Genomic DNA, 57671 nt, shown 5'->3' on the forward strand with positions numbered 1-57671 from the left:
AAGCTGTATTTGAGGCAGGGCGAGAACTTTGGCGATATTACCACAGCCAAAACTTCATAGAAGGAACTTACAATCCGAATGCTTCTCTGTACGACATCAAAGCGTATTTTCAGGGCAGAGATGAAAAAGACAAAATGAATAACAAAAGTATAGACGAAACCTTCAACGCACTCCTTGCCAATTTGCGAGAAAGTTTAAACAAATTAGCCCAAAAAATAGAACCCAAAGTGTATGAATACGGGTTTCTGAAAAGATAGGAGTACCAAACTCATAAGTTTACAAAAATTCTCTTTATAAAATTTGCAAATTGAAAGTTTTACTTTAACTTAGTGATTTTAAATATTTGAAAATCAAAGTTTCGCTTAGATTATTTCCAGATAAAATAAAAATATATATGGAAGAAGACCTTACACAACCTCCTAATTATCAGTCGCAAACTCCTTTTGTTGCTTCTTTTGGGGCTGATACTTCTCAAATTTCGCCGCAAGCCTTAGTCCGTCAGCGTCTTTTTTCCAAAACAAGACGCAAGATAGTAAGCGAGGCAGAACGCAAAGAGGTAGAACTCAAACTCTCTATTTTAGAGAGTGAGATAGAATCAGACATTAAATTATACAAAAAGCGAGGAAAGTTAAAAGGAAGAGGAGCTTTTATTTTTCGCTTTCTAAGCACCGCTTTGGCGGCAGTAGTAACGGTGCTATTAGGGGTAAATCTGACTGTTTTTGACGGCATGGAAAATGTCCGTACTCCCTTCGGTCAGCCTTTGAGATGGTATGCTAATACCATTGCCATTATGATTAGTGCTTTTCTGACGGTCATAGGTGCTTTGCGTACTTTTTTAGATTCCAATGAGTTATGGGTAGTTTATACAGACACAGTAAGTCAGTTTACTCAACTTTTAGAGGATATCCAATACCTAAAAATTGGGTTTAATTACTGCACCTTAGACGATATAAACTTGCTCAACTTAGAATATGCACGCATCAAAGAAGAAGCGGAGAATGCCCGACTAAAACTTAGAATGGACGATTACAGAAAAAATTAAAATAGAAAGAATATGGAAACAGCAGATTTACAAAATTTTTCTACAACAACTTCTGGCGAGGCAACGACTTTTGTTCCCAATTTCTTTCAAACAGATAGTAAACTTAGCCCTCAAACTATTTTGCGAATGAAGTTATTTACTCGCAAGCAAGTAAAATCCATATCTAATGAGGAAAAGATTGAAGTAGCAGATAAATTAGAATACTTAGAAAATAAAATTCAGGAAGATTTAGCCACAAGCCAAAAGCAAGAACGCAAACAGCAGTGGGGAGCTTTGGTACTAACAATGTTAGGTACAGTATCAGCCGCCCTACTCACCGTTATTTTGGGGATAAACCTTACAGGAAAATTGGCAGAACCTATTTTTGGCATACCTTCCACTTGGTTTGTAAATACGCTTGCACTCATTATCAGTGCTTTTATGACGATTATTAGCGATTTGCGTATGTTTTTTGATTCCCACGAACTTTGGGTAAGGCACTCGGCTACGGTAAGCCAACTGAAGAACCTTTTGTACTACATTCGCTATTTGCGTACATCTCCAGAAACCATTACTATGACGGAAGTGGACTTAATAAAATTAGACTACAGCCGTATCCGAGAAGAAACAGATAAGGCTATTGTCAAAGCAAGGTCTTCTGGATTGAGTAAGCCAAATTAATTCCCTTATTTAGAGCGAATAGCAATCACAGGGTCTAAGCGAGAGGCAGAAATAGCGGGAATAATTCCTGCTAAAATACCTATGACCGAAGATACTCCTAAGCCAATTAAGATGTTGAGCGTAGTTAGTTTGATAACAAAAGTTTCTGAGGAAAGAAATGACAACATAGAAACTAAAAGTAGCCCTGCTAATCCACCAATCACACTTAGAAAGATAGCTTCAAAAAGGAATTGGGACAGAATAAAATAATTTTTTGCTCCTAAGGACTTTTGAATACCTATGAGGTTGGTGCGTTCTTTAACTGACACAAACATAATGTTAGCAATACCAAAACAGCCAACTAACATAGAGAAACTTCCAATAAGCCACCCACCTATTTTGAGCGTAACAATAATACCGTCTATGAAATCAAAAAGTGCTTCAGGACGGTTGAGTGCGAAGTTATCCTCCTCCAAAGGTTTCAAACCTCTGTAAGCACGCAGTACGCCTTTGGCTTCGTATTCCAATTCTTGCAATCCTGTATCGCTTTCAAAGCCTTTCAAAGCGATTTGTGGTCTTACCCCTCTCCTACGTGTAGAAATAAACATTTTTTGCATACTCTTGAAAGGAGCGATGCAGAGATTGTCCGTACTTGGCGCACCCAATAGATTATCTCCTTGCTTTTTCAATACTGCAATTACATTGAAGGGAATATTATTTATTTTGATAGTTTGCCCAATAGGGTCGGCGTTCCCAAAAAGGTCTTTTGCCAAAGTTGCCCCAATGAGTATTACATTTCTACCGCTTTCTGTTTCCTGCTCGGTAAAGTATCTTCCGTTTTCTATGCGAAGGTCTGCTACTTTGTTGTGTGCATAGGAAATTCCTTGCATAACTACCCCTTTTGCACTGCTGTTTTTATATTTGACATTTAATCCACCCCTCACTCCAAAGACCGAAACGGCAGAGGCTTGAGTCAAATTTTTTTCCAAGAACTTATATTCCTCATAGGTAGGATTAGGGCGTTTGATGTATTTCCACCAAGGATATTCTCCTTTGCCAAAAGTCCAAGGGAAAACATCTACATAAATTACCTTATTGCCGATAAAAGAAAGGCTATTCTTAATGCTGTCATTTAGCGTATCTACCAAAGTCAGTACGCCAATGATAGCAAAAATCCCCACAGTAACCCCCAAAAGCGACAAAATAGTACGTAAAAGATTCTCTTTCAAAGCACTTAAGGCAAAGAGAAGGCTCTCATAAATTTGTTTGATTGCAAACCACATAAGTATTTATTGAGTTTTTAGAAAATAAATGTACTCTTTCTTATGTTTCATTTCCAAAGTTTTGGCAAGATAAATAAAATCCCGCACACCCCAATCATAATTTTTGTTATTTTCTGTTTCACAATAAGATAATCTTGTAATTTTGTTTTTTGGGAAATATGGACATCTTTTTACTCCACATTTTTCATCAGTTATTAGTAATTCAAAAAAATGATTCTCAGAGCAGAAGACTTAGTAAAGCGATATAAAGCAAGAACGATAGTAAACCACGTTTCCGTAGAGGTCAAGCAAGGCGAAATAGTGGGCTTGTTGGGTCCTAATGGAGCAGGAAAAACCACTACTTTCTACATGATGGTGGGTTTGGTTAAGCCCAACAGTGGCAGTATCTACCTTGATGACCAAGAAGTTACCAAATTAGCCATGTATAAAAGGGCAAGATTGGGCGTGGGCTACTTGGCGCAAGAGCCTTCTGTGTTTCGCCAGCTGACGGTAGAGGAAAATATTTTAGCCCCCTTGCAGATGACGAATCTGTCCAAAGCCGAGCAAAAAGAAAAAGTAGAAATGCTTTTAGAAGAATTTAGCTTGCTCAGAGTAAGAAAAAATATGGGGGCAGTACTTTCAGGTGGAGAAAGACGCAGAACAGAAATTGCAAGGGCTTTGGCTGTCGACCCTAAGTTTATCCTCCTTGATGAGCCTTTTGCTGGAGTCGACCCCCTTGCCGTAGAGGAAATCCAAAAAATTGTTTATAAGTTGAAAAACAGGAACATAGGTATTCTTATTACCGACCACAACGTAGATGAGACCCTGTCTATTACTGACCGTGCCTATATCTTGACCAATGGAAATATTTTTATTTCCGACATTCCCGAAAACTTAGTGGTGAACGAGCAGGTGAAAAAAGCCTACTTAGGTGAGAAATACGAGTTTAAGCGAAAGATTTTTGATTAAAATTTTGCCACAAATCCTTGCAATTCATCAATTTATTTAACTAATTGCAAATCATACTCAGTCCAAAGTAGTCATACACCAAACTCCTTACCAAAGTGGCAAAAAAAGAGATTAAACAACGAGAGATAAAAACCGTTCTCTGTTTTACTACCTACTTCAAAGGTGTGCAGTTCATGAAAACCTGCAAAGAGATAGGTTGCAAGGTCATGCTTATTACTTCTAAAAAATTAGAACATAAAGAGTGGCCCCGCGAAAGTTTAGATGAAATCTTTTATATCCCTGATGACAACGAAAATGTAAATATGGACAATGTGATGAAAGGCATTGCTTACATCATGCGTGAACACAAGTTCGACATTATCGTTGCCTTAGATGACTACGATGTGGAGCGTGTAGCCCATATTCGTGAGGAGTTCAGGATTCCGGGCATGGGGCAGACTACAGCAAGGCATTTTAGAGATAAGTTAGCCATGCGGATACAAGCCAAAGATGGCGGCTTACTCGTCCCTCCTTTTACTGATGTTTTTAATAATCAGACTGTTGCCAATTATATCAGCCAAGTACCCGCCCCTTGGGTACTCAAACCTCGCTCTGCTGCCTCAGCTATTGGCATTAAAAAAATCCAAACTGCAGACCAACTTTGGCAGCTTTTAGATACACTGGGCGACAAGCGTTTTCAATACGTTTTAGAGCAGTTTGTTCCCGGTGATGTTTTTCATGTGGACGCACTGATAAATAACGACAAAGTTATTTTTTCTCGCGTTCACCAGTACATGAATACACCTATGGAAGTAGCTCACGAAGGAGGTGTATTTCGCTCTCATACAGTTACTTATGGTTCTGAGGACGAAAAAGCCCTACAAGCCATGAATATAGAAGTTCTCAAAGCCTTTGGCTTGCGTAGGGGAGCCTCTCATACGGAGTTTATCAAAGCCCATGCTGACGGTAAATTTTACTTTTTGGAAACCTCTGCTCGTGTAGGCGGAGCAAATATTGTCGAGATGGTAGAGGCTTCGAGTGGCATCAATCTTTGGGCAGAATGGGCAAAAATCGAAGTTTTCCAAGATGAATATAAATTACCCAAAATTAACAAAGATTACTCAGGCATCATTGTTTCTTTGGCAAAACAGCAGTTCCCTGATACTTCTGCTTACAACGACCCTGAGATTTGCTGGCGAATGAATATGGAAAGCCATGCAGGGCTGATAGTAAAAAGCAAAAAGTTAGAACGAATCAAAGAATTACTTAATCAGTATGCAAGTCGCTTCTATACAGACTTTTTTGCCAAAGCCCCTATCAGAGATGCTCCGACAAACTAAGTTTTATGTGTAGCCTTTGGCTTGTAGCCTAAACAAGTCCGCATACTTTCCATTGAGTTGCATCAGCTCCTCGTGGCTGCCTATTTCTTTGAGTTCACCATTTTCTAAAAATAAGATTCGGTCAGCCATGCGGACTGTGGAAAAACGATGCGAAATGAGTACTGCCATCTTTCCCGTGATGAGTTCTGAAAATCTTAGAAAAACCTCATGCTCAGCCCTTGCATCTAAGGAAGCAGTAGGCTCGTCTAAAATCACTAATTGGGCATCTCGCATATAGGCACGTGCTAAAGCGATTTTTTGCCACTCTCCTCCTGACATTTCTACCCCTCCTTTGAATCTGCGAGCAAGCATCTGCTCGTAACCCTCAGGAAATTTTTTAACTACTGTATCCGCCAAACTTTTCTGCGCCGCTGTTTTAATTAGTTCTAAATTGTTGATTTCTTTAATATTACCTACTGCTATGTTTTCTGATACTTTCAAAGCAAACTTCACATAGTCTTGGAAAATAATCCCAATTTGGCTTCTCAAATCTTCTATGTCATATTCCCTCAAATCTACCCCATCTAATAAGATTCTGCCTTCTGTAGGTTCATAAAGCCTTGCTAAAAGTTTCACCAAAGTAGTTTTTCCCGCACCGTTTTCGCCTACTAAGGCAATTTTTTCCCCTATTTTTAAGTGAAAAGAAATATTTTTCAAAGAGTAGTTATCTTTATCAGGATATTGGAAACTTACATGCTCGAAGGTAAAACCTTTTTGAATAGGTCTGGGTACTTTTTTAGACGAATTATCCGAAATAATAGCAGGTTTGAGGTCAAAAAAATCAAAGAAATCCTGTAAATACAAAGCACGCGAAGATATATCTGCAAAGCGATTCATAATTGTTTGGAAAGCAGACCTCATGCGGTCAAAAGAGCCAGCTAAAAAAGTCAAATCTCCCAAAGTGATAGCTCCGTGTACTGTATTGATAATGATGTAGATATATGCTCCATAATACACACCTGTACTTAGCAAGTAGAGCAGACCGCCCCAAAAAGCACTCCTAATACTAAGTTTCCGATTGGCTTCGTAAAACTCATGAGAGAGTTTGGTAAAGCGTTGGGAAAGAAAATCAGATAAGTTAAATATTTTCAACTCTTTGGCGGTGCTGTCGCTTGCTCCCATGTATCGGATATAGTCTAACTCACGTCTTTGTGGAGTCCAAGCAGTGGTGAGAGAGTATTTTAGTGTATTAAATCGGCTTTCAGAAATAAAAGAAGGAACCGCAGCAATAAGTAAGACCAATATCAGCCAAGGTGAAAAAATCGCTAAACCTACCCCTAACATAGCAAAAGAGATAATTGACTGCAACTGTGCTAAAACTTGTGTCATCATATAAGTTCGTCCGCCTGTTTGCTGTCTTGCTTTTTCTAACTTATCATAAAAAGTAGGATTTTCAAATTGGTACAAATCCAACTTTGCGGCGTGTTCTATGATTTGTACAGAGGACTTATTGGCAAATAAATCTCCTAAAAGAGTATCGTTCAGGTTAATTAAGCGATTCAAAATGTCCAATACTACAGCTAAGGCAAACTCTACACTTACCCAAATCCAAAGGTCTTCGTTAGTATGCTGTCCTTTGGTATTGACTAATAGCACTACCTCATCTATGATGAGTTTGCCGATATAAAGCATGACAGGAGGAAAAACAGAGGTAATTAATCTTAGAACGATATTGGTCAGAGCCATGCGCGGGTTGGTCTGCCAAATAAGTTTTAGCAAACGAGGTACGCTTTTCAGGGAAGCCAAACGTGCTTTAGGGTCAGTTTCAGGACTTTCACCATATAAAAAAGAGGCGATTTTATATAAAATACTCATAATCAGTGTTACTTGGCAATAAGAAATATAGACTTATAAATACTACACTAAACTTTACAAATCCATATTTCCGTACATGAAGTTGATAGTATCGTCATCTGCATCTGATTTATAACCAAAACGATGTTTCAACTTTTTATCTACTATATTTTTATTTAGGAATTGGTTAATCTCGTCTATAGAATGACTACACTCTATTTCTCCAAAGGCATTAATTTTGACATAGAAGCCTTTTAAATCTGGGTGTGCTTTGGAATGCTCCTCATCTTCATTTTCTTTATTATTTTTTTTGTGTTTTGCCATATCAGAAGGAATTTATTTCTGAACAATTATTTTTTTGATTGTTTTTGCTTTTTCATTCTGCAAATGCAAGATATACAAGCCATTAGGGAGATTACTCAAGTCTAAACTTTTATACTCTTGATAAGGCGGGAAGGTGCTTTCCATCATCATTCTCCCTTGCAAATCTATGAGCTGTACTTCTCTAATTTGCCCTTCTAAAATGAGTTCTCCATTAGTAGGATTAGGGTACACCTTAGCAGATAAGGCTTCCCAAATCCTATCATTGGTGCTGACGGCATTTCTATTTAAAAATACAGGGCGTAGCATCAAACTACCCTTATTAAGTTTATTTTGTATCCATTCATTAGTGGTATTGGTAAAAATCTCCGCTCCAGAATCCGTATTTTTGTCAAAGCCAATAGTTAAGTTCTTATCTGATAACTGCTCAAACCCTATATAAAAAGTATCTGAAAGGGCTATCCTGCGGCTGAGTTCTATTCTTAGGAACTTGTTGATGCTATCAGTATAGTTTAAAATTACATTTTGTACTAAGAGAACAGAATCTTTTGCCCCTCGTCCTCTAAAATCTAAATTTTTCCAAACTCTTAAATTATAGGTTTCTCCATTCAAATTGACATCTATGGGAACAAACATGAGGTCTATATGCGTAAGTACGGCAGGTGTATTAAGCACGTACCGATAGGCTAATTTGCCAAATTTTTGGTTGATGGTAGCAGCAAATTCTGCTGTCCCGTCATCATACGCATAGTAGTTATCCAACACTGTAATTCCTGCAATCGTATCATTGACTCGCAAGTTTACACCTCTGATGTAATCATCTCTTTCGCGTGTGTCCATGCGAAACTTATATTGTAAAATCATTTTTTCGCGGTTTTTGGGTAAGTCCACGCTTCTGGCAGGGACAGGAACTTTCTTCTCACTAAACGCCAATACAATAAAAGAGGTATCCCTTAGTACGCCTAAGCGCTCGTTGCTCACCAAATCTGTCAGGATAGCATCACAAGCAAAAATATTAAACTCCTCGTGCAAGTTATTCGCAAACATGACTATACTATCTGCGGTTTCTCTTTGAGGGTTGGCATAGTACTGTTCCAGAGGCATGGCTCTATACCGTTTGAGATAATGAGTTTCTATGCGGGCTGAGGCAATGTCTAAAATGCTTCTTGTATTACTTCCTGTGCCTCTAAGACTATCCAATAAAATATAATCTATATTCCAAGTATCATAAGCTCCTGACAGTCTGCAAAATACTTGAAAACGAAACTGAAAGTTTTTATGGAAATAGATAGGATTATTGATAGGCAAGGCAACGTACTGAAAGCTATTGCCCGTTGTTACTGAGCCGTTGCGTTGCCATTGTGTAGTCCAATTACCCAGACTATCTTTGAACTGTACAGCAAGGAAGTCCTCTGCATCAGGTTTAGAACCATTACCTTGACTTTGCCAATAAAAACTCAACGCCAAGCGTTTTTGTAAAGTTGCTTTGGAGAGATCTATTTGTCGTGAGGTTAGATTGTCTGCCTCCCCTGCAATGAATCTATTAGTAAAATCGTAGGGTTTTCCCAAATAGTTGATGCCGTCTAAGGTAACTATTCCGAAAGAAGGAGGATTAATGCCATAACTGTCATTGACATAAGTGCCACCATTGTTATTGAGCCAGCGAGTAGTATCTGGGAAGTGATTTTTTAAATAAAAACGTGAAGTAAAGTCTTCAAAAAAAGGATAGGGGATTCTTATAGTGTCTTCCTTCCCTTCTTCTATTCTTGAAACAGATGATTTTTTCCCTTGCTGTTGCCCTATCGGATACAGCACAAGCCCTTGACCACAAAGCACTTGGCAAGAAAAGATAAACATCAGTAAGAGTAATGTTGGGAAAATAAACTTTCGCCCAATTGAAAGATGAAATGTTGAATACTTCATTGTAAAAATTTAGCTTGATTAAGCGTAGTGGTGTGCCATATTTTTTTGTTCAACTTTATGGTTTAATGATTATGTATGACCTAAAAAGCCTGACTTACAATAAAAACAGATAGATAATAAAATCAATTACTCACCCAAATATCCACAATCGTTCCCACTTTGACCTTTGTACCTACCGTAGGTTTTTGCCTAAGCACGGTGCCTATTTCTTTGGTATCGTCTTTTTCCTCTACTACTGCTCCTATACCTAAGCCACTTCCTTTGAGATATACCTCTGCTTCATCTTGTAACATACCGACCACATTAGGCATAATAATTTCATTTTTACCCATGCCGTCCCCTACGTGCAAGTCTATTTTTGAGCCTTTGGCAAGAGAAAAACCCTCTTGAAGTTGTTTTTCTGTAATTTCTTTTCCGTTTACCAGCACTTTGATAACTGTATTTGCCGCTACATCAGGCACATACTCTATTTTCCCCAACTTAAAACCATAGCTTTCCAAAATCTGACTTGCTTGCTTCATAGAATTATCTATGATATTAGGCACACGCTCAGTAGGAGGCATGGTAGCATTGATAGTCAAGTGAATACGACGATTGACCTTTACTTTTGCTCCTTTCTCTGGGTCTTGCTTGAGCACAGTCAGAGGAGGGAGGCGGTGGTCATAGCTGGAATCCGCTACGTAATAACGCAAATCTCTATCTTCAAGGAAATCCTCTACTTGTGCTAACTGCATTCCCTCCAAATCAGGAACGGTAATAGTTTCTCCGTGGCGCGTAACAACAGGCAAATAGATATAGAAAAATAAAATTACGAGCAGGAAAGCTACCATGCCCATCAGCCCTAAGTGTACCCAAACAGCTTGGCGAGAATCCTCTGCTAACTTGCTTTTTATCCAATTAAAGTCTATTTTCATAAACTTTCCAACAATAAGTTTTAATACTGACTAAGGCGGTAAAAATAATGATTTACTTTCAAATATTGTTACATATTCCCCAAGATTAACAAGATTTTTTGCTCATAAACCCTCTTTGGCTGGTCTGACTTGTACTGTACTCATCAGTAATGCCCCAACTATGAAGAAAAACCCTAAGGCTAAAATTCCTATTCTCATGTTATCACTTTGCTGCTCGGCAAAACCTGTAAGGAACGTCCCAAGTACAATAGAAGACTTTTCCAACACATCATAAAAACTAAAATAGGAAGCAGTATCAGGAGTATTTTCTGGTAGTAATTTGGAATAGGTAGCGCGTGAAAGGGACTGTATGCCCCCCATGACCATGCCAAGAAGTACAGCCAAAAGATAAAACTGAATTTTGTCATAGACAAAAAAAGCCGTCAAGCATACAAAAGCCCAAATGCTTAACAAGATAAGCAAAGTAGATTTGTTCCCTTTGAAACCTGAAAGTTTGGCTGTTAGGTATGCTCCTCCGATAGCCACAATTTGTAAAAGTAAGACTAAAATAATCAACTCGCTACTTTCCATATTGAGTTCTTTGGAGGCAAAAAGTGCCGCAATAAGCAAAATGGTCTGTACCCCTGTACTGTAACAAAAGAAAGAAAATAAAAACTTCTTAATATTAGGCTGATTTTTAAGGGCTTGCCATACTTTCTGAAGTTCGTGGAAACCTTTACTTAGGATAGCATTATCTATTTTTTGACCATTTTTTTTATCGTGTAAATATTGGAATGTTATCTGAGAAAAGCCCAACCACCACACCCCTACCGTGAGAAAACAAATGCGAATAATGAAGCCCTTTTCTGCCCCTAAGACCTCATGAAACTGAATCATTAGTAGATTGGCTATCAACAATAAAACGCTACCCAAATACCCCATAGAGTAACCTCTGGCACTTACAGCATCGTATCTATCTGGGCTAACTATTTCAGGTAGAAAGGCATTGTAGAAAACTAAACCTCCTGAAAATCCAATGCTTGCAGTTACTGCCGCAATAATCCCTAACTCTACGTTTGAGCCTGTGAAAAAGAACAAAGTAAGGCAAGAAAATGCACCTAACATAGTAAAAAAACGCATAAACAATTTTTTTTTACCACCGTAGTCGGCGATGCCTGAGAGGATAGGAGAAAGCAAGGCGATTAATAAAAAAGAAACTGAAAGTGCGTAAGAGTATAGTACTGTGTTGGTTATTTCTATTCCAAGAAAAATTACTTTATCACTTCCAAAAAAAGACTCTGTTACTGCTGTATAGTAAGCAGGGAAAATTGCAGTGGTGATGACTAAGGAGTAGGCAGAATTTGCCCAGTCAAAAAAACACCACGCATTGATGACTTTCTTATCGTTTAATTGCATGAATAGCTATGTTAAGATGAGTAAAATCAATATTACAATTTTTTTAGAAAAGAAAAGGAAAAGCAAAATTAAATTTGCAGGAATATTGGAATAAATCATCATTTTTGCAAAAAAACACTATTAATGAACATCTTAGTAACAGGAGCAAAAGGACAGTTAGGAAGTGAGTTAAAAAAGCTACACCATTTATTAGAAAAGTATCATTTCATTTTTGCTGACTTTGAAGAACTCGACATCACCAATGAAGAAATAGTGCGAGATTTTTTTAGATACAACAAAATAAACTATTGTATCAACTGTGCCGCATACACTGCGGTAGATAAAGCTGAGGGAGAGGCAGATAAAGCTGAATTGATTAATGCTAAAGCGGTTAGGTTGCTGGCAGAGCAGTGTGCCAGCCAGAGTGCTACTTTGATACATATTTCTACAGATTATGTTTTTGACGGCAGAAGTTATACTCCTTATACAGAAGTAGATATGGCAAATCCTATAAATATATACGGAAAAACTAAACTTTTTGGAGAACAAATGGCATTGAGCAAGAATCCTAAGACGATTGTTATTCGCACTTCTTGGCTTTATTCTACTTTTGGGAATAATTTTGTGAAAACTATGCTCCGATTGGCTGAGGCTAAACCAAGCCTTAGTGTGGTTGCTGACCAAATAGGTACACCTACCTACGCAGAAGACTTAGCAAGAACTATTTTACAAATTATCAATACTTCTTCGGCTCATTTTGGAATTTACCATTACAGCAATGAAGGCGTAGCCAGTTGGTACGATTTTGCTCATGCTATTTTTCAAATTAAAAAATTAAATATCAATCTTATACCAATTAAAACAGAAGCATATCCTACCCCTGCTAAGCGTCCTGCATATAGTATTTTAGACAAAACTAAAATCAAAGAAACTTTTGGGCTAACTATTCCACACTGGGGGGAAAGTTTGGAAAAGTGTTTGAAAAGCCTTTAGATTTATTGCATTTTTTATAATTTTGGATAGGTAATGCTTTTCCTTTTTTATACAATTCATATTCAACTATTTGGAACTAAAACAAACCTATGAGGGCAAGTCCTTACATTATTGGCATATCGGGCGGGAGCGGTTCGGGAAAAACTTATTTTTTGAATCAACTTATCTCTGCCTTCTCTACCAATGAGATTTGTCTATTTGCTCAAGACAATTATTATCGCTCCAGAGAGGAGCAGCCAATAGACGAAAACGGGTGGAAAAACTTTGACCTGCCTGAATCTATTGACTTCCAGCAGTACGCTCATGATTTGCGATTGCTGAGGCAGGGTCAGGAAGTGCGTCGCTTGGAATATACCTTTAATAATCCAAATAAAATTCCTCAAATGTTGGTTTTTAAGCCTTTGCCTATTATTTTGGTTGAGGGAATCTTTGTATTTTACTACACGGAGGTGGCACAGCTGATAGATTTAAAAATTTTTATTGAGGCAAAAGACCATATCAGAATCAAAAGACGCATTCTGAGAGATAATCAAGAAAGAGGGTATGACCTCAATGATGTGCTTTATCGTTATGAAAAGCATGTCATGCCTGCTTATGAAAAATACATAGAACCATATAAGAATGAAGCTGATTTCATTGTCCCCAATAATCAACACTTTGATAAAGCGTTAGAAGTAATCATTACTTTTTTAAAAGAAAAAATTAAAAAACAATATGGTAAAAACACCTGATAAGATTGCCGTGATTGGATTAGGGCAGTTTGGGGCGGCTGTAGCAAAAAACTTAGCTGCTCGCGGTGCAGAAGTGCTTGCTATAGACCAAGACATAGAAATCGTAGAGTCTATCAAAGACGAGGTTGCCTATGCGGTGGCTTTAGATGCTACAGATATTAAGGCACTTGCCTCTCAAAATGTGGCAGATATGGACGCTGTTCTGGTAGCTATAGGAGAAAATATAGAAGGGTTACTACTAACTGTAGTGCAACTTATTGAACTGAAGGTAAAGAGAATTATTGCCAGAGCCATGAACCAGCAACAAAAGCTTATCTTGGAAAAGTTGGGTGTAAAAGACATTATTTCGCCTGAGGATATGATTGGGAGTATGATTGCAGAGATGCTGCTCAATCCCAATATGAAGGCTTATCTTCCTATGCCTGACAGTTATGAAATTGTAGAAATTCAAGCCCCTCGCAAAACGCTCAAAAAAACACTTAAAGACATTAACCTATCAGGGAGATACCAACTGGAACTGATTACGATTAAGCGAAAATATGAAGAATACATAGACGGGCGTAAGAAAAGTATAGAACACCTCATTATCAGACCTAATGAAGAAACAACGATAGAACACTCTGACGTGATTGTAGTATTAGGAAAAAGTGATGACGTAGATAAGTTTGTAGATACAAATATGTAGTAGCTTGGAGAATAAAGTTTACCAAAAAGCCTACGCCTATAAAGAATAAAACTTTATAGGCGTAGGCTTTCTTATATAGCTTTTTTGAGTGCTTCCGTCAGTTTGGGTACTACCTCAAAGGCATCTCCTACTATTCCGTAATCTGCTGCCTTGAAGAATGGAGCTTCTGCATCTTTATTAATGACGACGATAGTTTTTGAGGAACTTACGCCTGCCAAGTGCTGAATAGCACCAGAAATTCCTATGGCAATGTATAGGTTAGGACTTACTTTGATGCCTGTCTGCCCTACGTGTTCGTGGTGAGGTCGCCAGTCCATATCAGAAACGGGCTTAGAGCAACCCGTAGCGGCGTGTAGTGTTTTAGCTAATTCCTCTACTATGCCCCAGTTCTCGGGACCTTTCAATCCTCTGCCTCCAGAAACTACTATGTCTGCATCAGTAAGTAAAATATCGCCTGTTTTTTGTGTAGTTTCTTTGATTTGAACAGTAGAAGGAGAAATGGTTGGATTAAAACTTTCCACAGTGGCAGTTTTATTTTTTTCTATCAAAGCCACCGCATTTTTTTTAATGGTCAATACTTTTTTAGTATTGTTTAGAGCTAACTCCGCATAGGCTTTACCTGAGAATACTCCTCTTTTTACAACAAAACCCTTGCTCAATTCTGGTAAAGCAGTTACATTAGATGCTACGGAAGCACCCAGTTTTATCCCTAACATAGGAGCAGCTAAATCGTTGAGGATAGACTTAGCAAAAATAATCACTTCTGCGTTCTGTGCTTCTGCCGCTTGTGTTACCACCTCGGCAATCTGATTTGCCTCTAATTTGGCTGTGGTATTGAATTGCAATATTTTATCAGCACCATATTTCCCCAAATCTGCGGCAGCTGTGTCGTTGGTTGCTACTGCTGTTACTTGGCTACCTATTGCCGCACCGTAAGCCACTGCTTCCAAAGAGGACTTTTTAGGTAAACCGTTTTCTGATTCTATATATACTAAAACATTCATTTTCTACTTTGTTTAAGGTTGTTGAATAGCCACTAATTTCACGAATACTAAATTTTTTTGTAGTCTATGCCACTAATTTCACGAATTTGCACTAATTTTTTTTTTAGGCTTTGAGTTACTTTCATCATAACCAAAAAATAACTCATAACTCATAATTTATAACTCTTAAATTACCTTTGCCTCATTTTTCAATAAATCCACTAACTGCTCTACATTATTTGCATCTATCATTTTACAACTACTGCGTGGGGCAGGTACTTCATAGTTTGCTACTTGTGTAGTTGTAGTTACTGCTACTGCGGGAATTACTTGTAGAGGTTTAGTTTTAGCGGTCATGATGCCTCTCATATTAGGGATTTTCCACTCTGCAATAGGTTCTTGGCAACCAGCAACGAAAGGAGTAGCTAACTCGACCACCTCCTTGCCTCCTTCTATTTCTCTGTGCATGGTAGCAACATTTCCATTTAAAACCAACTTCATACAAGGGACAACGCAAGGCAAACCCAGCATTGCCGCTACCATACCATGTACTTGCCCTCCATTGTAATCACTCGATTCTCTACCCATGAGAATCATATCATATTGATTTTGCTTTGCCACTTCTGCAATTTGAGCGGCAACAAAAAAAGCATCTATTGGCTCGGCATCTATGCGTATAGCATCATCAGCTCCTATCGCCAAAGCCTTGCGTATGGTAGGCTCGGTATCTGCTTTTCCTACACAAAGCACAGTTAGTTTTCCTTTGGTTTCATCTCGCAGTTCCACTGCTCTTGCCAATGCAAAGTCATCGTAGGGTGCAATCACAAAACTCAACCCTGCTAAATCTGGTTTTCCATCTTTGAAAGGAATTTTAGCATTGGTATCGGGGACATGGCTTATACAAACTAATATTTTCATGCTTGTAATTGATTTTTTTATGGTTAAGTGCCTGTTTATAGCATTTGTTTGAGAAAGTAATCTCAAACATTTTTTAGTCCTGCGAAGTTAGAAAGCAAAATTGGGAATAGAAAGTTTTTACTAAAAAATATTATGCAAGCAGAGTATTTTTAATAAAACACTCTTATAATCAATCATTTATCGGAAAGCTAATTCCTAAATTAAAACTTAAAGCACGATTGGTAATGTTACTTGTTCCTAAACCCGGTTTAGCAATATCAGAAAAGCCTATGCCATAGCGTACATCTAATATAAGCCAATTCCCGCCTGATTCACTGATTTTATAATGTAATCCTGCGCCTAATAAAAGCCCTAAATCGAGGTTATTGTATCTATCTTTGACATCTACTTCTATGCCTCCAAGGTTTTGCTTTGCAGTCATCAAGAAATCAACATAAGGACCTAAGAAAACCTTAGTGCGAAGTTTGTCTCCACCTTGCCCAAAGAAATAGTTTACATAAACAGGAATATCCAAGTAGTTGAGTTTAATATTACTTCTGGCAAACTGGGAGGTTACTGTCCCTTTGGGAGAATAGTTCACCTCGGCGGTAATACCCCAGTTCTCTTGTATGCTGTAAATACCGAATGCTCCAAAATTGATACCTGCTTTGAAGCGATTTTCTCCTGCGGCTCCCCCTATATTTCCTGCAAAGTTACTCGTATTCAAGCCCCCTCTCAGTCCAAGTGAAATTGTACCCTCCCCTTGTCCTAAAACAGGTAAAGAAATAATTACAACTAAGATTGTAGTAAATAGCCTATTGAGTAATTTGAAATTGTATCTTGAATGTAGTGTATTCATGGTATTTTGATTTTTTTATAATTAGGTTTGTTAATGTGCGAGTAAAGATACTTAATAAAAAATAGTTTGCAAAAATCTTATATTAAAGCTCTTGAGTTATCTGTTATTTTATGCATTTGACTCATTAGTATCCTATTTTCTTCATGTGGCTATCTATGAAGGCTATATTTTACAAATGCTTCCCACGATTTAGGTTATGAAAGAGTCAATAGATTTTAGTTTTACCTTTGCTTGTATGACTTCCTTGCTATCTGCTTCTTTGATGATTCGCAGGAGGAAAGTCAGTTTTTCTCCTTGTTCGCTTGTAAGTTTTTCTAAAAGATGGGCTTGAGCAATGATTTTTTCTCCAAAAAAGCACTCATTTTTAAAAATCATGTCCCACTCCTCCACAAAAAAATGATTTAATATTTCTACGGGCAGACTTTCCAATGTCCATTGGAAATAGAAAGTATTATTTACATGATTGTTTGTATCTAAATCATGCCAACGAACTTGATGATAAAATTGGTAATCAATATGTTGCAAAGGAGGTAATTTGGATTTAGGCATAAAAAGAGGAGTTTCTTCTTTGCAAATACTTACACTATCTTTGACAAAATCAGGAATAGCGATGAGTTGTCTTTTTGCTAAATCAAATACTAACCAACTGCTTGCGGAAGTGGCAATTAAGTCATTTTGTTCATCATAAATCCTAAAATCCCTATATGCTTGGTATTTCTCGAAAGCATAGGCACAGGTTTGTACCTTGATTTCTTCCATTGATTTGGGGTATCGAGATACAAGCAGATGAAGGCGAGAAAGTACCCAGCCTAAGTTTTTTTCGTGAAGTATGTGTATAGGCAAGCCAATTTCTCCTATATTGTGCATAGCAGTTTCCTGTAAAAAATTGACCAAAGCGGGAACAGTAAGCCTATGCCTAAAATCTACTTCGTTTGCCCTGATGCGGAACTTTTCTATCCCAATCATAGCTTTCTTTTCTTAAACTCTGCCAAACCTGCATCTAAGAAAGCGACAAAATTCCCTACATTCAAGTCATAATCTTTGGGCGGAGTAAGTAAGTCTTGGTTGTGGTCTAAAAGCAAATAAAAAGGTTGAGAGTTTACTCCAAATCTTTCTTCTTGGTAGTTTAGGTTAATTTTGCCCATAGTTTTTTTGACTTTCCCATTTTTGGCTGTTACCCATTCGCTCTCGGGGAGTTCTAATGGGTCATCGGTATAAAGAGCCACGACGATATAATCTTCTTGTAAGCGTTTTAATACTTCGGGTGCAGACCAGACATTGGCTTCCATTTCCCTACAATTTACACAACCATGACCTGTAAAGTCTATAAAAAGTGGTTTCCCTGCTTGTTTTGCCGCTTGCAAACCCTCTTTGAGGTCAAAATACCCTTGTAAGCCATGAGGCAATTTGAGCCTATCTCCATATTTTACTTGTTTAGTAGAAACATTAGTAGGGGAGGCTAATTTCATAGCAGTTAAATCAAAATCAAGTGTACTTTGTGGTGGCAAATAGCCCGCTAAGGCTTTCAAAGGCGCGCCAAACATTCCAGTAAATAAGTAAACTGTAAAAGCAAAAGTAGCGATTGCCAACAATAACCTTGGCACGCTCAACTTACTGATTGGGCTGTCGTGGGGTAATTGAATTTTTCCTAAGAAATATAGTCCCATAGTAAAAGAAATCGCCGTCCAAATTGCAATATACACGTGGCGGTCTAAAATTCCCCAGTGGTAAACTTGGTCTGCCACACTTAAGAACTTAAAAGCTAAGGCTAATTCTATAAAACCTAAGACCACTTTCACCGAGTTGAGCCAACCGCCTGACTTGGGGAGGCTTTGCAACCAAGAAGGGAAAATGGCAAAAAAGGTAAAAGGAATGGCAAAAGCAGAGGAAAAAGCCAGCATTCCTAAAACAGGTTTTATGAACTGTCCGCCTGCTGCTTCGACCAATACTGTTCCTACGATAGGTCCCGTACAAGAGAAAGAAACTACGGCTAAGGTAAGTGCCATGAAAAATGCTCCTAAGTACCCTCCTTTTTCTGCTTTGGCATCTAAACTCGTGCTGAGGCTACTTGGCAGCGTAATTTCAAACATTCCAAAGAAGGAAAGTGCAAAAAGAATGAAAACAATAAAAAAGAAAATATTTGGAAGCCAATGCGTTGCTAATAAGTTAGCGGAGTCTGCTCCAAAAATCGAGGCAAAAAGTACCCCAATCAATACATAAATCCCTACAATAGAAGCCCCAAAAAAGAGTGCTTTAGCAATGCCTGCTGCCCTTGATTTTTCTTTTTTGGTGAAAAAGGAAACCGTCATAGGAATCATAGGAAATACGCAAGGCGTAATTAATGCCGCCAGCCCACTCAGAAATGCCGCTAACATGAAAGCTAATAAGTTTCCTGTTGGCGGCTTATTGGTTAGGATTGTTTGTTGGCTGTTAGTTGTTAGTTGTTGGTTATTGGTTGTTGGTTGTTCCTCATTGCTTTTTGCAGAGTCTGTTTTTACTTGGACGATGTTAGGATTGGTAGTTTCTAAGGGTTTAGTTTCTTCTTTTATAAGGTCTTGAGATTGGTTACTATTCGCTTGGTTTTTACTTTTTTCGTCTAATTTTTTCTCCTCAGCCACTCCCCCAATAACTTTGATTCCGTCAAAATTAAAGTCATCTTCCAAAGGGATACACTTTCCACTTTCGTCAGAGCAGACCTGATAGTTGGCAGTAGCATGAATTTTTGGATTTTCCTTTAAAACCTTAATTTTTTGGCGAAACTCAGCGGTTTTAGTGAAATAGGTATATTCTCCGTTCCAGATTTCTGCATCAAACTTCTTTTTTGCACCTACAGGAGTGGGTTTTTTGCCTACTAAGCTGTATGTGTCGTTGGGTGTAAACTCAAAAGAGGTAAGCATAGGACCTAAATTAGGGTCAAAGTCATTAGAGTAGAGATACCAGCCCTCATCTATTTTTGCAGTAAAAATCAGTTCTACGGTTTCACCTACTTTTGCCTCATTAGTAGAGGTTTTAGATTCCCATTGGATAGGGCGAAGTAGTTGCGCCCAAACAGAAGAGTGTATAAGTATCTGAAAAACAAAGATTAAACTTATAAGAAATATTTTTTTCATTGTCAATTGGTTTCTTTGCATTTTTGCTTACTACCTCATTTTCACAAATAAAGCAGGCAAAAATAGTAAAATAGAACAAGTATTGTTGTAAAACAGCAGACATTTGTATAAAGTTTTCTATCTTGCATAAAGTTCAATAAACGCCAAGTAGCATGACCATAGTTATAGAAAAAAGGCATAGAAAAATCAAAACTCGCTTTTCTAAAAAAGATATTCCTAAATCCTTGATTTATGAGGAGTATGCAGGTAAGCCTTTGTATTACAGAGGCTTCAAGGAGGTAATGTAAGGGCTTAAAAGTTTTGATGAAATTATGGGACAAAGCGATATACAAGCAATTATTCATGGGGTCATCATGAATTTTCTGATTAAAAATATAGATGAGAGTAGGTTTTTTACTGTTGGAAATGAAACAGGATTACATTTGGACAAAAAAAGTAACGTTTTTTCCGACATTGTAATTTCCGACAAGTCCACTCTGCAAAAGTATCAAGCGCAAGGCGAGTATTTTAAAATTCCTCCACTTTCTGTTATAGAAATTGATATACAAGGCGATACAAGCGATTTTGGTATTTCGGAATTGGATTATTATTGCATGAAAACAAAGGCTTTGCTCGACTTTGGAGTCAAAAAAGTGCTTTGGTTTTTCTCTAAAACCAAACAAGTTTTTGTAGCCAAACCCTCACAAAATTGGCAAATTATCGATTGGAACAAGGACTTGCTCATTTTAGAAAACTATCGCTTCAATATAAATGAGGAGTTAGAGAAAAGTGGGTGGAGAGTATAGTAAAGATTACTTTATCATTTCCAAGAACTGACTTTCAGAAATCACCTGCACACCTAACTTTTCTGCTTTTTCCAACTTGCTACCTCCTGCATTTTCCCCTGCAATTAAGTAGTTCAGTTTGCCAGAAACGCCAGAAAGCACCCTGCCGCCGTGTGCCTCTATCACATTTTTGATTTCATCTCTTTCAAAGTTGGCAAATACACCAGATACCAGAAAAGTCTTTCCCTCTAATTTATTGGATAGCTGAGGTTTATCTTCCTCTTGCATAGTAAATTGCAGCCCTGCCTTTTTCAGTTCTTCTATGAGCCTAAGGTTATCCTCATCTTTGAAATATTCAATTAGGCTTTGGGCTATTTTCTCACCAATTTCAGGGGCAGTAGTGAGTTCTTCCAAACTTGCTTTCTGCAAATTTTCTATGGATTTAAAGAAGTTAGCCAATTTTTCAGCTACTGTTTCCCCAATAAAGCGAATCCCCAAACCAAAAAGTACATTTTTAAAAGGTTTTTGCTTAGAAGTTTCTATGCCTGCTAAAATATTATTTGCAGAAGTTTCCTTAAAACCTTCTAAAGTTAAAATGTCCTCTTTCTTGATTTTGTACAAATCGGCTACGGTTTTTATCATGCCTGCTTGGAAAAAAGTTTCTATTGTTTTCTCACCCAAGCTATCTATGTTCATCGCCTTTCTGCTGATAAAATGCTCCATTTTTCCTTTGATTTGTGGGGGACAGCCTTTTTCATTGGGGCAGATAAAAGCCACTTCGCCCTCTTTGCGAATAAGTTGAGTATTGCACTCTGGGCAGTTTTCTATAAAATGGATAGGTGCAACGCCTTGTGGTCTTTTGCTCATATCTACCCCTGTAATTTGTGGGATAATTTCTCCTGCTTTTTGTACAAAAACTGTATCGCCCTGATGTAAGTCCAAACGAGCTATCTCATTAGCATTGTGCAAAGTAGCGCGTTTTACCGTAGTTCCTGCTAATTTCACAGGTTTCAAGTTTGCCACAGGCGTTACTGCCCCCGTTCTTCCTACTTGATAAACAACGGACTCCAAAATAGTTGAAGCAACTTCTGCTTTGTATTTATAGGCAATAGCCCAGCGAGGGCTTTTAGCGGTAAAACCGAGTGTTTCTCTCTGAGAATAGTCATTGATTTTTACTACGATACCGTCAGTATCCATAGGCAAGTCGTAGCGTTTGGTTTCCCAACGGTTGACGAAGTCGATGACTTCATCTATATTTTTGCATTTTACGTAGTCAGTAGAAATATTAAACTTGGCTTCTTTAAGGGCTTTCAAAGATTCCTCATGTGTTATAAAAGCCTGATTATCTGCTAAAAAATCATAACCATAAAACATCAAATTGCGCTTTGCTACTACGGAGGAGTCTTGCATTTTTATCGTACCAGAGGTAGCATTTCTTGGATTTGCCAAAAAAGCAAGCGGCTTTTTTCCCTCTTTTTCTCTTTGTTCGTTTTCTTTGGCAATCTCGTCATTGATTCGGTCAAAACTTTCATGAGGCATTACTACCTCGCCTCGCACTTCAAAATTGGGGGGAAGTTTTTGACTATGAACCTTTAAAGGAACTGTTTTAATCGTTTTAATATTAGTGGTAACATCATCTCCCTGTTCACCATCGCCTCTGGTAACTGCGGTAGTAAGTAAATAATTTTCATAGTGCAAGCTCATGGCGACTCCATCAAATTTGAGTTCGCAGATGTATTCATAAGGCGCATCTCCTAAGGTTTTTTTTATTCTTTCATCAAAATCTCTCAAATCCTGTTCATTATAAGTATTTGAAAGCGAAAGCATTGGGCGTTTATGTGTTACTGTTAAGAACTCTTTGGTAATACCGCCGCCTACTCGCTGGGTAGGAGAATCAGGCTGGGTAAATTGGGGAAATTGCTTTTCTAAATCTATGAGCTTATTCAAGAGCATATCAAACTCATAATCAGAGATTTCTGAAATATGCTCTTGGTAGTATTTTTCGTTGTAATAATTGATTTTTTGGGTGAGTTCAGCGATTTCGTTTTGTGCTTGTTCAGGTGTCATGATTTTTTAGTTCATTTTTCCTGCTAATTTATAAAAATATGCTTTCCATTTAAGCAAATCTGTATTTTGTTTTTTGTTGAGTAAAATCTTAGCTTTGACGCTCTCACCAATATCTTTTTAAAACTATGCAAGACCCATATCAAATCACAACAGGTGCTATTAAAGAACCTCCTGCTTCTTGGTGGGGAAAATTGAAATTTTTAGGTCCGAGTTTTATCCTTTCTGCTTCTATTGTTGGCTCGGGAGAACTCATAGCTACTACCGTATTGGGAGCAAAGGCAGGTTTTACAGCTTTATGGGTTATAGTTTTGAGTTGTTTATTGAAAGTAACCGTACAGTTAGAATTTGGCAAACATACTATCCTCACGGGAGAGTCAGCGATGTCTGCTTTTAATAAGTTGTCAGGTTTTTCTATAGGAAAGGCAAAGTGGTCTTTGTGGGTTGTTTTCTTGATTTTACTGCCCAAAATTGCTCAAATTGGAGGAATCTTAGGTGCGACGGCAGTAGTTTTCAATATGCTTTTCAATAATATTCCTCTCAAGATTAGTGCTGTAATAGTTGCTTTGATGAGTTCCTTACTCATTTATAAAGGGAATTATCGCAGAGTAGAATTGCTCTCTGCGGGCATGATAGCCTTGTTTACCCTGCTTACCCTTACCTCTTTATTTTCATTGAGATATACGCCGTATCAGTTTGGTTGGGACGAGATTAGCAGTGGATTGGCTTTTCAAATTTCAGGGGACTTGATGCTGTTTGCTATTGGGGCATTTGGCATTACAGGGGTAGCAAGCGATGAGATTATTTCCTATACGTATTGGTGTATAGAAAAGGGGTATGCCTCTTATACAGGAGCTTTTCAAGATACTCCTGAATGGAAAAAACGTGCTAAGGGTTGGATGCAAGTAATGTATTTTGATGCAGTGCTTTCTATGCTGATTTATACTACTGTAACAGTAGCTTTTTATCTATTGGGTGCAGCAATTTTGTACAAGCAAGAGGTAGTTCCTTTAGGCAATGAAGTAATTGAAACATTGGCACTTATATATACCCAATCGCTGGGCGTTGGTTTTAAAAATGTGTATTTGATAGGAGCATTTTTTGTGCTATTCTCAAGCCTTTACGCAACGCTTGCCTTTTGGATTCGACTTTTGACAGACTTATTTGGACACTTTGCATGGATTGATTTTTGGGACATGAGCAAGCGGAAGCGCATAAGTAACCTGCTGGCGTGCTTGCTTCCAGCAATTTGGCTACTTGCCTATCTATTTATCAATCTTCCTGTCCTGATGGTATTGGCTGGGGGAGTAGCAGGCTCAGTCCTGTTATTTTTAGTGATTTTTGTTGCCTACCATTTAAAGTACAAAAGGCAGCAAGTTATTCCTTCTGGAGCTGCTTACACCATTGCTTTTTGGATAAGTATTATTTCTATTGTTTCGGTAGGGGTGTATGGAATCATGAAACTAATTATCAGGGACTAAATTTCTTGGCTAAATCAACAATAAAGAAAATACAAGTTTTTATATTTGTAGTATTTGACTCGATTTCCCCTTTTGATGCTATATTATATTTGGCAGCTATTCACAAACAAATTTGCTTTGCTTTCCATGCTAAAAGTTTTAAACATAATTGCTTGCTGTGTCTTATTTTTTTATAGTTGGACTTTGGCACAGCCCAAAGCGGAAAAAGGAATATTAGATTTGCGTGCATGGGATTTTAGCCAAAATGGGGCAGTGGACTTAGACGGAGAATGGCAATTTTTTTACCATGATTTTTTATCTGCCGCTCAGTTAGATAGCCTTTCTTCTCCTGTATATTTGAAAGTCCCCTCGGCAAGTTGGGAGGAGATAGGTTCTTGGCAAGAACAAAAAATAAATGGACATGGGTACGCCACCTACTATTTGAAAGTCTTACTTCCTACTAACTTGCCTTCTATGCTCAGTATCAAAACCTTAGACCAGTCTTCGGCTTTCAAAGTATTGGTGAATACCAAAGAAGTCATTAGCTTAGGAAGGATAGGCAAAAGTGCGGAACAGATGTTTCCTAATCCGGGAACTGCTATTGGGCATTTCGAGCCACACGATGATACACTTAATATTGTTATTCATATCTCTAATTTTTACCACCGCAAAGGGGGGCTTTGGTACAGTATGCAATTAGGCACGCCTGAGCAAGTACTTCAAATCAGGGATAAAAATCTATCTATTGCTTTGTTTTTAAGTGGGAGTTTATGGTTGATGTTTCTGTATCATTTGTTTTTATTTCTGATTCGCAAAAAAGAAAATTCAGTATTATTTTTTGCTTTGCTTTGCCTTATCGTACCTGTAAGAGTGCTTTCTACCAGCGAAAATTACATCGTCAATCTCATGCCTTTTATCTCTTGGGATTGGAAGTATAGGTTTGAATATATTTCTTTCTTTCTGATTCCTCCCTTTTTATATTCCTTTTTGCAGGCTGTTTTTCCCCAAGATATTCCACGCATAGTTACGCGTTTTTTCTACTTTGTGGCTATTCTATTTTCTATTATTGCACTTTTTACTATGGCTAATTTTTTTACTTACTTGCTTTTACCTTATTATGGTGTGGGCTTTATTGCGATTATTTTTGCTTCCTATGGATTGTTTAAAGCATTGATTTATCGGCGAGAAGGTGCAAGACTGTTTATCTCAGGTATTTTATTCCTCATATTTACGGTTATTAATGATATTTTGTATTCTTCCTTGATTATCAATACTACATACTTGATTCCTTGGGGTTTTTTTATTTTTTTCTTTTCCCAAGCTGCCTTGCTTTCTATGCGTTTTTCCAATGCTTTCGTACAGGTAGAGAAACTTTCAGAAGAGTTGAAAAAATACAATGAAAACTTAGAATCATTGGTAGAAGAACGCACCAACAACCTCCAACAGACAGTACAAGTCATTGAAAAGCAAAAAAACGAGATAGAACATAAAAATAAAGAAATTACCGCCAGCATTACTTATGCCAAACGTATTCAATCTGCTATCCTTTCTAAAGTAGCCAATGTACAGCAAAATTTGGTAGAATCTTTTATATTTTTCCAACCGAGGGACATTGTATCTGGAGATTTTTATTGGTTTGCCCAAAAAACAGATTATGGAGAGAATAAACTCATCGTCGTAGTGGCTGACTGTACGGGGCATGGAGTACCCGGTGCTTTTATGAGTATGATTGGGGATTCGTTACTTAATCAAATCGTTCATGACCGCGAAATTCACCAACCTGATTTGATTTTGTATGAGATGAACAAGGGAGTAAGAAGGTTACTCAATCAGCAGCATACGCAAAATCGCGATGGTATGCACATGGGCATTGTGGCAATAGATTTTAACGCACATACTATGGTATATGCAGGAGCAAAAAGTCCTCTGATATACTTTCAAAATCAACAGTTTACGGAAATCAAAGGAGAAAGAACTTCCATTGGGGGTATTTTGGACAATAAACATCAATACAAAAACTTTGAAAACCACACTATTTATCTACCCAGCCTCAATGGGCAACCTCAAAATAAAACCATGTTTTATTTATTTACAGATGGCTACACCGACCAATTTGGAGGCAAAGAAGGGCGAAGATTCTCTAAAATTAGAATGAGAGAATTACTGTATGAAATTCATCAACTTCCTTTACACGAGCAGAAAAAAATTTTGGAACAAAATCTTGTCAATTGGATGAGAGCGAATAGTGGTAGGCAGATAGATGATATTTTAGTGGTTGGGATTAAAATATAGTAAAAGAATAGACTTCAAGAAGAATCAGTAAACTAAAAAAGCGTGCATTTATTGGCTACTGCCTTCCAAATTGCACGCTTTTTCTTTGTTATTCAGCATAAATTTTACTTTACCCCGTGCATCCACTTCCTCAGCAAAGGAGAGAGCAAGAATAAAATAAGAGAAGAAACGATAGAAACACTTACAAAAAGCAAAAAGAAATTGGAAAGAGATTGCTCTTGGGCAAATCTATCAATGAAGCCCGAAATAGCCCCTCCTAAGTAGTTGCCTAAACCTGTTGCTAAGAACCAGACACCAAACATTAGCCCTGCCAAATGTTTAGGAGAGAGCTTATTGACAAAAGAAAGCCCTACAGGAGATAAACATAACTCACCCATAGTATGCAGCAAATAAGCCAAGACAAGCCAAAGCATACTTACCGAGCCAGAAGTCGCTCCTTGTGGAATAGAACCAGCCCCTATCACTAAGGCAACAAAGCCTAAACCCAATAAAAATAGCCCTATGGCAAATTTTAAGGCTCCATTAGGATTTTTACCTACTCGCTCCAATTTTATCCATAAAATAGAAAATAAAGGAGCTAAAGTAAAGATAAAGAAGGCATTAACTGATTGGAACCAAGTAGCTGGAACTTCAAAAAAGCCCAAATCTCTATCTGTATAACGAGAGGCAAAAAGATTCATAGAAGAACCCGCTTGCTCAAAAGCTAACCAAAATATAATAGAAAAAAAGGAAAGCACAAGCACCACTATCAGCCTTTGTTTTTCTACAAGTGATAAAGGCTGTTGGGGTACAGCCTCAGCTTCTTTTGCTTTAGAAGTTTTCTGAGGAGGCAAGCCAATAGGTCCGAGCATTTTCTGCCAAGTATTCAGTATCAGTACGCCTAATACCATACCTACGCCTGCTGCACCAAATCCATAATGCCAACCTACATTTTCCCCCAAGTATCCGCAAATAATAGACCCTAAAAATGCTCCAATATTAATGCCCATGTAGAAAATCGTATAAGCAGAGTCTTTCAAAGGGCTACCATCTTCGTATAGCTGCCCCACCATAGAGGAAATATTGGGTTTGAACATTCCATTCCCCGTTACTAAAAGCACCAAACCAAAATAAAAAATAGGCACGGAACTTCCGAAAGAACCAAAACTTAAAGAGGCTTGGGCGATTGCCATGAGAATACCTCCAATAATGACCGATTTTCTGAAACCTAAGTACCTATCGGCTATGTACCCCCCCAAAAGTGTAGTCAAATAAGAAAAACCTGTGTATAAGCCATAGATTTGCCCTGATTTTTCGGTGGAGAAAGCAAAGCCGCCTTTGCTCATTTCTGAGGTAAGAAATAAAATAAGTAAGGCTCTCATGCCGTAATAACTAAATCTTTCCCACATTTCTGTAAAAAAGAGCAGGTACAAGGCACTTGGATGTTTTTGGTTGGAGGTCTGCGTCATATTTACTATAATAGTTTGGTTAAGAATGTTTTATATAATTTTTAACAATAGCCTAAATACAAATTTAGGAAAGCAAATTACATATCCTATTTTTGTATGCAAATTTTTGGTTTACTTTCTGCTATCTGTATGTCTATTTTTTAAAAATTGGAAAATAGGTTTGCTTGCCAAAGAATCCGATATAGTATAATCAGGGTTGTTTGAGTTCCTCAAAGCCTCTAAAAAAACAGGTGTATTTTTGATTCTCATAGCTCTTGGGGCTGTATCACTTCTCAATACTGCATAGTGCGAAGGTAAAGAAAAAATATTGCTCATAGCTATTAAAAGTACAAGTATAGCAAGCTTAGAACTTTTAACTAAGCGATGATTTTGAATAATTTGTATAAATAAAAGAGTTAGAATAAATAAAATTACTGTTACAGGAATAGGGTAGTAATATCGGAAATAACCTTCTTGATAAATAGCGGGGTGTCGCATTCGCATCAGCATATTGAGTAAGATGATGAATATCAAAAATAGAAAAACCAATGCACCTACTATTCCTTTTACGCTGATTGCCTGATGAGCTAAGGGATTTTCAAATGTCCAAGGAACATACTTAGCAAATGTAAAGATTAGCCAAATACCAAAAGTAAAAACCATAAAAGTAGGTACGTTCCCCAGCAAAAGTCGCCATTCTTGGAGTAAAATATCTATAGCTTCTTCAAAAAAGACAGCATCTTGGTAGTGCCACCAGTCTGTAAGCATTGACCAAGGAATTTTTTGATAAGTAAAATCGGGGTAGTAGCCGTGCAATGCAAAAATGATTTTCCCACCTAAGTAATAATTATAAAAGGTATTGAAGGCAACAGCAAACAGGCAAGAAAAAAACAACATAGCTGTATTTTTGCTTGGTGCAGATAACCACTTAAAAGCTAAGAACAAAAGTACAATGAGCATAAAAAAGAATCCTTGCCTATCTGTAAAGACAACCGCCAAACCAAGCAAAGTAATTCCCAAATATATTTTAGGAATCTGGCTTTTTAAGTCGGAATATAGATTATTTAATTTATCCGAACCAGCTAAAACTTTGTAAAGCAATATAAAATACCACACCAAGAAAAAGGAAGTACTAATCTTAGCAGAGCGATAGAAAGTAGCAGAGAAAAATATACAAGGGGCAGTCCAAAGAATAATTACGAATAGCAAACTAATAAAAGCATTGAAATTCAGATGCTTAGTACAAAAACTATAAAGCCACCAACCTATCAGCAAGGTAAAAATATAATGAGAAAGTGAATAAAAGTGAGGTATGCCTAATCCAATACACCTGTCTATAAACTGGGCATCTATGTAGTCAAAAACAAAGCTAAGTTCACGAGATTGAAAAGCACTGTTGTCCGTAACTCTAACATCAAAAATCTTTTGTAAAAAAGGCATATCCGATGATAAATAATGCCTTAAAAAGCCTATGGTGCTATTTTCCGAAGCACCATATTCTACTTCATTGTCCAAGAAGCCACCTTGTTGGTAGTAAACAGAAAAACTTACGTAAACTATTGCAATTAGGAAAAAGGAATAAGCACTGCTTGCTTTCTTTAATTTTTCAAAAATTTGCTGAGTACGGTTTTGAAAATCAACTTCTGATAGTTTTACTATGGACAAAGCAATAAATCCCATGACAAGTGAAAACTTGGTAGCCGTCAGCAACATATAAGGATAAAAAGACTGGATACTGCCATCGCCATCGCCCAAGGCTATATCAAGTAAAAATTCTGTTGCTCGGATGAGCAAAAAAGCAAAAAATAAGTAGTTACGGTACTTCAAAAGAAGTTGAAATATCGAGTAGCTATTCAGGAATTTATTGCTCATCAGTTAAAAATTTGTTTCTAACTCGTTGTTTAGTACAGCACCCTAAACTTAATAGTATGGGCTATGTTTTTCAAATCCTTAATGACCTCTTTGTTATATTCTTTATTGATGTCAGTAATTACATAACCAATAGTTTCATTGGTTTTGAGGTACTGTCCAACGATGTTGATATTATGCTTAGCCAAAATGCTGTTAATTTGTGCCAAAATACCCGACACGTTTTCGTGAACGTGCATGAGGCGATGAGCATTTTCTAACTGAGGCAGTTGAATATTAGGGAAATTTACACTTAGCAAAGAACTGCCCGTATTGATGTATTCTATGATTTTGGCAGGAACGAAGTTGGCGATGTTGTACTGTGCCTCTTGGGTGCTTCCGCCAATGTGAGGAGTAAGTATTACATTTTTAAGCCCTTGCAGTTCTGACACAAAGGGTTCTTTGTTATTCTTTGGCTCAGAAGGGAATACGTCTATTGCTGCACCTCTGATTTTCCCATTTTTTATGTATTTTACTAAGGCATTTATTTCTACTACCTCGCCTCTGGCTAAGTTCATAAAAATTACGCCGTCTTTCATCTGCTCAAAGTCGTCCTCGTCTATGAAATGTTTGTTGCTTTTTCTACCATCTATATGCACAGAAATAATGTCAGACACTTCGTATAACTCTCTCAAAGAACGGCACTTAGTTGCATTACCAATGGCTAATTTTTCTGCGGTATCATAGTAATAAACCTTCATACCCAATGCTTCTGCCAAGACAGAAAGTTGAGAGCCAATATTTCCGTAACCGATGATGCCTAAGTTTTTGCCACGAACTTCATTGCTATTAGCAGCTGATTTCTCCCATTTGCCTGCGTGCATTCCTGCATTTTTATCAGGGATATTTCGCATAAGCATTATCATTTCGCCTATAGCTAACTCCACGACACTACGCGTATTGCTATAAGGTGCGTTGAATACAGCCACCCCTTTTTCTGCACAAGCCTGTAAATCTATTTGATTTGTTCCTATCGTAAATGTGCCTACGCAAATAAGTTTATTTGCATTTTCCAATATTTTTCTTGTTACAGTAGTTTTAGAACGAATACAAAGCACAGAAACATTTTTAATTTTCTCTGCCAATTCGTTTTCATCTAAGGCAGAGTTAATAATTTCTACATTGTAGCCTTCTTCTTTGAAAATTTGCTGGGCAGATGCTTCTATATTTTCTAAAATCAGTACATTGATTCTACTTTTAGGATAAGAAATTGCCATAGGTAGCTTATGCACATACAAGAACTCATCTAAACTTGGAGCTATATGGTCGGCTTTTTCTACGACTACATCTCTTTCTACATTTTCAGTAAAAGCATAAAAACTATTTGCCAATCCCGCTTGGCGAATTTCATAATCCGTATAGCCATCACCTATCACATAGACTTCGCCTTGCAGATTCAGATTTTTGAGTAGCTTTACTTTGCCTCCATTTTCCGAGAGGGGGTTAGAAGAATCAAAACCAATGATTTTATCATTCGCATCAAATACAAACTCATTGGCATAGACGTTTTCTGGCTTTATGTCATACTCAGTAACTACAGGAATAATGAATTCCTTGAAGCCACTGGAAACTATCAGCACATCATTCGCATAATTTTCAAAAAAGATGCGGTTACGTTTGACCGAGTCAGACACTAATTCTTTAAGTCTGCTAACAAGTATCTGAAGATGTTTTTTGTGAGCTTGGAGTAGCGTAAGGCGTTCTACCAAAGATTCGCGCATGGAAACCTGCCCTGCCATGCCCCTGTCAGTAATATTTTTGATTTCCTCGATGATTTCCCACTTGTCATCACGCTCTGCCAAAGAAATCTCTGCTAACAGGTCTAAGGCTTCTACTTTGGTGAAAGTGCTGTCAAAGTCGATGATAAAATACTTTTTCATTTGTTTGTTTGGTTTGTACTTATATTTAGCCAACCAAAACCTTTGCGGTGGCTATTGAATCAGGTCGCAAAATTAAGGATTAGTTTTTCGGAAAGCACTTTTTTGAAAGAGATAATTTTATAGACCTATTTCTTCTCTTGGGATATTAAATTCTTTGGCACTGGTGCGCAAGATAGCCAATACTTCGTTGTAAGCCATCAGTTTGCCTTCTATATAGTCCAATTCTGCCTTATCCGCAAAGTTTTTCCGTTCCCTTGCTTCGTGGATATTTTCGTGAATACTAATGAGTACGTCTTGGAGATAGGCAATGAAATGTTTTTCCATAGGATTAATTTTAATATTTCTAAAATCTTACATTTTTTTAGCAGGTACGCCAAAAACAGTTTCGCCTTCAGCTACATTTTGCATGACCAAAGAACCAGCTCCTATGCGTGCATTTTTCCCAATGGTAATGCCAGCTATTATCGTTACTCCCGCCCCTATGAAAGTTCCCTCGCCAACTACTGCGCCTGCTCCTATGATAGACCCCGCCCCAACTTGTACGAAGTCATTAATTTGAGCTTCATATTCTACTACTGCTTTACAATTAAGAATGCAATGATTTCCTAATTTGGTATCTACATTCACAAACACACCTGCCGCAATCAAATTTCCATGTCCTAACTGAGCGGTAGCTGAAATATAAGATGTATCATGTATGGCATTGACAGGCATGACTTTATACTCATTAGTTAGGGTTTTTACCAAACTTTTTTTCAATCTATTGTCATCAGTGGCAATGAAAGCCTCACAATTTTTCCCCAAAATTTTTAGGAATTGCTCTTCGTCTGTACTGCCCATGACTTGGATATTGTCTATTTCTGTGCCGTGTAGTTGCTTGTTGTCATCTAAAAAGCAATACACTTCTACTTGATTCCTTTTAAAGATTTCTAAGGCTACCTTACCTAAGCCACCTGCCCCAAAAATAATGACTGGATTTTCCATAAATGATGTTTTTATTTTTGATTCTAAAATGCGCAAAGAAACTTATTTAACGACTAATCTCTTTTTGATTTTCAAAATTACTCATTTAAAAAGTTTATCTTTGTCCAATTTTTTAAAATGCAAAGTTAAAATTATGGAAAAGAAAATAGTAAAAGTGGGAGATATAGCTTGTGGTGCTGATGAATTGTTTTTGATTTCAGGACCTTGTGTCATTGAAGATGAGAAAACGATGATGGATACAGCCGAAAAACTCAAAGAAGTTTCCGAGCGCATGAATATCAAAATCATTTATAAATCCTCTTTTATGAAGGATAACCGTAGTTCTGTGGATTTTTACATGGGACCGGGATTGACCAAAGGACTGGAAATGCTGGCTCGCATTAAAAGAGAGTTCGGTTTCCCTGTGTTATCAGACATTCACTATCCCGAGCAGGTAAGCGAAGCCGCAGAGGTGCTTGATGTCATTCAGATTCCTGCTTATCTCTGTATGCAAACTACCCTCATCGTAGCAGCGGCAAAGTCTGGCAAGGTTATCAATATCAAACATGGGCAGTTCCTCGCGCCAGAGAACATGGCAAAACCTGCTCAGAAATGCGTAGATAGTGGCAACGACCAGATTATTTTGACAGAAAGAGGCTACACCTTTGGCTATAACGACCTGATAGTCGACCCAAGAAGTTTCTATCACCTCAATCGGACTGGTTTCCCAGTAGTTTTTGATATTACCCACTCTATTCGCAAATATGGTATCCCAAGTGCAGACAAAAAAGGGGGAGCGAGAGAATTTCTCCCGGTACTTTCCCGCGCGGGAGTAGCCTCTGGAGTAGATGGTATTTTTATAGAAACTCACCCTGAGCCTGCAAGAGCCTTGTGCGATGCGGCAAGCCAGCTTTGTGTATATGATTTAGAGGAGTTTCTGAAGCCTCTCATCGAGATTCATCAGGTAGAGGTCAAGTACAGAGAAAGAGCAATGGTAGAAGCATAAAGTACATATTCGCTCAAAAGAAGCCCTCACTACTTAGAGGGCTTTTGATGTCGCAGTGGATATAGTGCCAGTAAGATAAATATTTTAGGAGAAAACCTTGCTATGTCTATGAATGAACAATGTATTGACTATTGCGGGATATTTCATACCATGATAAAATCGCGCTTGTCTAATTTTCTTTGGTCTTGCATAGTAGTACTTTTCATTGCCAACTGCTCCTATGCTCAGCGATATACCTTAAAAATTCATACCCCTGAGCAGGCTATCCTTTCCAAACTGAGTTATAATACGACCTTTCAAGATTCTTTATCTGTCTATAAGACACTAAACCTACTCATTGCAGAGCTGTACAAGCAATCTTACCTTACCGCCTCCTTTGATACTGTCTTTTTTGTAGAAAGGCAAGCCCATGCTTTACTTTCCATAGGTAAGAAATATGCAATAATCCATTTACAAAAGGGAAATATAGAAGACTTTGTTATAGAGAAAGCAGGGCTGAGAAAAGATTTTTTACATAATCAAAACATAGATTTTCAGTATTTTATTAGTTTACAAGAAAAAATCCTAACCTATTGGGAAAATCACGGCTACCCTTTTGCCCAAGTCAAATTGGACTCTATCCGACTGATTGACAATCAAATCTTTGCTAATATTGATTGTGAAAAAGGAACGTATATCCGTTTTGATACCTTGCTGATAGAAGGAGAAGGGAAAGTCAAAGGAGATTTTTTGAGGAATTATTTGAAAATCAAACAAAACGAGCCTTTTAGTCAGCAAAAAGTCAAAGAAGCAGAACGACTACTCAAAGCACTGCCGTATTTGAAACTCAAAAAGCCTTTGGAAGTTGTTTTTGAATATGATAGAGCATTCATTCTCATTACTTTAGATAAAATAAAAAGTAGCCAGTTTGACGGAATTGTAGGCGTACTTCCCAACCAAGAGCAAAAAAATCGCGTGCTTGTTACAGGGCAGGTAAATCTCAACTTGGCAAATTTGTTTAGCACAGGGAAAAAACTACACTTAGAGTGGCAGAGGTTGCGCTCTGCTTCCCAGCTTTTTAATTTTGAGTATGAACACCCACAATTCTTGAAAATGAACTTTGACATCAATGCTAAGCTCAACTTGCTCAAAGAAGACACAAGTTTTCTAAATATTCGGAGAAATATACAGTTCTCTTACCAACTCACTCCTCAGCAAAAAGTAAGTTTTTTTACTGATTACCAAACTACTTCGGTAACTGATGGCTCTACCAATCAGGCAGCAGTAGGGCAGGAAAGTCAGCGATTTATCCGCTTTGCCAATACCAACTTGCTTAGCTATGGGATTAGCTATGAGTTGAATACCTTGAATGATTTTCTCAAGCCGCAAAAAGGTTGGTACATCAAAGGGCAAGTGGGTACGGGAAATAAAAAAATAAGTCCCCGCTTAGGAAGCAATCCTGCTGTAGATACAATTTTCAGAAATATTGACCTAAACAGTACCCAGTGGACGCTATCTCTTTCTATGCAAAAGTTTTTTTATACGGGTAAAAATACAAGCCTGATGCTGAAAACGGTAGGGGGAGCAATACTAAACAATCAACTCTTTATGAATGAGCTGTATCGCTTAGGCGGATTGAATTCTATTCGTGGCTTCAATCAAAACGCCTTTTATGCTTCTCATTATCTGGTCAATACTGCGGAGGCACGCCTTTATTTTGAGGAAACCTCCTATCTTTTTGCCTTTTTGGATTATGCTTATTTGTCTTACCAAATCCCCACCCAATCTTTTCAAGATGCTCCTTTGGGAGTAGGGGCAGGCATCAGTTTTGCTACTAAGGGAGGAGTTTTTAACTTTGCCTATGCTATGGGCGTTTCACAATTTCAGCAGTTTGCCGTCAATCAAGCCAAAGTACATTTTGGGTACGTGAGCAGGTTTTAAAGAAAGAAGAGAATAACAAAAAAACCTAAGGAATCGCGACCTCCTTAGGTTTTTTGGATAGAAAGTTTTGAGCATGTAAATTGCTTAGAATGGGTATTTGCCTTCTGCAATTATTGTATCAGCCACCATTCTACGCGCATTTTTTGTATTGAAAGGATTGATTTTTGTATATCGCTTCAAGCCCATAAGCAATACTTTCATTTTATCTCCTTTGGCATAAGCATTAATAGCCTCTTTCCCAGCAAATTCCAATTTGCTTACTGCCTCGGTCAAATATACTTTTGCCATGTTGATTTGGGCTTCACAAGCCGCCTCGCCGCGTATGCCTATGAGTTTTTCTGTACGCAAAATGGTAGATTCGGCTACGTAGGTTTCTATGAGCATGTCAGCTAAGTTCATCATGATTTCCTGTTCGCTTTCAAACTCTGTACCCAAAGTTTGCAGGGCATCTCCCGCCACCATGAGGATAGCTTTTTTCATATTTTTGATAACTTCTTTTTCCTCTGCAAATAAGACAGAGTTATCTACAGGGTTCATGTTAGGTACAGAGGTCAGTTCTTTGGCTACAGCCATAGCAGGTTGCATCAAATCCAGTTCTCCTTTCATAGCACGCTTCACTATCATTCCCACCAAAAGCATGCGATTGATTTCATTTGTACCTTCGTAAATCCTTGAAATTCTGGCATCTCTATACGCTCTTGCCATAGGAGCCTCTTCGGAGAATCCCATACCACCATAGATTTGCACGCCTTCATCTACTATGTAGTCAAGTATCTCAGAACCATGTACTTTCATGATAGCACACTCTATAGCAAACTGTTCTAAAGCTTTTAGCTTGGCTTCGGAGTCGGGCATTCCTTCCTCTATCAAGGCATTAATCTTGTCCTCAATGTTTTGCCCTGCACGATAAGAGGCAGACTCTGTGGCATATACTTTTATTGCCATTGCTGCTAATTTGTGTTTGATTGCGCCAAAAGTGCTGATAGACACCCCAAATTGCTTTCTTTCTTTGGCGTAGGTGGTAGCTAAGTTAATGATTTCTTTGCACCCTCCTATTACCCCCGCTCCCAGTTTGATACGTCCAATATTGAGTATATTCACAGCGATTTTAAAGCCATTGCCACGAGTGGAGAGCATATTTTCTACGGGTACTTTGCAATCATTGAAAAATACCTGACGAGTAGAAGAACCTTTAATCCCTAATTTCTTTTCCTCATCTCCAAGCGTGATTCCGCCGAAAGTCTTTTCTACAATAAAAGCAGAAAGGTTTTTGTCATCATCTATTTTAGCAAAAACAATAAACAAGTCGGCAAAACCTGCATTAGAAATCCACATTTTTTGTCCATTGATGAGGTAATGAGTCCCTTCTGCATTGAGTTTGGCTTTGGTCTTTCCTGAGTTGGCATCTGAGCCAGCGTCAGGTTCGGTCAAGCAGTAGCAACCAATCCACTCGCCTGTGGCTAATTTAGGAAGGTATTTTTGCTTTTGTTCTTCTGTTCCATAATACAAAATTGGCAAAGTACCGATGCCTGTATGCGCTCCATAAGCTGTAGAGAACGAGCCACCCTCTCCCACAATATCCGCAATCAACATAGAAGTATTAAAGCTCATACCCAGCCCGCCATATTCTTCTGGAATAGACACTCCTAACAAACCTAATTCTCCTGCTTTTTGCATTACGCTTCGCATGAAGCCTTCCTCCATGCTATCCATGCGTTGCACGTGAGGTGTTACTTCTTTGTCTATGAACTGCTTGCAGGCTTCTGCCATAGCTCTTTGCTCTTCGGTAAACTCTTCTGGAATAAAAATATCTTGTGCTTCTGTTTCTTTGATGAGAAACTCTCCACCTTTGAGGGCTTCCCTTACTGCTTCTGCTACCATAGAAATATATTGATTATGTGGTTTAAACGGATAAAATGTTATGCGTGCATACTATTATTGAACAAAGATATAAAAAAATGTTATGCGTGCATAATAATTTTACGAAAATTTTTTCTTGTCATTGGCAAATGCCATTCTCCTTTCACTCTACGGCTTCCCTTATTGCTTTTCCCGTCCAACATGCAGGAATTTTGCAATCAAGCAAGTGAGCAACAGTAGGGGCTATGTCTGCATTGCTTACTTTTTGGGTGATTTCTGTGTTTTTCTTGATACCTTTCCCAGCGATGACAAAAGGAATGGTAAGTTCCTCTATGGAAAGTTTGCCATGCCCTTTGCCCTTGCCTCCGTGGTCTGATACAATGATTAGCACAGCGTTCTCGATGATTTGTGCTTGTCTTAAACTTTGGATAACCCGTCCTATCATGCTGTCAGCTTTTTCTACTGCTTTGATATATTCTTTTGATTCCCAAGAAAACTCATGCCCTGCATGGTCGACATGGTCTAAGTGAATAAAGGTGAGAAGAGGCTTGTTGGCTAAGATATACCTTTGGGCTTCTATCAAAGTTTTGTCTTCGCCTTTGGTATCTGCTATCATAGTAGGAATCCCTTGCTCTACCAGCCTCCCAAAATCGTCCCAATCATGAAAACACGCCAAATCTGCCTCAGCATATTGCTGGCGAATGACTTTGAAAATAGTAGGGAAAGTTTCTCCTTTTTTACCTCCGCAATAGGTTTTTTCCTCAATATCTTTCCTTTTCCATGCGTTAGAGGTGATTTCATGTTCCTCTGGAGTTGCTCCCATAAGAATAGAAGCCCAATTAGGCGAACTGACAGTAGGGATAACAGATTGAGCTTGGAGCGAATAGGCGCCTACTTTCATCAAAGAATCTAAAACGGGGGTATGGGCTTCTTTTACTCCCTTAGCACCAAGTCCGTCTATACCAATGATAACAATGTGCTTGTGATGGTTAGTTTGGGCAAAAATCTGTATTGCTTGGAAGGCAAGCAGTAGAAATAAGTATAGTTTTTTCATTTTATTTAGTGAGCTTAGATTATATTCACAAATAAAAGTCAAAAAGCAAACTCTTTCTAAAAACAGAGATGTATTTAATGTGAAATTTCAAGCTACTTTCAACTTTATCTTTGAATTTAACGTTTCTTGTTTGTGTTTTCAATATTAATAAACAATTATGGGATTCATCAACTTACTGCAACAACCATTTTGGGAAATAAAAAAGAATATTGGGCAAAAAAAGTATAACCTATTATTTATCTTTTCTTTCGCCTACTTTCTGCTTATATCTACAAGTATTCACGCCCAAAACCCTGTCCTCTCGCAAGGCGAGTTTTACAAAATAGCCATTTCCAAACATGGCATTTACAAAATAGACCGAGCAATGCTTACGTCTATGGGCATCAATGTCAGTAACTTAGACCCGCAAACTATTCAAATTTTTGGAAATGGAGGAGGAATGTTGCCACAAGCCAACAGTGCCTTTCGCCATACAGACTTGGTAGAAAACGATATTTTGGTCACTGGAGAGGGTGATGGCAGATTTGATGAAAATGACTATATTTTATTCTATGGGGAGGGAGCAGACCGATTTATCCCAGATGCTAATAATCAAGTTTTCAGGAGAGAGGAACACTTATATGACGATTACAACTACTATTTTTTGACTTTTGGACAAAAAAAAGGCAGGCGTATAGCTAACCGAATAGATGGCACGCAAAGCCAAGCACTTATCAATACTTTTGATGATTATATTTTTCATCAAACTCTCAAAAAAGACCGTTTTAACATGGTAGAGTCAGGACGCATTTGGTTTGGTGAAAAGTTTGATTTTCAAACAGAAATGAACTTTAATTTTGATATAGCAGGATTACTTAGTAGTTCACCTGTGAGAGTTTCGGTAGCGGTCATGGCAGGGCTAAATAGCAGTACTTCTGGAGGTTCTACTCGTACTACTTTCACTACTCTACTGAATGGTAGAGAGATAGGTACACAAAATATGCCCTCTTTGCCGTTGGGGACGTATGCAGTCAGAGGGACGATGACAGAAAATATTTTCCCTGCTAACAACGTGCAAACTACTAATAACCGACTCACTGTTCAACTCAGATACAACAAAAATGGGGAGAATAATCAAATTGGGCATTTATTGGGCTTAGGAGTGAATGCAAGCCGCAGGCTACAACTCTATGGCAATCAAACTCGTTTTCGCTCTTTTCAAAGCCTGAGATTTCAAAATATAGAATACCAAATAGATAACTTGAACAATAATGCTACTATTTGGGATATTTCTAATCCGCTCAGACCTGTCAGGCAGGATTTTACCTTAAATGGCAATACAGCGAGTTTTAGAGTAGCAAGTAGAGGTACTTTGCAGGAATTTGTACTTTTCCAAGGTACAGATTTTGATAAACCGATATTTGTTGAGAAAGTAAGAAATCAAAATTTACAGAGCTTTGAAACACCAGATTTACTCATCGTTACGCCTGAAATTTTCCTGAATGAAGCCAACCGTTTGGCAGACTTTCGCCGTACTAATGACAAATTGAAAGTACAAGTAGCCACAACTAACCAAATTTATAATGAGTTTTCTTCTGGTAAACAAGACATTAGTGCTATCAGAGATTTTATTAGGTTTTTATATAAAAAGTCTAAAAATTTAAAATATGTCTTGCTTTTTGGTGATGCTTCCTACGATTACAAAGATTACTTGCCTAATAATACCAATTTCGTTCCCACTTATCAATCAAGAGAATCTTTACACCCCTTGTTTAGCTTTTCTTCTGATGACTATTTTGGATTCTTAGAAGACAATGAGGGAGAATGGGAAGAAAGCGATAGAGGTAATCATACCTTAGATGTAGGTGTAGGTCGCCTACCTGCCAAATCAGAGCGAGAGGCAAAAGTCATGGTGGACAAACTTATTCACTATGAAAGTGTAAAAACTTTGGGCGATTGGCGAAAAAGAGTGTCTTTTGTTGCTGACGATGGCGATGGCAATGACTATCAGCTACAAGCAGAAAAGCACGCGGAGAAATTGGAAAAAGCAGACGGGGCTTTCAATATTGAAAAACTCTATATAGATGCTTTTCCCAAAGAACTTACGCCTAATGGCAAAAAATCGCCATTGGTTCGCCAAGAAATTAATCAAACTATCCAAGATGGCACATTACTGATGAATTACATTGGGCATGGAGCGATTACAGGCTGGGCTTCGGAGTCTATTTTGGACATTACCCAAGTAAGTAGTTGGCAGAACTTGGACAAACTACCTTTGTTGATGACAGCCACCTGCGAGTTTGGTCGCTTTGACCGCCCTCGCCAAACCTCAGGGGCTGAGTATGCCATGCTCAATCCTGACGGAGGGGCTATTGCTCTTGTAACTACCACCAGACCAGTATTTTCTGATGCCAACTATGTGATTAATGATGCTTTTTATGATGTAGCCTTTACTCCTTTGAATGGAGAGATGCCGAGAATAGGAGATATTCAGCGAATTACAAAAAATAATAGCTTGAGAGATGTGAACAATCGCAACTTTTCTCTTTTAGGCGACCCCTCCATGCGGCTTGCTTACCCAAAGGAAAATATAGTGATTAAATCTATTAAAAACAGTCAAAATCAGGAAGTAAGCACTTTCAAAGCCTTAGATAAAATTACTATTAGCGGGGAGGTACTTAATCAAAATAGTATAGATAACAACTTTAACGGTACACTGAGCATTACTATTTTTGATAAGCCAGCAACTGTCAAAACCTTTGGAGATGAAGCACCTACAATGACCTTCCGCAAAAAAATTCACATTCTTTTCAAGGGAACTGCCAGTGTAAAAAATGGAAAATTTGAGTTTAGTTTTATTATTCCCAAAAATATAGATTATAACTTAGGCGAGGGGAAAATCAGCCTCTATGCCCAAGATGATAGCAGAAACTTAGATGCAAGTGGGTATAAATCAGACATATTGGTAGGGGGTACAGCAAGCAATCTACTTACTGATAACCAAGCTCCACAAATGAAGCTATTTATGGACAATGAAACCTTTGTTTCTGGGGACAAAGTAAAACCTAATACTACCTTGATAGTACGACTTTTTGATGACAACGGCATTAATATCTCAGGCATGGGTATTGGGCAGGACATTACTGCCTCATTAAAAGGGGGACAGAATCAAGACCTTGTGCTAAATCGCTTTTATAGAGCCAACAAAGATGATTACAAAAGTGGAGAAATTCGCTATAACTTCCACGACTTGCCTGAGGGAAAATATACGCTTACTGTCAAAGCATGGGATACTTATAACAATTCTACTTCTCAAACCATAGAGTTTATTGTGGAAAAAGAACCTTTTACGCTTTCTAATGTTAAAACCTTTCCCAATCCATTTATAGAGGAAATTTATTTTTCTTTTAATCATAATAGACTTGGAGAGGATTTGGAGGTGGCATTAGAGGTTTATACTACCTCTGGAGCATTAGTAAAACGCATAGAAGCTTATGATTACAATGTTCGTAATGAATCAGTTACGCTTAGCTGGAATGGATTGAATGGTAGTGGTAGTGCTATCGCCCCAAGTATTTATATTTATCGTCTTGCAGTCAAAGCAATGATCTCAGGTATTTCCCAAGAGGTGAGAGGCAAAATAGTAAAGTGGTAAGTTTGGTATTTAAGCAGTTGAGGCTGTCCGAAAAGTCTAACGATTTTCCCCATATTAGGCAAGCTCTTAGGACAGCCTATTCCTCTTACATTCTGTAATACAACTCCATGATTTTATCTTGCGTAATAACCTCTTTCCAATGCTGCCCTACTGCGTGTTTCCACATGTGTTCTAAGGCATAAGCAGTTTGCGCCATTTTAGCGACTTCCTCTTCCTTCCAGTTTTTAGAAAGTCCTTTGGGAATATCCACATTATGCTTTTTGACCATTTCTTTAAACTCAATGACTGCATCTCCATAATAATCATGCAGTTCGTCAAAAGCAATGCAGTTGGCAATACCGTGTCGATAGCCAAAAACATAAGATAATCCATAAGAAAGCGCATGGCAAACACCTACTTCTGAGTAGGTTAGGCTTAGCCCGCCCATGTAAGAAGCTATCATCAGTTTCTCGTCGCCTTCTGGATTTTGCCCGTATTGGTTAAATACTTCTCTACACAAGTCTAAAGACTTCAATCCGTATGCTTTGCTAAACTCGTTGAGCATAGTACCTGTTAAAGATTCTATGCAGTGGATATAGGTATCCATACCTGTATAAAACCACTGATTTTTAGGGGCATTGGCTATCAAATCTGGGTCAAGCACTATTTGGTCAAAGACGGTATAATCGCACTTAATACCTAATTTTTTGGTAGGTCCCGTTAGTACGGCAGTCATGGAAACCTCTGCTCCTGTTCCTGCCAAAGTAGGTATGCCGATATGATAAACTCCTTGATTTTTAATCAGGTTTAATCCTTGGTACTGTTGGGCAAGCCCTTCATTGGTGAGCATCATGGAAGTAGCCTTAGCAATATCCATGACACTACCCCCCCCTATCCCTACCAAAGCTATAGGGAGCGAAGGAGAAAGTTCCCTGATATGTGCATTAAGTTGGTCTATCTGTTCGGTAGTAGGTTCGTGAGCATCTACATCTACCCAAATGAGTTGGTCTTTCCCTCGCAAAGGAATTTTATTTGCTAATGCTTTGTCTTTAAAATAATTGTCCAACAAGAACACTACATAGCTATCGTTACTTGTTCGTTTTTCAGCAAGAATACTGTCTAATTGATTAAAACTTCCTCTACCAAAGACACACTTTCCTACACTTTTAAAATTTTTATACATATTGAGTTTTTCAAGTTAAAAAAATACTAAAAATTAATTTAAACAAAACCTTAATCCTGAGCCTTTAATACTGCTGTTTCATCATATTTGGCACTTTCCCCTCCAAACCAATAAAGCATCAGCACCCTTGAGTAGCGGAAGTTGAAGGGTATCATTAGGATAGTAGCCACAATAATACTAATTACGTACATACGCACACTTGTTTCAAAACCAAAAATATTACTTAAAATATTAATACCTACAGCCACAGTAGTAAAAAGAGCAACACTAATAGCATAGCCTATATACATAGACCCTACAAAAAAGCCGGGTTCTATTTCAAACTTAAAGTTACAAACAGGGCATCTTTCATTGGTTTGGGCAAACTTAGCAATGTTGAAAGCACTATGGGGAAACATATCTCCTTGACGGCAGTGTGAGCATTTACACTGAGCAATAGATAAAAGTAGGTTGGGCTTCTTAGCGACATTCTTTTTCATTTGAAAGTGATATTTTTAATTTGTAGCAATGATTTTTTCTAATTCAGCTTTTTCTGTCAAGCCTGTTTTTTGCCAAATTACTTTTCCATTCTTATATATCAGCAGCAAAGGAATCTCTGTTACATTCAAGGCTTTGACTACAGCTTCATTCTCATCATAGTCTATTTTAAGTAAAGTTAGTTTTTCTTTGTGCGTTTCTGCTAACGCTGTTACCATAGGTAGCATTTTTTGACAGGGGGCGCACCATTTGGCATTAAAATCCACCAAGACCAGTTTGTCAGTAGCTAATTGTTTGTTAAAGTCCTCTATGCTCATACCTTGCTTTTTTACCAGAGATTCGTAAGGCTTATTGTTTCCCTTCCAAGCACTCATTCCCCCTTTCATATCGTAAACTTCTTGAAAACCTTTGGCTAACAATATCTTAGCGGCTGCTGCACTGCGACCTCCCGACAGGCAATAAACAAAAACAGGCTTGCTTTTGTCTAAACTTTGAATGATGGATTCAAACTTATCGTCAGAATAGTCTACATTCAAGGCATTTTTGAGGTGATTAGCTTTGTACTCCTCTGGGGTACGCACATCTAAGAGTTGGGCATTGGCAGTTTGAGAGAGTTTTTGCTCAAACTCATTCACATCTAACTTGCTTATTTGCTGTCCATTACCCGACTCACAAGCGAATAGGAAGATAGTTAAAATTAAAAAAGCTAAATTTTTCATGGTTATTAAAAATTATACTATAACTCGATTTAAACTCCTTCAGCAATTACCTCCTTTACTTCGGGCACCATACGTCTGAGTAAGTTCTCGATGCCTGCTTTGAGGGTAATCGTAGAGGAAGGACAGCCACTACAAGAGCCTTGCAATAGCACTTTTACACTTCCTGTATGTTCATCAAAAGAATGAAACATGATAGCCCCTCCGTCGCCTTCTACCGCAGGTCTAATGTATTCTTCTAAAATGTCTTTGATTTGGCGAACCGTAACCGAATCATTATCAGTCCCTATTTTTAAAGGCTCATCATCTTCGTCTTGTCCTAATAAGACTTCTCCTCCCTCATCTATGTATTTTTTAATATATGATTTAAGTTCGCTTAAAATCTCTTCCCATTCTATACCTTCATCTTTGGTAATAGTAATAAAATTTTTAGTGATAAAAACACGCTTTACATAACCAAAGCCAAAAAGAGCCTCTGCCAAAGGAGAGTCTGCGGTGGCACTTACATCTGCATAATCCCTAATTAGGTTTTCGTCTTTGGAGAGCATGAAATTCATGACAAATTTCATAGAGTTGGGGTTGGGGACACGCTCAGTGTAGATATTGACTTGTCGTTTATATAATTGGTTTCTGTCGTACATACGCTTTGATGTTTGAAATTTTGCAAAATTAGGACATCTTTTTCTAAAATGTCTTATTTATTGCTTAAACCAATTTTTTTTGAAAGTAGTTTGTGAAGTAGAAAATATTTAAAGCGATATGAAAGCCCTCAGAATTTATAAAATTCTGAGGATTTTTCTTAATTATTAACAATGAGCTTTTGTAAAAAATGTATAGAATAGCTTAAAAAATCCTATCTTAGGCAATAAATTTTACTTATCTCATTCTTTCAGAAAGCAATACACCAAAGGAAAAACCTGCGGTAAATCCTGAGAAATTTACTCGGATAGGCACATCAGTAATTTTAAAATTGTCAATAATATCGCCGTCTTCGTATTGGTAAGCATATTTCCAACGTTTTTCAGGGTCAGATAGTTGGAAATTGTAGCCTGCATGTATGCCAAACTTAAACTTTCTGTAACGATAATCCAACCCTACTACGCCTTGAGTAGAGAACGACCCACGCCATATATCAAGATGATTATGCCACTTATCTGAATGGATAAAATTTTCTATAAAAGTGCTATAAGGAATCTGCTCCTCCTGATGCCCAATAAACCTATGCCATGCCTGCTGAGGGATAGGCAGATTTTCGCCATTTTTCTCAATCCTCATATTTATATGGTTGGCTTGCAGTTTGCCCATGACATATAAGCGTAGGTGCTTGCTCATAATCAGATTAGAGCCTATATGTCCACTAACTTGAAAAATGCTGTTTACTTTGTGTTGAATCTGCTCATAGTTGGCAGATGGGTAAGAGGGCATGGCGAACCCCATAGCCCAATCAGCACCGACAAAAAAGTTCTTTCCCATGTAATCATAGCCCATGACTTGCCAAGAAAAAAACTGTGGAGAAGCAAGCGAAGCAAGCACATTGCCCTCGCCTGCACTTAGAGATATTTCTTGGAGAGCCAAGGAATTTACGGCATTAAAACCTGCAATATGGTAAATGTGCTTTACGTCTTTCCAATGATTGATAGGTTTAAAAACAAATTCAGTGGTATCACAGATACATTCACAACAGCACCCATGTTTATATTTGGGTTTTGGAACGGCAAGCTCTTGCTGGGCAAGCAAGGAATGAACAGAAGGTATGCTCAAGAAAATAAGTATTCCAATGGCAATAATCTTTCTCATAAGTATTACTATATTTTTCATCAAAGACAGCTTTTTTACCCCAGAGTTGCTAAAAGTCCAAATAAATTCGTGCAAAAATAAATTTATGATACCACTTATTTTGCCAAAGTTGAATGAGGAGCAACTATACATCACAAATCTTTACCCCTTGGGCAAGCGAGGCTAATTTATCCTCTTTTTTAGGGATAAACTCCTGAGCCACAAAGCCTTTAAAACCCGTTTCTGCAATAGCTTTCATAATGGCAGGGTAGTACAACTCTTGGCTTTCGTCTATCTCGTTGCGACCCGGTACGCCTCCTGTATGATAGTGAGCAATGTACTGCTGGCTTTCCCTGATAGTGCGAATTACGTCGCCTTCCATGATTTGCATGTGGTAAATGTCGTAAAGCAATTTAAAACGCTCCGAGCCAACTGCCTTGCAAAGTTCTACTCCCCACGCTGTATGGTCGCATTGGTAGTCTTTGTGGTCTATTTTACTGTTGAGCAGTTCCATGACTATCGTTACTTTTTTAGACTCAGCTAAGTTCATGATTTTTTTCAAACCTTCTGCACAGTTTTTTATGCCCTGCTCGTCGTCAAGACCTTCACGGTTTCCTGAAAAACAAATCAAATTGGTAAAACCTGCCTTAGCAGTTTCATTAATGAGGTAATCGTACAATTTGATAAGTCCTTCGTGGTTTTCTATGCGATTCCAACCTTTGGGGATACCATAACCGTCGCGAATGCCCGATACCATAGCACAGGTAAGGTCATATTTTTTTACCGTAGCAAATTCCTCTGGATTGAGCAGTTCAATAGATTGCAAGCCGATTTTCTTTGCCGCCTTGCAAAGGTCATCTAAGGGAATACTATTGTAGCACCAACGGCAAACAGAGTGATTGATTTTTCCTTTCATATTTTTTTCTAATTGATTTTCAGATGCTAATACTCTGTTAGCTAATGAATGAGTGGCTATCCCTACTACTGCTCCGCCTGCAATTTTTTTCAAAGTTTCTCTTCTTTTCATATTTCTAAAAAATTTGGATATAAAATAATGTTTTAAAAATAGTCATTTCCCATCAAAAATTTACCAAAAATCCGTTGTAAATTCCATAGCATAACAAAATATTTACACTTAATACGTTTGCAGTAACATTTTCAATACGTTAGCATAACATTGAATTTACAATCATTGTCGTACTTTGTAAAAATTTTATTTACACATAGTTAAGCGTGATGAATAACGAAAAAGTACGAAAAAGAAAGCCTGAGATTGTAGTAATTTCAGATGTCCACTTAGGAACTTTTGGGTGCAGAGCAGAGGAATTGTTAGATTACTTGCGTAGCATCAAACCTAAAATGTTGATTTTGAACGGAGATATTATTGATATTTGGCGGTTTAGTCGCAGGTATTGGGGCAAAGCACACAACGAGATTATTAGAAGGATATTGAAACTGATGATTAAAGGGACGCAGGTATATTACATCACAGGCAATCACGATGAGCTATTGAGGAGATTTCCTGAATTTCATGCAGGCAACTTTCATTTAGTCAATAAGTTAGTTTTAAACGTAGATGGGAAAAAAGTTTGGCTATTTCATGGCGATATTTTTGATGTAAGTATTACCCATGCCAAATGGTTGGCGAAGTTAGGCTCTATTGGTTACGATTTGTTGATAATGATGAATTCATTTTGTAACTTTTTCTTAACATGGTTTGGCTATCATAAAATGTCTTTTTCCAAAAAAATCAAAAATAGTGTAAAAGGAGCAATCAAGTATATCAGTGATTTTGAGCAAGTTGCGGCGGAATTGGCTATAGATAGGCAATATGATTACTTGGCTTGTGGGCATATCCACCAACCTGTAATTAGGGACATCAGCAATCATAAAGGAGAAGTAACGTATTTGAACTCAGGAGATTGGGTAGAGAACATGACTTCTTTGGAATATGAAAAAGGAGAGTGGAAAATTTTTCAATACGAGTATAAGAAGAAACAGCAAGTGGCTGATACTACTCCTGTACCAGTACAGGTGGAGATTAGAGAACAAGAAATGGTTGCCGCTTAGTTTTTTTAGGACTTTTCATTTATGAAAATATTATACGCTATACAGGCTACGGGAAACGGGCATTTGAGTAGAGCAAGAGAGATTATACCCCATCTACAACAGTTGGGGGAATTGGATTTGTTTGTAAGTGGAGATAATGCCAATGTAACTCTGCCTTACCCTGTTAAGTATAGGAGCAAAGGTTTTAGCATCTACTATAACCGTACAGGTGGTCTGGATTACTTAAAAACATTCAGAAACACCAAAACACAAAGGCTCATCAAAGAGGTAAGAGATTTCCCTATAGAGCAGTACGATTTGGTAATCAATGACTTTGAGTTTATTTCTGCCTATGCTGCTCGCCTCAAACACAAGGAAATCGTTGGTTTTGGGCACCAAGTAGCTTTTCATTCTACAGCTACCCCTCGCCCTAAACGGAAAAGCTATTTTGGAGAATTGGTACTAAAGCACTATGCCCCTTGCCATTATGGCTTAGGTTTGCATTTTGACGAGTTTGATGATTTTATCAAAAAACCCATCATTAGAAGTGAGGTCAGGAATTTAGATGTAAAAGAGCTGGGGCATTACACTGTTTATTTAGGGCATTACGAAGACAAAGAAGTTATCAAATACCTCAAAAAAGTAAAAGATGCGGAGTTCCACCTCTTTTCAAAGTCAGCAAAAGAAATAGATAAGTATAAGAATATCAAAATTTTACCTATCAATAACGAACTTTACTTGGAAAGTTTGGCAGGTTGCGAAGGACTAATTACAGGAGCGGGATTTGAAGCTCCTGCGGAAGCCATGTTTTTAGGAAAAAAAGTCATGGCTCTGCCCATTCGGGGGCAGTACGAACAACTCTGCAATGCTAAGGCTTTGAAAGAGATAGGGATTACCGTAGTAAAGAAAATAAATGAGAAATTTCCTTTAAAACTTCACAATTGGATTCAAAACGTAAAACCCCTACAAATAGCTTATCCTGACCAAACAGAGGAGTTAGTCAGTCAAATTTTCACTAACAAAGAGCATCTTAAAAAGCTAAGGTCAAATAGAAAGCGAAAAAGTATTTTTCGTTGGCTTTTAAGTACATAGACAAATATAAAATCGCATTATTGCATTTTTACCTACTCATTGCTTGCATAGGCTAAGTTTCTTGGTCTATTTCATCTGCTGGTTGATAAAATCTGTTTTTTTCTTGTACTTTTGTAGGCTTTTGTTCTCACTAAGCAAATTTTCATAAGGTTCATTTTCTTGCAAATCTATGAAAATCAGAAATAATTTGTATATTAGTGCGTTATGAAAGAAATTTACTATTTATTTATATTGAACCTAAAAATTACCCCTCATGCAAAATAAAATTCTTGTCGTTTCTGTTCCCTTATTTTTGACGATTTCTCTTGCCTTTGCCCAATACGAAGCCGTAGTTTTCGATTACCAACACGCTTATTTCAACAATGGACAGCCTCTCAAAGCGGAAAGTTATTTGCTATTTTCAGGAGCTATCCGAAGCCAAGTAGAGCGAGTAGAAATTTCCATTTTTAGAGCAAGGAGCAAGCATGAAAAACCACTTTATCACAATACTTGGAAAAGAATGTATGGAAATGCAGAAGGTACGTTTTCAATGACTTGCAACTACAAATTGCGAGGGAATGCCGAATATGACCTTGTATTTGATTATTTTCGTCCTATTTCAGATGCAGAGAAAGACAAACTGCGCACCTCGCTCCAAGAAGCTTTAGATAGCTACCTCCAAGAGGCTTTTACCTCTTCTGGTCGCAAAGTCAAACTCTTGATTTCAAAAAAATTAGTCATCAATGACCTCAACAGAATAGTTGAGGAAGGCTTAGCTGACTACCGCAATGATAGCGAAACTACTTTCAAAGGGTTTAGTGATATTCTCAAAAGAGCATTGAAAAATCTATCTGGACGCAGACTCAGAGATAGCGAAGCGGCACATCTCAACGATGACAATAGTAATCGAAAAGAAAACAAGATGGAAGGCAGGGCAAAACTGTATGAAAATCGCTTAGGAGATGTGAAAAAGTTGGCATACAAAGAGTTAGAGCAGGTATTGGGTACGCACTTGCTCATCAAAGAGGACACTCGTAGCGTATCAGATTACCCAACTACAAGCACCATTCACGTACTTTCAGTCAATGCAGGCTATGGAGCAGTCTATTTGGAAGGAGATACCCAAGACCTTACTTATGCTACTTCGCCTTATATTGGCTTATCTTTCCCTTTGGGGAATAGTGCTTTTTCAAGCCGATTCTGGACAAACTCTGCCATTTCTTTAGGCACTTTTACCAATAACTTCAAAGATGCCAATGGCAATGAGATTTCAGGTCCTATCTTTGGCAGACCCTATTACTTAGGTTATGGCTATCGCCTTTTCAGGTTTGTCAGATTCAATGCAGGAGCAGTATTTTTAGAAGACAAACTCCCCTCCAGCACTTCTTTTCTCAATTCTGTTCAGATTAAACCCTTTGTGGGAATCAGTGCAGAAATCAACCTTTGGCTTGGTTTAGGAGATAAAAAAAGATGAAAAGGAAACTTATTATCTAAGCCCAACCACTATTTTCTCTTCTTTTTTACCTTGCTTTAAAATAACCGTATATTCTCCTCCATTCGCGAGAAAACTAACTTGGTTTGCTCCTTGTGGAAAAGTCTGATTTTTAGCCAAAGATTGGACTACTTTCCCATTAGCATCTATCAAATCTATATTCACTGTTTCATTCCCATTTACATAAAAATCAAATAAATACACGCCTTCGTCAGGGTGTTTCATCAAGTCGACTTTACCTGTATTTTTTTCAGGAATATACATATAAAACCCTGTAGGGTAGTTCGGTTTTTTTATGCCCAATTTGGGCAAGGCTGACTGAATCTCTGAGATTTGTTCACCGATTTTCCAAAGCAAACCTGAGCGATAGTTTTCTATCATAATCACGATAGGTCCTTGGTCTATGGCTAAATATTGGTTAGAATACCAATTTTTGCTTTGGTTATACGCATCATAAAAGCCATATTCTCCAAATAGGCGATTCCCTTGGCGGCGGTAGAGGTGCATCAGCACTTGCATAGAATAATAAGGGGTATAAGGAAAAGAGGATAAAGCAGCTGTAGGAGATATAGTACCATTGTCTTCCGTAGGCTGATGCGCTCCGTAAAATATGTGATTATCGCTGGCAGTTAGTCCCCAATTTTCCTCAGAATAGCCAAACTCTTTGGGTGCTTTTTCTAAGCAATAGGCACGGTTGATAAGGGTATGTTTCACTACTAACTCCCAATAGTTGGTGTGTTCGTCTTGCATTTGTCTTGGGTCAAGACTTAAATACGAATAATGCTCAAAAAATAAAGGACCGCCCCAATCAAAGCCTAAAGGTAATTTGTATCCTAAAAATTCCTTTCCATTGACAAAGTGCCAAGCCTCGTGCTTTTTCCAAGTTTTATCATATACTTCATAGGTGATTGGATAGGTGGGAGATGCCATTGCCAAAATATAGGTAATGAAACACTCATTGTAACCTCCAATAGGGTGGTTCATTTTCCACTCGTGCTTAGGCGACCAATGCCAATGCAGTAATCCATTACGGACATACCAATTCCATTCTACCGATTCCCAAAGCTTTGTAATCTTTTCTCTTAATATTTTTTCTTCCCAATTTTCTCCACTGAAAAATGCTCGGGCAACTAACAAACCATTTATCAAATAAGCAGTTTCTACCAAATCTCCTCCGTCATCGTATTGGCTAAAAGGGATAGCTTTCCCCGTTCTCCCATCAAGCCAGTGCGACCAAGCCCCGTGAAATCGGTCTGCCTTTTCTAAAAAATTGACCATTTTTAGTAAGCGATTCACGGCATCTTGTCGAGTAATCCATTGGCGGTAAGTCCCTACAACTATGCACATTATCCCAAATCCTGTGCCTCCACTCGTTACTACATTGGGGGTAGCGGTACGCTCAGGAATCAAACCTGAAATAGGGTGAGCAAAATCCCAAAAATAGCGGAAGGTTTTTTCCTGTACCGTATTGAGATATTCGCTACTTTCGGTTACTGTTTTAAAAGGAGCGACTTGCTGAGAAAAAACCCTGCTCGAGAACAGTAAAGCCAATAAAGTGCTTTTTATCAGGCATTTGTAAAAAATTTTCATTTTCATTTATGTTTTATGCTAATTAACCCAAATCATATCCTTTTGTTCAACTGCTCTAATACCCAATTTGTCCTTGCGCCACTGATGCCTGTACTGAGGCATTTTTCTCTGCCAAGTAGTTCATTAACAATGGCTTGAATCAGATATAACTGTATGTTTTCAGGTGTTTCTTCTGCGAAAAACTGCCTTCCATTTTCATTGTCTAGCATTACAGGCTCACCGTCAAAGGTAGCAAAACGAATGTTCCCTTGACTTCCTTCAATAAGGATTTCGTCTTTGATGCCTTTCTCACTTGTAGTGAAGCACCAAACCCCGCACCCTAAAACACCAGATTCAAAAGCAAAAGCCCCTGTTACTAAGTCTTCAGCAGGATATAAATGGGCTTGATTAGTAGAGAAACCCTCTGCTTTGACTATTTTCCCAAAGAAAAAATCTAAAATATCTAACTGATGAGGGGCTAAATCGTAAAAGTGTCCACCACCTGCTATTTCAGGAATGACCCGCCACGGCAAGTTTTCTTTGTTAGTATCTCCTTTTTTTGGGGGTGAGGTTAGGCAAATAGATACAAAACGAGGCTCTCCAATTGCTTTTTGCTCTAATAATTGTTTTACTTTCAAAAACTTAGGTAGATAGCGGCGATAATAAGCGACAAACAAAGGCACCTTGGCTTTTTGGCAAGCCTCTATCATCTGTAAACACTCCTGATAAGTACGTGCCATTGGTTTTTCCACGTAAACAGGTTTGCCTGCGTCTGCTGCTTGGAGTGTATAAGCCAGATGAGAGTCTGGGGGGGTAGCAATATAGATAGCATTTACCTCGCTGTCGGCTATTAGCTCCTCAGCGGTGCTGTACCAACGAGGCACTCCAAAACGTTCTGCATAACTTTTTGCCTTCTCTGGAGTGCGATTGGTTACAGCAAGTAAGTGTGAGTGAGGGACTTTATTAAATGCAGGTGCGCTTTTTTTCTCCGTTACATTCCCGCACCCAATCATTCCCCAGTTGATTTGTTTCATTATTTTCATTGGATTGTGTAGCAAAGATACAGTATCTAAATCAAAATAAGGATTTCTGTTTTCTGTTCTTTTAGTGAAACAACATAATCTTATGAATATCTGTATTGAAACACAAAATAACTCTTCTATATTTTTTATTTCCCTACCGCACATTTTTTTAATTTTTTGAAGCCAATCGCACAAACGCCAGTTCACGAACACTAAAATAATTAATTAATCCGTTCGTAAATGGTACTTTTGCAAAACCGCACAAGCCCAACCCGCAACCCAAGTTTTGCAAAAGAGCCATTTTTTGCCAATGCACCCGGTAATAATGATAACTTTGTACATTAAAAGAACGAGAATATTTTGAGAAGAATTTTAATCATAGATGATGAAGAAAAACTTAGAAACCTGCTGACAAGAATTATCAGCTTGGAAGGGTTTGAAGTGCTGCAAGCGGGTGACTGTAAAACTGCACTAAGGAAATTGGAGCAGCATGATATTGATGTTGTGCTTTGCGATGTGAAGTTGCCTGACGGCAACGGGGTTGAACTTACCAAGAAAATTAAAGACAGGTTTCAACTACCTGAAATCATCCTGCTTACCGCTTACGGCAATATTCCTGACGGTGTGCAAGCCATCAAAAATGGAGCTTTCGACTACATTACCAAAGGCGATGACAACAACAAAATTATTCCTTTGCTCTATCGGGCAATAGAAAAGGTTGATTTAACCAAAAGAGTACACCAACTTGAAAAGCAATTGGGCGACAAACACTCATTTGACAAGATTATTGGTAAATCTAAGTCCATACAAAAAGCTATTGACTTAGCACAAAAAGTAGCTGTTACTGATACAACGGTTTTGCTCACAGGTGAAACAGGTACGGGCAAAGAGGTATTTGCTCAGGCCATTCATCAGGCAAGCCCGAGAAGTAAACAAAACTTTGTGGCTATCAACTGCTCTGCTTTTAGCAAGGAGTTATTGGAAAGCGAAATGTTCGGCCACAAAGCAGGAGCATTTACCGGAGCAACCAAAGACCAAAAAGGGCTTTTTGAAGAAGCAAATCACGGAACGATTTTCTTAGATGAAATCGGTGAAATGTCATTGGAACTGCAAGCCAAACTTTTAAGGGTTTTAGAAACTGGTGAATTCATTCGTGTGGGAGAAACCAAACCCACCAAAATAAATGTTCGCATAATCGCGGCTACGCACAGGAACTTACAATCAGAAATTGAGCAGGGACATTTCAGGGAGGATTTGTTTTATCGCATTTCCACCTTTCAAATCCATTTGCCGCCACTTAGGGAAAGAGTGGTTGATATTGAAGACCTTGCCAATCATTTTATCAATATTTCATCTCTTAAAATCAAAAAGAAGATTAACGCTGTTTCACCTGATTTTTATGAAGCATTGAAACAGCATCAATGGAAAGGAAATATTCGTGAACTGAAAAATGTAATTGAACGTAGTGTAATTCTTTGTGATAATGAACTTACGGTTGAGCATTTACCCATTGAATTACAAAAGGCTGACAACGCAAGTAAAAAAGGCAAAACGCTTTCTGCATTTGAATTGGCGAGTGCAGAAAAATTGCATATTCAAAAAGTATTGAATTATACCAATGGCAACAAAACCAAAACTGCCGAACTTTTAGGAATAGCCCTAACAACACTTTACAGGAAATTGTCAGAATACGGGTTGGAATAATAAACCCTTTCAAAATACTATGTTTGACCCTTTCAAAACGAAAGGGTTTTTTGTTACCCATTTCCCCTTAAATCATACAAGTTGTTTATTATCAAAATTTTATGAGATGCGTGCCAATGCTGGACTGTTTATTGAAATGTTGTTAGCAAATCAAAAAAATAACATGACAACAGTATTATTTATCGGTTTGGGCATTGTGATTTATGCCTTATTGTTTAAATCCATTAACTGGTTTGAAAAAATGTAAAACTATGGTAGCATTATTCATCATCACCATTGCAGTATTCGGCTACATGTGCTACGTGCTGCTTAAACCTGAAAAATTTTAACACTGTGAAGTGTGGTCTGTGAAAAGTAAAATGTAGTTTATACTACACACCTCTCACATCTTACAACTCACATAACTCAATACAACATGAACACAGAAATTCTTGGCATAATCTTAATGTATGCGACAGTGGTTGTCTTGGCAATTCCATTAGGACGCTATATCGGCAAGATTTTCAATTATGAGAATACTTGGCTTGATAAAATCTTTAACCCACTTGACAAACTCTTTTTCAAGTTAAGCGGCATTGACCCCACCAAGGAAATGAATTGGAAACAGCATTTAGTGGCATTGCTCACCATAAATGTGGTGTGGTTTGTTCTCTCCATGTTGGTGCTTACCAACATGAGTTGGTTGCCATTGAACCCTGATGCAAACCCTTCTATGAGTGCCGATTTGGCATTTAACACATCGGTGAGTTTTGTAACCAACACTAACCTGCAACACTACTCAGGCGAAACGGGCTTATCTTATTTGGGACAGTTGATATTGATGCTTTGGCAGTTTATCAGTGCAGGTACGGGTATTGCCATTTGTGCAGTGGTTTTCATGGCAATGAAAGAAAGGACTTCCGAAACATTAGGGAACTTCTATTCCTTCTTCGTAAGAGCCTGCACAAGAATTTTATTGCCTTTGGCTTTGGTAGTTGCTTCACTTTTAGTCTTTAACGGCACACCCATGACTTTTGAAGGTAAAGACACCATTACAACTTTAGAAGGAGAAGAACAACAAATTAGCCGTGGCTCAGTAGCAGCATTTGTAGCTATAAAACAACTTGGCACCAATGGCGGTGGTTTTTATGGACCCAATTCTGCTAATCCGATGGAAAATCCAAGCTACTTTACCAATATCGTTGAAACTATCTCCATTTTCTTAATTCCTATGGCAATGGTTTTTGCAATGGGTTATGTGCTGAAAAGAAGAAAATTGGCATGGACAATTTTTGGGGTAATGACAATTGGCTTTTTGTTACTACTTATTCCTTCTATCTATTTTGAAATGAACGGCAATACAGCCATTACTCAAATGGGCATTCAACAGCAATTGGGAAGCATGGAAGGTAAAGAAGTTCGTTTTGGCTCGGCAGCGTCTGCTTATTGGGCTATCAACACCACCTGCACCAGCAACGGCTCGGTAAACGCTATGCACGACAGCATGACACCGTTAACCGGAATGTTTACCCTATTAGGCATGATGATAAATTGTTTCTATGGTGGCGTGGGTGTTGGTTTTTTAAACTTCTACATTTTCATCATTCTGGCAGTATTCATAAGTGGCTTAATGGTAGGCAGAACGCCTGAGTTTTTAGGCAAAAAAATAGAAGCCAAAGAAATGAAAATTGCTATGATAATCGCTTTGCTGCATCCATTGTTGATTTTAGTAGGTACTGCTCTTTCCAGTTTCTTATATGCCGGTAATCCAACGGAATATGCAGGCTGGTTAGCTAATCCGGGCTATCATGGATTTAGTGAAATGTTGTATGAATTTACTTCATCAAGTGCCAACAATGGAAGCGGTTTTGAAGGCTTGGGCGACAATACACCCTTTTGGAATATTGCCTGTGGCTTAGTGATGCTCTTAGCTCGTTACCTACCTATTATCGGTCCTGTGGCCATTGCAGGAATTTTGGCAAGCAAAAAATACATTCCCGAAAGTAATGGAACACTCAAAACAGACACTGCAACCTTTGGCTTGATGGTGTTTGCGGTAATAGCAATTGTGGCTGCATTAGCTTTTTTTCCAGCCTTGACTCTTGGTCCCATTGCAGAATATTTCTCATTAAAGTAAACCAATAAGAAGTTAAGGAACATTAAGACTTAATTTTCTTAATGCCTTAATGGTTAAATCTAAAATTTATCAAAATGAAAAAAAACACATCACTATTTCAAAAAGACTTAATGCAAGAAGCATTCAAACAGTCTTTTATGAAATTAAATCCGAAACTCATGTTCCGCAATCCTGTCATGTTTACAGTAGAAATCGGAACAGCAGTTATGTTCTTTGTTTGCCTTTGGATATTGCTGGGTGAAAAATCGCAAGGCAGCTTTACCTATAACTTTATTTTGTTTTTAGTTCTTTTGCTCACTTTGCTGTTTGCAAATTTTGCCGAAGCCATAGCCGAAGCAAGGGGAAAAGCACAAGCCGACAGTTTGCGCAGAACAAGAGAAGAAACCCCTGCTAAAAAAGTTTCTGCAATAGGTAAAATCTACTCTGATGAA

At 38.0% G+C, this 57671-nt stretch carries 51 protein-coding genes (2 of these 51 cut by a window edge); 24 read left to right on the top strand and 27 right to left on the bottom strand.

The features are described from left to right. The 3 genes from BM141_RS08195 to BM141_RS08205 all read left to right on the top strand — a co-directional run. Positions 1 to 257, top strand: the final stretch of a protein-coding gene (locus tag BM141_RS08195) for a hypothetical protein (RefSeq protein ID WP_091543722.1). The gene continues 2182 nt to the left of window position 1, outside the view; the window shows 257 of its 2439 coding nt (coding positions 2183-2439); the start codon falls outside the window, past its left edge; it ends in the stop codon at positions 255 to 257. A gap of 137 nt (positions 258 to 394) precedes the next feature. Beyond that, positions 395 to 1042, top strand: a complete 648-nt coding sequence (locus BM141_RS08200) for an SLATT domain-containing protein (protein WP_091543725.1) — start codon at positions 395 to 397, stop codon at positions 1040 to 1042. A 12-nt stretch (positions 1043 to 1054) separates the two neighbouring features. Further along, positions 1055 to 1702 (top strand): SLATT domain-containing protein, encoded by a 648-nt coding sequence (locus BM141_RS08205; RefSeq protein WP_091543728.1) that lies wholly within the window; start codon positions 1055 to 1057, stop codon positions 1700 to 1702. 5 nt (positions 1703 to 1707) lie between these two features. Here the strand turns inward: BM141_RS08205 and BM141_RS08210 are convergent, their stop codons facing one another. After that, positions 1708 to 2964, bottom strand: a complete 1257-nt coding sequence (locus BM141_RS08210) for an ABC transporter permease (protein ID WP_091543729.1) — start codon at positions 2962 to 2964, stop codon at positions 1708 to 1710. 210 nt (positions 2965 to 3174) lie between these two features. Here BM141_RS08210 and lptB point away from each other — a divergent pair, with 210 nt between their 5' ends. Next, positions 3175 to 3912, top strand: coding sequence for an LPS export ABC transporter ATP-binding protein (lptB, locus tag BM141_RS08215; protein WP_091543732.1), 738 nt, complete (start codon positions 3175 to 3177; stop codon positions 3910 to 3912). A 95-nt stretch (positions 3913 to 4007) separates the two neighbouring features. Beyond that, positions 4008 to 5231, top strand: coding sequence for an ATP-grasp domain-containing protein (locus BM141_RS08220; RefSeq protein ID WP_245764019.1), 1224 nt, complete (start codon positions 4008 to 4010; stop codon positions 5229 to 5231). A gap of 3 nt (positions 5232 to 5234) precedes the next feature. Here BM141_RS08220 and BM141_RS08225 read toward each other — a convergent pair whose 3' ends face one another. The 5 genes from BM141_RS08225 to BM141_RS08245 all read right to left on the bottom strand — a co-directional run bounded on the left by BM141_RS08225 (position 5235) and on the right by BM141_RS08245 (position 11617). Beyond that, positions 5235 to 7085 carry an ABC transporter ATP-binding protein gene (locus BM141_RS08225; RefSeq protein WP_091543735.1) on the bottom strand — a complete coding sequence of 617 codons (1851 nt, stop codon included), beginning with the start codon at positions 7083 to 7085 and terminating at the stop codon, positions 5235 to 5237. A 54-nt stretch (positions 7086 to 7139) separates the two neighbouring features. Continuing rightward, complete coding sequence (locus BM141_RS08230) at positions 7140 to 7388, bottom strand: hypothetical protein (protein ID WP_177217304.1); 249 nt, start codon at positions 7386 to 7388, stop codon at positions 7140 to 7142. A gap of 12 nt (positions 7389 to 7400) precedes the next feature. Beyond that, on the bottom strand, positions 7401 to 9308 hold the full coding sequence (locus BM141_RS08235; RefSeq protein WP_091543738.1) for a T9SS type A sorting domain-containing protein: 1908 nt from the start codon (positions 9306 to 9308) through the stop codon (positions 7401 to 7403). A gap of 122 nt (positions 9309 to 9430) precedes the next feature. Beyond that, complete coding sequence (locus BM141_RS08240) at positions 9431 to 10222, bottom strand: PASTA domain-containing protein (RefSeq protein WP_091543741.1); 792 nt, start codon at positions 10220 to 10222, stop codon at positions 9431 to 9433. Positions 10223 to 10324: 102 nt separating this feature from the next. After that, on the bottom strand, positions 10325 to 11617 hold the full coding sequence (locus BM141_RS08245; RefSeq protein ID WP_091543743.1) for an MFS transporter: 1293 nt from the start codon (positions 11615 to 11617) through the stop codon (positions 10325 to 10327). Positions 11618 to 11740: 123 nt separating this feature from the next. Here BM141_RS08245 and rfbD point away from each other — a divergent pair, with 123 nt between their 5' ends. The 3 genes from rfbD (at position 11741) to BM141_RS08260 (ending at position 14005) form a co-directional block, all read left to right on the top strand. Further along, positions 11741 to 12589 carry a dTDP-4-dehydrorhamnose reductase gene (gene rfbD / locus BM141_RS08250; protein ID WP_091543745.1) on the top strand — a complete coding sequence of 283 codons (849 nt, stop codon included), beginning with the start codon at positions 11741 to 11743 and terminating at the stop codon, positions 12587 to 12589. Positions 12590 to 12678: 89 nt separating this feature from the next. Beyond that, positions 12679 to 13320, top strand: a complete 642-nt coding sequence (udk, locus tag BM141_RS08255) for a uridine kinase (RefSeq protein ID WP_091543749.1) — start codon at positions 12679 to 12681, stop codon at positions 13318 to 13320. Next, a complete protein-coding gene (locus tag BM141_RS08260; RefSeq protein ID WP_091543752.1) occupies positions 13304 to 14005 on the top strand; it encodes a potassium channel family protein in 702 nt (233 codons plus the stop codon). Before udk ends, BM141_RS08260 begins: the two co-directional genes overlap by 17 nt. Positions 14006 to 14076: 71 nt before the next feature. On the opposite strand, the gene BM141_RS08265 is transcribed toward BM141_RS08260, so the two are convergent. The 5 genes from BM141_RS08265 to BM141_RS08285 all read right to left on the bottom strand — a co-directional run bounded on the left by BM141_RS08265 (position 14077) and on the right by BM141_RS08285 (position 19854). After that, on the bottom strand, positions 14077 to 15009 hold the full coding sequence (locus BM141_RS08265; protein WP_091543755.1) for an electron transfer flavoprotein subunit alpha/FixB family protein: 933 nt from the start codon (positions 15007 to 15009) through the stop codon (positions 14077 to 14079). 165 nt (positions 15010 to 15174) lie between these two features. Further along, complete coding sequence (locus BM141_RS08270) at positions 15175 to 15906, bottom strand: electron transfer flavoprotein subunit beta/FixA family protein (protein ID WP_091543890.1); 732 nt, start codon at positions 15904 to 15906, stop codon at positions 15175 to 15177. 169 nt (positions 15907 to 16075) lie between these two features. Then, positions 16076 to 16744: a porin family protein gene (locus BM141_RS08275; RefSeq protein ID WP_091543757.1), complete on the bottom strand. Its 669-nt coding sequence runs from the start codon at positions 16742 to 16744 to the stop codon at positions 16076 to 16078. Between the two features lie 189 nt (positions 16745 to 16933). Further along, entirely contained in the window at positions 16934 to 17710 is a 777-nt protein-coding gene (locus tag BM141_RS08280) for an acyl-[acyl-carrier-protein] thioesterase (protein ID WP_091543760.1), read from the bottom strand. Beyond that, a complete protein-coding gene (locus tag BM141_RS08285) occupies positions 17707 to 19854 on the bottom strand; it encodes a protein-disulfide reductase DsbD family protein (protein WP_091543894.1) in 2148 nt (715 codons plus the stop codon). Before BM141_RS08285 ends, BM141_RS08280 begins: the two co-directional genes overlap by 4 nt. Before the next feature lie 152 nt (positions 19855 to 20006). Between BM141_RS08285 and BM141_RS23645 the strand changes: the two genes are divergently transcribed. Further along, the gene (locus BM141_RS23645; protein ID WP_262509452.1) at positions 20007 to 20141 is read left to right on the top strand and encodes a hypothetical protein; all 135 of its coding nucleotides are present in this window, start codon (positions 20007 to 20009) and stop codon (positions 20139 to 20141) included. Positions 20142 to 20165: 24 nt separating this feature from the next. Then, positions 20166 to 20639 carry a Uma2 family endonuclease gene (locus BM141_RS08290; RefSeq protein WP_091543763.1) on the top strand — a complete coding sequence of 158 codons (474 nt, stop codon included), beginning with the start codon at positions 20166 to 20168 and terminating at the stop codon, positions 20637 to 20639. 6 nt (positions 20640 to 20645) lie between these two features. Here BM141_RS08290 and ligA read toward each other — a convergent pair whose 3' ends face one another. Further along, positions 20646 to 22685, bottom strand: coding sequence for an NAD-dependent DNA ligase LigA (gene ligA, locus BM141_RS08295; protein WP_091543767.1), 2040 nt, complete (start codon positions 22683 to 22685; stop codon positions 20646 to 20648). A 125-nt stretch (positions 22686 to 22810) separates the two neighbouring features. On the opposite strand from ligA, the gene BM141_RS08300 reads away from it, so the two are divergent. Both BM141_RS08300 and BM141_RS08305 read left to right on the top strand, forming a co-directional pair. Beyond that, positions 22811 to 24163, top strand: coding sequence for an Nramp family divalent metal transporter (locus BM141_RS08300; protein WP_091543769.1), 1353 nt, complete (start codon positions 22811 to 22813; stop codon positions 24161 to 24163). Positions 24164 to 24289: 126 nt separating this feature from the next. Further along, positions 24290 to 26434, top strand: a complete 2145-nt coding sequence (locus tag BM141_RS08305) for a PP2C family protein-serine/threonine phosphatase (protein WP_177217305.1) — start codon at positions 24290 to 24292, stop codon at positions 26432 to 26434. Positions 26435 to 26538: 104 nt separating this feature from the next. Here BM141_RS08305 and BM141_RS08310 read toward each other — a convergent pair whose 3' ends face one another. The 5 genes from BM141_RS08310 to BM141_RS08330 form a co-directional block, all read right to left on the bottom strand. Beyond that, a complete protein-coding gene (locus tag BM141_RS08310) occupies positions 26539 to 27882 on the bottom strand; it encodes a peptide MFS transporter (RefSeq protein ID WP_091543776.1) in 1344 nt (447 codons plus the stop codon). Between the two features lie 111 nt (positions 27883 to 27993). Next, entirely contained in the window at positions 27994 to 29733 is a 1740-nt protein-coding gene (locus BM141_RS08315; RefSeq protein WP_091543779.1) for a hypothetical protein, read from the bottom strand. Positions 29734 to 29762: 29 nt separating this feature from the next. Beyond that, the gene (gene serA, locus BM141_RS08320) at positions 29763 to 31649 is read right to left on the bottom strand and encodes a phosphoglycerate dehydrogenase (protein ID WP_091543782.1); all 1887 of its coding nucleotides are present in this window, start codon (positions 31647 to 31649) and stop codon (positions 29763 to 29765) included. Between the two features lie 117 nt (positions 31650 to 31766). Then, positions 31767 to 31973: a hypothetical protein gene (locus BM141_RS08325; protein WP_091543787.1), complete on the bottom strand. Its 207-nt coding sequence runs from the start codon at positions 31971 to 31973 to the stop codon at positions 31767 to 31769. Positions 31974 to 32000: 27 nt separating this feature from the next. Beyond that, on the bottom strand, positions 32001 to 32633 hold the full coding sequence (locus BM141_RS08330) for an acetyltransferase (protein WP_091543790.1): 633 nt from the start codon (positions 32631 to 32633) through the stop codon (positions 32001 to 32003). A gap of 133 nt (positions 32634 to 32766) precedes the next feature. Here BM141_RS08330 and kdsA point away from each other — a divergent pair, with 133 nt between their 5' ends. Beyond that, complete coding sequence (gene kdsA, locus BM141_RS08335; protein WP_091543898.1) at positions 32767 to 33618, top strand: 3-deoxy-8-phosphooctulonate synthase; 852 nt, start codon at positions 32767 to 32769, stop codon at positions 33616 to 33618. 108 nt (positions 33619 to 33726) lie between these two features. Further along, on the top strand, positions 33727 to 35538 hold the full coding sequence (locus BM141_RS08340) for a BamA/TamA family outer membrane protein (protein WP_177217307.1): 1812 nt from the start codon (positions 33727 to 33729) through the stop codon (positions 35536 to 35538). Positions 35539 to 35622: 84 nt separating this feature from the next. On the opposite strand, the gene BM141_RS08345 is transcribed toward BM141_RS08340, so the two are convergent. Both BM141_RS08345 and BM141_RS08350 read right to left on the bottom strand, forming a co-directional pair. Then, a complete protein-coding gene (locus BM141_RS08345; protein WP_091543796.1) occupies positions 35623 to 37419 on the bottom strand; it encodes an acyl-CoA dehydrogenase family protein in 1797 nt (598 codons plus the stop codon). A 142-nt stretch (positions 37420 to 37561) separates the two neighbouring features. Continuing rightward, positions 37562 to 38452 carry an alkaline phosphatase family protein gene (locus tag BM141_RS08350; RefSeq protein ID WP_091543798.1) on the bottom strand — a complete coding sequence of 297 codons (891 nt, stop codon included), beginning with the start codon at positions 38450 to 38452 and terminating at the stop codon, positions 37562 to 37564. A gap of 157 nt (positions 38453 to 38609) precedes the next feature. Here BM141_RS08350 and porU point away from each other — a divergent pair, with 157 nt between their 5' ends. Then, on the top strand, positions 38610 to 42086 hold the full coding sequence (porU, locus tag BM141_RS08355; RefSeq protein ID WP_091543801.1) for a type IX secretion system sortase PorU: 3477 nt from the start codon (positions 38610 to 38612) through the stop codon (positions 42084 to 42086). A gap of 85 nt (positions 42087 to 42171) precedes the next feature. Here porU and BM141_RS08360 read toward each other — a convergent pair whose 3' ends face one another. The 6 genes from BM141_RS08360 to BM141_RS08385 form a co-directional block, all read right to left on the bottom strand. Beyond that, positions 42172 to 43248: an iron-containing alcohol dehydrogenase family protein gene (locus tag BM141_RS08360; RefSeq protein WP_091543804.1), complete on the bottom strand. Its 1077-nt coding sequence runs from the start codon at positions 43246 to 43248 to the stop codon at positions 42172 to 42174. Positions 43249 to 43298: 50 nt separating this feature from the next. Further along, on the bottom strand, positions 43299 to 43727 hold the full coding sequence (locus BM141_RS08365; protein ID WP_143090850.1) for a DUF983 domain-containing protein: 429 nt from the start codon (positions 43725 to 43727) through the stop codon (positions 43299 to 43301). 15 nt (positions 43728 to 43742) lie between these two features. After that, positions 43743 to 44444 carry a thioredoxin domain-containing protein gene (locus tag BM141_RS08370; RefSeq protein WP_091543810.1) on the bottom strand — a complete coding sequence of 234 codons (702 nt, stop codon included), beginning with the start codon at positions 44442 to 44444 and terminating at the stop codon, positions 43743 to 43745. A gap of 29 nt (positions 44445 to 44473) precedes the next feature. Further along, positions 44474 to 45082, bottom strand: coding sequence for a NifU family protein (locus tag BM141_RS08375; RefSeq protein ID WP_091543814.1), 609 nt, complete (start codon positions 45080 to 45082; stop codon positions 44474 to 44476). A gap of 235 nt (positions 45083 to 45317) precedes the next feature. Then, on the bottom strand, positions 45318 to 46238 hold the full coding sequence (locus tag BM141_RS08380; protein WP_143090851.1) for a hypothetical protein: 921 nt from the start codon (positions 46236 to 46238) through the stop codon (positions 45318 to 45320). A 124-nt stretch (positions 46239 to 46362) separates the two neighbouring features. Then, a complete protein-coding gene (locus BM141_RS08385; RefSeq protein ID WP_091543821.1) occupies positions 46363 to 47244 on the bottom strand; it encodes a hydroxypyruvate isomerase family protein in 882 nt (293 codons plus the stop codon). 209 nt (positions 47245 to 47453) lie between these two features. Between BM141_RS08385 and BM141_RS08390 the strand changes: the two genes are divergently transcribed. From BM141_RS08390 to BM141_RS08400, 3 genes are all read left to right on the top strand, one after another. Further along, complete coding sequence (locus BM141_RS08390) at positions 47454 to 48287, top strand: UDP-2,3-diacylglucosamine diphosphatase (protein ID WP_091543822.1); 834 nt, start codon at positions 47454 to 47456, stop codon at positions 48285 to 48287. A 21-nt stretch (positions 48288 to 48308) separates the two neighbouring features. Then, a complete protein-coding gene (locus BM141_RS08395) occupies positions 48309 to 49358 on the top strand; it encodes a glycosyltransferase family protein (protein WP_091543826.1) in 1050 nt (349 codons plus the stop codon). Positions 49359 to 49611: 253 nt separating this feature from the next. Next, on the top strand, positions 49612 to 50811 hold the full coding sequence (locus BM141_RS08400; RefSeq protein ID WP_091543829.1) for a hypothetical protein: 1200 nt from the start codon (positions 49612 to 49614) through the stop codon (positions 50809 to 50811). 12 nt (positions 50812 to 50823) lie between these two features. Here BM141_RS08400 and BM141_RS08405 read toward each other — a convergent pair whose 3' ends face one another. Both BM141_RS08405 and BM141_RS08410 read right to left on the bottom strand, forming a co-directional pair. Further along, a complete protein-coding gene (locus tag BM141_RS08405; protein ID WP_091543901.1) occupies positions 50824 to 52419 on the bottom strand; it encodes a glucoamylase family protein in 1596 nt (531 codons plus the stop codon). Positions 52420 to 52451: 32 nt separating this feature from the next. Beyond that, entirely contained in the window at positions 52452 to 53432 is a 981-nt protein-coding gene (locus BM141_RS08410) for a Gfo/Idh/MocA family protein (RefSeq protein WP_317039440.1), read from the bottom strand. A gap of 55 nt (positions 53433 to 53487) precedes the next feature. On the opposite strand from BM141_RS08410, the gene BM141_RS23780 reads away from it, so the two are divergent. From BM141_RS23780 to kdpB, 6 genes are all read left to right on the top strand, one after another. Beyond that, a complete protein-coding gene (locus BM141_RS23780) occupies positions 53488 to 53601 on the top strand; it encodes a DUF5657 family protein (protein ID WP_394331676.1) in 114 nt (37 codons plus the stop codon). Between the two features lie 179 nt (positions 53602 to 53780). Beyond that, positions 53781 to 55124: a sigma-54-dependent transcriptional regulator gene (locus BM141_RS08415; RefSeq protein ID WP_091543834.1), complete on the top strand. Its 1344-nt coding sequence runs from the start codon at positions 53781 to 53783 to the stop codon at positions 55122 to 55124. Positions 55125 to 55143: 19 nt separating this feature from the next. After that, the gene (locus tag BM141_RS22560) at positions 55144 to 55371 is read left to right on the top strand and encodes a hypothetical protein (RefSeq protein ID WP_143090852.1); all 228 of its coding nucleotides are present in this window, start codon (positions 55144 to 55146) and stop codon (positions 55369 to 55371) included. Positions 55372 to 55375: 4 nt separating this feature from the next. Further along, the gene (gene kdpF / locus BM141_RS23785) at positions 55376 to 55453 is read left to right on the top strand and encodes a K(+)-transporting ATPase subunit F (protein WP_143090854.1); all 78 of its coding nucleotides are present in this window, start codon (positions 55376 to 55378) and stop codon (positions 55451 to 55453) included. 86 nt (positions 55454 to 55539) lie between these two features. Next, positions 55540 to 57240, top strand: coding sequence for a potassium-transporting ATPase subunit KdpA (kdpA, locus tag BM141_RS08425; RefSeq protein WP_091543840.1), 1701 nt, complete (start codon positions 55540 to 55542; stop codon positions 57238 to 57240). 74 nt (positions 57241 to 57314) lie between these two features. Then, positions 57315 to 57671, top strand: the beginning of a protein-coding gene (gene kdpB / locus BM141_RS08430) for a potassium-transporting ATPase subunit KdpB (protein ID WP_091543843.1). It continues 1680 nt past the right edge of the window; the window shows 357 of its 2037 coding nt (coding positions 1-357); its start codon is at positions 57315 to 57317; its stop codon lies off the right edge, out of view.

The organism is Thermoflexibacter ruber (genome assembly GCF_900113045.1).
GTDB classification, from domain to species: domain Bacteria; phylum Bacteroidota; class Bacteroidia; order Cytophagales; family Thermoflexibacteraceae; genus Thermoflexibacter; species Thermoflexibacter ruber.

What these genes read in the sequence shown, in the direction of transcription:
- BM141_RS08200 (WP_091543725.1), top strand. Translation starts at nt 395, where the DNA reads ATGGAAGAAGACCTTACACAACCTCCTAATTATCAGTCGCAAACTCCT.
- BM141_RS08205 (WP_091543728.1), top strand. Translation starts at nt 1,055, where the DNA reads ATGGAAACAGCAGATTTACAAAATTTTTCTACAACAACTTCTGGCGAG.
- BM141_RS08210 (WP_091543729.1), bottom strand. Translation starts at nt 2,964, where the DNA reads ATGTGGTTTGCAATCAAACAAATTTATGAGAGCCTTCTCTTTGCCTTA.
- lptB (WP_091543732.1), top strand. Translation starts at nt 3,175, where the DNA reads ATGATTCTCAGAGCAGAAGACTTAGTAAAGCGATATAAAGCAAGAACG.
- BM141_RS08225 (WP_091543735.1), bottom strand. Translation starts at nt 7,085, where the DNA reads ATGAGTATTTTATATAAAATCGCCTCTTTTTTATATGGTGAAAGTCCT.
- BM141_RS08230 (WP_177217304.1), bottom strand. Translation starts at nt 7,388, where the DNA reads ATGGCAAAACACAAAAAAAATAATAAAGAAAATGAAGATGAGGAGCAT.
- BM141_RS08235 (WP_091543738.1), bottom strand. Translation starts at nt 9,308, where the DNA reads ATGAAGTATTCAACATTTCATCTTTCAATTGGGCGAAAGTTTATTTTC.
- BM141_RS08240 (WP_091543741.1), bottom strand. Translation starts at nt 10,222, where the DNA reads ATGAAAATAGACTTTAATTGGATAAAAAGCAAGTTAGCAGAGGATTCT.
- BM141_RS08245 (WP_091543743.1), bottom strand. Translation starts at nt 11,617, where the DNA reads ATGCAATTAAACGATAAGAAAGTCATCAATGCGTGGTGTTTTTTTGAC.
- rfbD (WP_091543745.1), top strand. Translation starts at nt 11,741, where the DNA reads ATGAACATCTTAGTAACAGGAGCAAAAGGACAGTTAGGAAGTGAGTTA.
- udk (WP_091543749.1), top strand. Translation starts at nt 12,679, where the DNA reads ATGAGGGCAAGTCCTTACATTATTGGCATATCGGGCGGGAGCGGTTCG.
- BM141_RS08260 (WP_091543752.1), top strand. Translation starts at nt 13,304, where the DNA reads ATGGTAAAAACACCTGATAAGATTGCCGTGATTGGATTAGGGCAGTTT.
- BM141_RS08265 (WP_091543755.1), bottom strand. Translation starts at nt 15,009, where the DNA reads ATGAATGTTTTAGTATATATAGAATCAGAAAACGGTTTACCTAAAAAG.
- BM141_RS08270 (WP_091543890.1), bottom strand. Translation starts at nt 15,906, where the DNA reads ATGAAAATATTAGTTTGTATAAGCCATGTCCCCGATACCAATGCTAAA.
- BM141_RS08275 (WP_091543757.1), bottom strand. Translation starts at nt 16,744, where the DNA reads ATGAATACACTACATTCAAGATACAATTTCAAATTACTCAATAGGCTA.
- BM141_RS08280 (WP_091543760.1), bottom strand. Translation starts at nt 17,710, where the DNA reads ATGATTGGGATAGAAAAGTTCCGCATCAGGGCAAACGAAGTAGATTTT.
- BM141_RS08285 (WP_091543894.1), bottom strand. Translation starts at nt 19,854, where the DNA reads ATGAAAAAAATATTTCTTATAAGTTTAATCTTTGTTTTTCAGATACTT.
- BM141_RS23645 (WP_262509452.1), top strand. Translation starts at nt 20,007, where the DNA reads ATGACCATAGTTATAGAAAAAAGGCATAGAAAAATCAAAACTCGCTTT.
- BM141_RS08290 (WP_091543763.1), top strand. Translation starts at nt 20,166, where the DNA reads ATGGGACAAAGCGATATACAAGCAATTATTCATGGGGTCATCATGAAT.
- ligA (WP_091543767.1), bottom strand. Translation starts at nt 22,685, where the DNA reads ATGACACCTGAACAAGCACAAAACGAAATCGCTGAACTCACCCAAAAA.
- BM141_RS08300 (WP_091543769.1), top strand. Translation starts at nt 22,811, where the DNA reads ATGCAAGACCCATATCAAATCACAACAGGTGCTATTAAAGAACCTCCT.
- BM141_RS08305 (WP_177217305.1), top strand. Translation starts at nt 24,290, where the DNA reads ATGCTAAAAGTTTTAAACATAATTGCTTGCTGTGTCTTATTTTTTTAT.
- BM141_RS08310 (WP_091543776.1), bottom strand. Translation starts at nt 27,882, where the DNA reads ATGACGCAGACCTCCAACCAAAAACATCCAAGTGCCTTGTACCTGCTC.
- BM141_RS08315 (WP_091543779.1), bottom strand. Translation starts at nt 29,733, where the DNA reads ATGAGCAATAAATTCCTGAATAGCTACTCGATATTTCAACTTCTTTTG.
- serA (WP_091543782.1), bottom strand. Translation starts at nt 31,649, where the DNA reads ATGAAAAAGTATTTTATCATCGACTTTGACAGCACTTTCACCAAAGTA.
- BM141_RS08325 (WP_091543787.1), bottom strand. Translation starts at nt 31,973, where the DNA reads ATGGAAAAACATTTCATTGCCTATCTCCAAGACGTACTCATTAGTATT.
- BM141_RS08330 (WP_091543790.1), bottom strand. Translation starts at nt 32,633, where the DNA reads ATGGAAAATCCAGTCATTATTTTTGGGGCAGGTGGCTTAGGTAAGGTA.
- kdsA (WP_091543898.1), top strand. Translation starts at nt 32,767, where the DNA reads ATGGAAAAGAAAATAGTAAAAGTGGGAGATATAGCTTGTGGTGCTGAT.
- BM141_RS08340 (WP_177217307.1), top strand. Translation starts at nt 33,727, where the DNA reads ATGAATGAACAATGTATTGACTATTGCGGGATATTTCATACCATGATA.
- BM141_RS08345 (WP_091543796.1), bottom strand. Translation starts at nt 37,419, where the DNA reads ATGGTAGCAGAAGCAGTAAGGGAAGCCCTCAAAGGTGGAGAGTTTCTC.
- BM141_RS08350 (WP_091543798.1), bottom strand. Translation starts at nt 38,452, where the DNA reads ATGAAAAAACTATACTTATTTCTACTGCTTGCCTTCCAAGCAATACAG.
- porU (WP_091543801.1), top strand. Translation starts at nt 38,610, where the DNA reads ATGGGATTCATCAACTTACTGCAACAACCATTTTGGGAAATAAAAAAG.
- BM141_RS08360 (WP_091543804.1), bottom strand. Translation starts at nt 43,248, where the DNA reads ATGTATAAAAATTTTAAAAGTGTAGGAAAGTGTGTCTTTGGTAGAGGA.
- BM141_RS08365 (WP_143090850.1), bottom strand. Translation starts at nt 43,727, where the DNA reads ATGAAAAAGAATGTCGCTAAGAAGCCCAACCTACTTTTATCTATTGCT.
- BM141_RS08370 (WP_091543810.1), bottom strand. Translation starts at nt 44,444, where the DNA reads ATGAAAAATTTAGCTTTTTTAATTTTAACTATCTTCCTATTCGCTTGT.
- BM141_RS08375 (WP_091543814.1), bottom strand. Translation starts at nt 45,082, where the DNA reads ATGTACGACAGAAACCAATTATATAAACGACAAGTCAATATCTACACT.
- BM141_RS08380 (WP_143090851.1), bottom strand. Translation starts at nt 46,238, where the DNA reads ATGAGAAAGATTATTGCCATTGGAATACTTATTTTCTTGAGCATACCT.
- BM141_RS08385 (WP_091543821.1), bottom strand. Translation starts at nt 47,244, where the DNA reads ATGAAAAGAAGAGAAACTTTGAAAAAAATTGCAGGCGGAGCAGTAGTA.
- BM141_RS08390 (WP_091543822.1), top strand. Translation starts at nt 47,454, where the DNA reads ATGAATAACGAAAAAGTACGAAAAAGAAAGCCTGAGATTGTAGTAATT.
- BM141_RS08395 (WP_091543826.1), top strand. Translation starts at nt 48,309, where the DNA reads ATGAAAATATTATACGCTATACAGGCTACGGGAAACGGGCATTTGAGT.
- BM141_RS08400 (WP_091543829.1), top strand. Translation starts at nt 49,612, where the DNA reads ATGCAAAATAAAATTCTTGTCGTTTCTGTTCCCTTATTTTTGACGATT.
- BM141_RS08405 (WP_091543901.1), bottom strand. Translation starts at nt 52,419, where the DNA reads ATGAAAATTTTTTACAAATGCCTGATAAAAAGCACTTTATTGGCTTTA.
- BM141_RS08410 (WP_317039440.1), bottom strand. Translation starts at nt 53,432, where the DNA reads ATGAAACAAATCAACTGGGGAATGATTGGGTGCGGGAATGTAACGGAG.
- BM141_RS22560 (WP_143090852.1), top strand. Translation starts at nt 55,144, where the DNA reads ATGTTTGACCCTTTCAAAACGAAAGGGTTTTTTGTTACCCATTTCCCC.
- kdpF (WP_143090854.1), top strand. Translation starts at nt 55,376, where the DNA reads ATGGTAGCATTATTCATCATCACCATTGCAGTATTCGGCTACATGTGC.
- kdpA (WP_091543840.1), top strand. Translation starts at nt 55,540, where the DNA reads ATGAACACAGAAATTCTTGGCATAATCTTAATGTATGCGACAGTGGTT.